At 58.4% G+C, this 57,671-nt stretch carries 51 protein-coding genes and 1 tRNA gene (1 of these 52 only partly in view); 31 read left to right on the forward strand and 21 right to left on the reverse strand.

What is annotated here, in order from left to right; all coding sequences use genetic code 11:
- Nucleotides 1-79: 79 nt before the first annotated feature.
- The 3 genes from BGIM_RS0101750 to BGIM_RS0101760 are packed head-to-tail and all read left to right on the forward strand — an operon-like array spanning nt 80 to nt 1,916.
- Nucleotides 80-667, forward strand: a complete 588-nt coding sequence (locus BGIM_RS0101750; RefSeq protein ID WP_020468078.1) for a TapB family protein — start codon at nt 80-82, stop codon at nt 665-667.
- 44 nt (nt 668-711) lie between these two features.
- On the forward strand, nt 712-1,320 hold the full coding sequence (locus BGIM_RS0101755) for a TapB family protein (RefSeq protein WP_020468079.1): 609 nt from the start codon (nt 712-714) through the stop codon (nt 1,318-1,320).
- Between the two features lie 8 nt (nt 1,321-1,328).
- Complete coding sequence (locus tag BGIM_RS0101760) at nt 1,329-1,916, forward strand: hypothetical protein (protein ID WP_020468080.1); 588 nt, start codon at nt 1,329-1,331, stop codon at nt 1,914-1,916.
- A gap of 27 nt (nt 1,917-1,943) precedes the next feature.
- On the opposite strand, the gene BGIM_RS0101765 is transcribed toward BGIM_RS0101760, so the two are convergent.
- The 3 genes from BGIM_RS0101765 to BGIM_RS0101785 all read right to left on the reverse strand — a co-directional run bounded on the left by BGIM_RS0101765 (nt 1,944) and on the right by BGIM_RS0101785 (nt 4,509).
- Nucleotides 1,944-2,627 (reverse strand): antibiotic biosynthesis monooxygenase family protein, encoded by a 684-nt coding sequence (locus BGIM_RS0101765; protein ID WP_029629651.1) that lies wholly within the window; start codon nt 2,625-2,627, stop codon nt 1,944-1,946.
- A 174-nt stretch (nt 2,628-2,801) separates the two neighbouring features.
- Nucleotides 2,802-2,948: a hypothetical protein gene (locus tag BGIM_RS62455; protein WP_157368561.1), complete on the reverse strand. Its 147-nt coding sequence runs from the start codon at nt 2,946-2,948 to the stop codon at nt 2,802-2,804.
- 1,339 nt (nt 2,949-4,287) lie between these two features.
- Nucleotides 4,288-4,509, reverse strand: coding sequence for a hypothetical protein (locus tag BGIM_RS0101785; RefSeq protein ID WP_157368562.1), 222 nt, complete (start codon nt 4,507-4,509; stop codon nt 4,288-4,290).
- Nucleotides 4,510-4,667: 158 nt separating this feature from the next.
- Between BGIM_RS0101785 and BGIM_RS0101790 the strand changes: the two genes are divergently transcribed.
- The 11 genes from BGIM_RS0101790 (at nt 4,668) to BGIM_RS0101845 (ending at nt 13,206) form a co-directional block, all read left to right on the forward strand.
- The gene (locus BGIM_RS0101790) at nt 4,668-4,943 is read left to right on the forward strand and encodes a hypothetical protein (RefSeq protein ID WP_020468086.1); all 276 of its coding nucleotides are present in this window, start codon (nt 4,668-4,670) and stop codon (nt 4,941-4,943) included.
- A complete protein-coding gene (locus BGIM_RS0101795) occupies nt 4,940-5,128 on the forward strand; it encodes a hypothetical protein (protein WP_020468087.1) in 189 nt (62 codons plus the stop codon). The genes BGIM_RS0101790 and BGIM_RS0101795 overlap by 4 nt, the downstream gene beginning before the upstream one ends.
- Nucleotides 5,129-5,145: 17 nt before the next feature.
- Nucleotides 5,146-5,484: a hypothetical protein gene (locus BGIM_RS0101800; RefSeq protein ID WP_020468088.1), complete on the forward strand. Its 339-nt coding sequence runs from the start codon at nt 5,146-5,148 to the stop codon at nt 5,482-5,484.
- A complete protein-coding gene (locus BGIM_RS0101805) occupies nt 5,481-5,726 on the forward strand; it encodes a hypothetical protein (RefSeq protein WP_020468089.1) in 246 nt (81 codons plus the stop codon). Before BGIM_RS0101800 ends, BGIM_RS0101805 begins: the two co-directional genes overlap by 4 nt.
- Nucleotides 5,727-5,985: 259 nt before the next feature.
- A complete protein-coding gene (locus tag BGIM_RS0101810) occupies nt 5,986-6,216 on the forward strand; it encodes a hypothetical protein (protein WP_020468090.1) in 231 nt (76 codons plus the stop codon).
- An 86-nt stretch (nt 6,217-6,302) separates the two neighbouring features.
- Nucleotides 6,303-8,513, forward strand: a complete 2,211-nt coding sequence (locus BGIM_RS0101815; RefSeq protein WP_020468091.1) for an AAA family ATPase — start codon at nt 6,303-6,305, stop codon at nt 8,511-8,513.
- A 768-nt stretch (nt 8,514-9,281) separates the two neighbouring features.
- Nucleotides 9,282-9,554, forward strand: coding sequence for a hypothetical protein (locus tag BGIM_RS0101825; RefSeq protein ID WP_020468093.1), 273 nt, complete (start codon nt 9,282-9,284; stop codon nt 9,552-9,554).
- Between the two features lie 7 nt (nt 9,555-9,561).
- Nucleotides 9,562-10,098 (forward strand): hypothetical protein, encoded by a 537-nt coding sequence (locus BGIM_RS0101830; protein ID WP_020468094.1) that lies wholly within the window; start codon nt 9,562-9,564, stop codon nt 10,096-10,098.
- A 49-nt stretch (nt 10,099-10,147) separates the two neighbouring features.
- On the forward strand, nt 10,148-11,665 hold the full coding sequence (locus BGIM_RS0101835; protein WP_020468095.1) for a phage major capsid protein: 1,518 nt from the start codon (nt 10,148-10,150) through the stop codon (nt 11,663-11,665).
- A gap of 63 nt (nt 11,666-11,728) precedes the next feature.
- Complete coding sequence (locus tag BGIM_RS0101840; RefSeq protein ID WP_020468096.1) at nt 11,729-12,850, forward strand: hypothetical protein; 1,122 nt, start codon at nt 11,729-11,731, stop codon at nt 12,848-12,850.
- Nucleotides 12,851-12,852: 2 nt separating this feature from the next.
- Nucleotides 12,853-13,206: a hypothetical protein gene (locus BGIM_RS0101845; protein ID WP_020468097.1), complete on the forward strand. Its 354-nt coding sequence runs from the start codon at nt 12,853-12,855 to the stop codon at nt 13,204-13,206.
- A 39-nt stretch (nt 13,207-13,245) separates the two neighbouring features.
- Here BGIM_RS0101845 and BGIM_RS0101850 read toward each other — a convergent pair whose 3' ends face one another.
- From BGIM_RS0101850 to BGIM_RS0101865, 4 genes are all read right to left on the reverse strand, one after another.
- On the reverse strand, nt 13,246-14,421 hold the full coding sequence (locus BGIM_RS0101850; RefSeq protein ID WP_020468098.1) for a tyrosine-type recombinase/integrase: 1,176 nt from the start codon (nt 14,419-14,421) through the stop codon (nt 13,246-13,248).
- 112 nt (nt 14,422-14,533) lie between these two features.
- Nucleotides 14,534-14,607 (reverse strand) — tRNA-Val (locus tag BGIM_RS0101855).
- A 63-nt stretch (nt 14,608-14,670) separates the two neighbouring features.
- Nucleotides 14,671-15,771, reverse strand: coding sequence for a Gfo/Idh/MocA family protein (locus BGIM_RS0101860; RefSeq protein WP_020468099.1), 1,101 nt, complete (start codon nt 15,769-15,771; stop codon nt 14,671-14,673).
- On the reverse strand, nt 15,771-15,995 hold the full coding sequence (locus BGIM_RS0101865) for a hypothetical protein (RefSeq protein WP_020468100.1): 225 nt from the start codon (nt 15,993-15,995) through the stop codon (nt 15,771-15,773). The genes BGIM_RS0101860 and BGIM_RS0101865 overlap by 1 nt, the downstream gene beginning before the upstream one ends.
- Nucleotides 15,996-16,478: 483 nt before the next feature.
- Between BGIM_RS0101865 and BGIM_RS0101870 the strand changes: the two genes are divergently transcribed.
- The 5 genes from BGIM_RS0101870 (at nt 16,479) to BGIM_RS0101890 (ending at nt 26,174) form a co-directional block, all read left to right on the forward strand.
- Nucleotides 16,479-19,514 carry a BPTD_3080 family restriction endonuclease gene (locus tag BGIM_RS0101870; RefSeq protein ID WP_020468101.1) on the forward strand — a complete coding sequence of 1,012 codons (3,036 nt, stop codon included), beginning with the start codon at nt 16,479-16,481 and terminating at the stop codon, nt 19,512-19,514.
- A 96-nt stretch (nt 19,515-19,610) separates the two neighbouring features.
- Entirely contained in the window at nt 19,611-22,334 is a 2,724-nt protein-coding gene (locus tag BGIM_RS0101875; protein ID WP_020468102.1) for a site-specific DNA-methyltransferase, read from the forward strand.
- Nucleotides 22,335-22,347: 13 nt separating this feature from the next.
- Nucleotides 22,348-22,995, forward strand: a complete 648-nt coding sequence (gene darT / locus BGIM_RS0101880; protein ID WP_020468103.1) for a type II toxin-antitoxin system toxin DNA ADP-ribosyl transferase DarT — start codon at nt 22,348-22,350, stop codon at nt 22,993-22,995.
- Entirely contained in the window at nt 22,995-24,068 is a 1,074-nt protein-coding gene (gene darG / locus BGIM_RS0101885) for a type II toxin-antitoxin system antitoxin DNA ADP-ribosyl glycohydrolase DarG (RefSeq protein ID WP_020468104.1), read from the forward strand. The genes darT and darG overlap by 1 nt, the downstream gene beginning before the upstream one ends.
- Nucleotides 24,069-24,092: 24 nt before the next feature.
- Entirely contained in the window at nt 24,093-26,174 is a 2,082-nt protein-coding gene (locus tag BGIM_RS0101890) for a UvrD-helicase domain-containing protein (RefSeq protein ID WP_020468105.1), read from the forward strand.
- 118 nt (nt 26,175-26,292) lie between these two features.
- On the opposite strand, the gene BGIM_RS0101895 is transcribed toward BGIM_RS0101890, so the two are convergent.
- Entirely contained in the window at nt 26,293-26,493 is a 201-nt protein-coding gene (locus tag BGIM_RS0101895) for a hypothetical protein (RefSeq protein ID WP_020468106.1), read from the reverse strand.
- A gap of 244 nt (nt 26,494-26,737) precedes the next feature.
- On the opposite strand from BGIM_RS0101895, the gene metG reads away from it, so the two are divergent.
- From metG to BGIM_RS0101920, 4 genes are read left to right on the forward strand one after another with little or no spacing between them, the layout of a single operon-like run.
- The gene (gene metG / locus BGIM_RS0101905; RefSeq protein WP_020468108.1) at nt 26,738-28,345 is read left to right on the forward strand and encodes a methionine--tRNA ligase; all 1,608 of its coding nucleotides are present in this window, start codon (nt 26,738-26,740) and stop codon (nt 28,343-28,345) included.
- Nucleotides 28,346-28,372: 27 nt separating this feature from the next.
- The gene (locus BGIM_RS0101910) at nt 28,373-29,074 is read left to right on the forward strand and encodes a Uma2 family endonuclease (RefSeq protein ID WP_020468109.1); all 702 of its coding nucleotides are present in this window, start codon (nt 28,373-28,375) and stop codon (nt 29,072-29,074) included.
- Between the two features lie 20 nt (nt 29,075-29,094).
- Nucleotides 29,095-30,171 carry a glycosyltransferase family 9 protein gene (locus BGIM_RS0101915; RefSeq protein ID WP_020468110.1) on the forward strand — a complete coding sequence of 359 codons (1,077 nt, stop codon included), beginning with the start codon at nt 29,095-29,097 and terminating at the stop codon, nt 30,169-30,171.
- A complete protein-coding gene (locus tag BGIM_RS0101920) occupies nt 30,144-30,728 on the forward strand; it encodes a Maf family protein (protein ID WP_020468111.1) in 585 nt (194 codons plus the stop codon). The genes BGIM_RS0101915 and BGIM_RS0101920 overlap by 28 nt, the downstream gene beginning before the upstream one ends.
- 13 nt (nt 30,729-30,741) lie before the next feature.
- On the opposite strand, the gene BGIM_RS48265 is transcribed toward BGIM_RS0101920, so the two are convergent.
- The 5 genes from BGIM_RS48265 to BGIM_RS0101945 are packed head-to-tail and all read right to left on the reverse strand — an operon-like array spanning nt 30,742 to nt 35,138.
- On the reverse strand, nt 30,742-30,966 hold the full coding sequence (locus BGIM_RS48265; RefSeq protein ID WP_020468112.1) for a hypothetical protein: 225 nt from the start codon (nt 30,964-30,966) through the stop codon (nt 30,742-30,744).
- 43 nt (nt 30,967-31,009) lie between these two features.
- The gene (locus BGIM_RS0101930) at nt 31,010-32,587 is read right to left on the reverse strand and encodes a DUF1559 family PulG-like putative transporter (protein WP_020468113.1); all 1,578 of its coding nucleotides are present in this window, start codon (nt 32,585-32,587) and stop codon (nt 31,010-31,012) included.
- 15 nt (nt 32,588-32,602) lie between these two features.
- A complete protein-coding gene (locus BGIM_RS0101935) occupies nt 32,603-34,093 on the reverse strand; it encodes a hypothetical protein (RefSeq protein WP_020468114.1) in 1,491 nt (496 codons plus the stop codon).
- The gene (locus tag BGIM_RS0101940) at nt 34,090-34,668 is read right to left on the reverse strand and encodes a hypothetical protein (RefSeq protein ID WP_029629658.1); all 579 of its coding nucleotides are present in this window, start codon (nt 34,666-34,668) and stop codon (nt 34,090-34,092) included. Before BGIM_RS0101940 ends, BGIM_RS0101935 begins: the two co-directional genes overlap by 4 nt.
- Nucleotides 34,644-35,138 carry an RNA polymerase sigma factor gene (locus BGIM_RS0101945; protein ID WP_020468116.1) on the reverse strand — a complete coding sequence of 165 codons (495 nt, stop codon included), beginning with the start codon at nt 35,136-35,138 and terminating at the stop codon, nt 34,644-34,646. Before BGIM_RS0101945 ends, BGIM_RS0101940 begins: the two co-directional genes overlap by 25 nt.
- Before the next feature lie 66 nt (nt 35,139-35,204).
- Here BGIM_RS0101945 and BGIM_RS0101950 point away from each other — a divergent pair, with 66 nt between their 5' ends.
- From BGIM_RS0101950 to BGIM_RS48270, 3 genes are all read left to right on the forward strand, one after another.
- Nucleotides 35,205-35,858 (forward strand): 5-oxoprolinase subunit B family protein, encoded by a 654-nt coding sequence (locus BGIM_RS0101950; protein WP_020468117.1) that lies wholly within the window; start codon nt 35,205-35,207, stop codon nt 35,856-35,858.
- A gap of 276 nt (nt 35,859-36,134) precedes the next feature.
- Nucleotides 36,135-37,661 carry a DnaA ATPase domain-containing protein gene (locus BGIM_RS0101955; RefSeq protein ID WP_020468118.1) on the forward strand — a complete coding sequence of 509 codons (1,527 nt, stop codon included), beginning with the start codon at nt 36,135-36,137 and terminating at the stop codon, nt 37,659-37,661.
- A gap of 106 nt (nt 37,662-37,767) precedes the next feature.
- Nucleotides 37,768-38,649, forward strand: coding sequence for a prenyltransferase/squalene oxidase repeat-containing protein (locus BGIM_RS48270; protein ID WP_020468119.1), 882 nt, complete (start codon nt 37,768-37,770; stop codon nt 38,647-38,649).
- Between the two features lie 83 nt (nt 38,650-38,732).
- On the opposite strand, the gene BGIM_RS0101965 is transcribed toward BGIM_RS48270, so the two are convergent.
- On the reverse strand, nt 38,733-39,119 hold the full coding sequence (locus BGIM_RS0101965) for a hypothetical protein (RefSeq protein ID WP_020468120.1): 387 nt from the start codon (nt 39,117-39,119) through the stop codon (nt 38,733-38,735).
- A gap of 130 nt (nt 39,120-39,249) precedes the next feature.
- Between BGIM_RS0101965 and BGIM_RS56810 the strand changes: the two genes are divergently transcribed.
- Nucleotides 39,250-40,386, forward strand: a complete 1,137-nt coding sequence (locus tag BGIM_RS56810) for a class I SAM-dependent methyltransferase (protein WP_020468121.1) — start codon at nt 39,250-39,252, stop codon at nt 40,384-40,386.
- Nucleotides 40,383-40,880: a cupin domain-containing protein gene (locus BGIM_RS0101975; protein WP_020468122.1), complete on the forward strand. Its 498-nt coding sequence runs from the start codon at nt 40,383-40,385 to the stop codon at nt 40,878-40,880. Before BGIM_RS56810 ends, BGIM_RS0101975 begins: the two co-directional genes overlap by 4 nt.
- A gap of 59 nt (nt 40,881-40,939) precedes the next feature.
- Here BGIM_RS0101975 and BGIM_RS0101980 read toward each other — a convergent pair whose 3' ends face one another.
- The 3 genes from BGIM_RS0101980 to BGIM_RS0101990 all read right to left on the reverse strand — a co-directional run bounded on the left by BGIM_RS0101980 (nt 40,940) and on the right by BGIM_RS0101990 (nt 49,124).
- A complete protein-coding gene (locus BGIM_RS0101980) occupies nt 40,940-44,323 on the reverse strand; it encodes an efflux RND transporter permease subunit (protein ID WP_020468123.1) in 3,384 nt (1,127 codons plus the stop codon).
- A 168-nt stretch (nt 44,324-44,491) separates the two neighbouring features.
- The gene (locus tag BGIM_RS0101985; protein WP_020468124.1) at nt 44,492-47,758 is read right to left on the reverse strand and encodes an efflux RND transporter permease subunit; all 3,267 of its coding nucleotides are present in this window, start codon (nt 47,756-47,758) and stop codon (nt 44,492-44,494) included.
- A gap of 100 nt (nt 47,759-47,858) precedes the next feature.
- Nucleotides 47,859-49,124 carry an efflux RND transporter periplasmic adaptor subunit gene (locus BGIM_RS0101990; protein ID WP_020468125.1) on the reverse strand — a complete coding sequence of 422 codons (1,266 nt, stop codon included), beginning with the start codon at nt 49,122-49,124 and terminating at the stop codon, nt 47,859-47,861.
- A gap of 288 nt (nt 49,125-49,412) precedes the next feature.
- On the opposite strand from BGIM_RS0101990, the gene BGIM_RS0102000 reads away from it, so the two are divergent.
- Complete coding sequence (locus tag BGIM_RS0102000; protein ID WP_020468127.1) at nt 49,413-50,816, forward strand: hypothetical protein; 1,404 nt, start codon at nt 49,413-49,415, stop codon at nt 50,814-50,816.
- Nucleotides 50,817-50,892: 76 nt separating this feature from the next.
- On the opposite strand, the gene BGIM_RS0102005 is transcribed toward BGIM_RS0102000, so the two are convergent.
- Genes BGIM_RS0102005 through folE form a run of 4 tightly spaced genes read right to left on the reverse strand, consistent with a single transcriptional unit; the run spans nt 50,893 to nt 55,093 of the window.
- Nucleotides 50,893-51,240, reverse strand: coding sequence for a P-II family nitrogen regulator (locus tag BGIM_RS0102005; protein WP_020468128.1), 348 nt, complete (start codon nt 51,238-51,240; stop codon nt 50,893-50,895).
- Nucleotides 51,241-51,266: 26 nt separating this feature from the next.
- On the reverse strand, nt 51,267-51,506 hold the full coding sequence (locus BGIM_RS62460) for a MoaD/ThiS family protein (RefSeq protein ID WP_020468129.1): 240 nt from the start codon (nt 51,504-51,506) through the stop codon (nt 51,267-51,269).
- Nucleotides 51,503-54,394, reverse strand: a complete 2,892-nt coding sequence (locus BGIM_RS0102015; protein WP_020468130.1) for an FAD-binding oxidoreductase — start codon at nt 54,392-54,394, stop codon at nt 51,503-51,505. Before BGIM_RS0102015 ends, BGIM_RS62460 begins: the two co-directional genes overlap by 4 nt.
- Before the next feature lie 27 nt (nt 54,395-54,421).
- Nucleotides 54,422-55,093 (reverse strand): GTP cyclohydrolase I FolE, encoded by a 672-nt coding sequence (folE, locus tag BGIM_RS0102020; RefSeq protein ID WP_084759645.1) that lies wholly within the window; start codon nt 55,091-55,093, stop codon nt 54,422-54,424.
- A gap of 259 nt (nt 55,094-55,352) precedes the next feature.
- Between folE and BGIM_RS0102025 the strand changes: the two genes are divergently transcribed.
- Nucleotides 55,353-56,426 (forward strand): agmatine deiminase family protein, encoded by a 1,074-nt coding sequence (locus BGIM_RS0102025; RefSeq protein ID WP_020468132.1) that lies wholly within the window; start codon nt 55,353-55,355, stop codon nt 56,424-56,426.
- 747 nt (nt 56,427-57,173) lie between these two features.
- Nucleotides 57,174-57,671, forward strand: partial view of a glycosyltransferase gene (locus BGIM_RS48280; RefSeq protein ID WP_020468133.1) — the beginning only. 6,138 nt of this gene lie beyond the right edge of the window; only the first 498 of its 6,636 coding nucleotides appear in the window; the start codon lies at nt 57,174-57,176; its stop codon lies beyond the right edge, outside the window.

A 57,671-nucleotide genomic window follows, 5' to 3' on the forward strand; every position in this document is an offset into this window, starting at 1 on the left:
CGGCCGCTTCCACGCCCTGACGTAAGTTGATTGCAACCGGGCCGCGTGGTACGATAACTTACCCTCCTCCGGAGACGCCATGCGATTCGCCGTTCTCGCCTTGCTGACCTTGTGCCTGCCCATCTTTGCCCAACCCAAGGACAAACCCACTTATTACTACACCACCAAAGTTGGCGACACCGTGGTTCGTGAGGTCACGGCCAACGGGAAGACCACCGATAAATCCTCGACTGTCGATTCCGTGGAAGAAAAGGACGGGGTGCTGACGGTCGTGGTGAAACCCACCGGAAAGCCAGGCGCGCCAGCCATTGAGACGATGCTGGTGTCCAAGACGGAACTGACCCTGCCTCCTCAAGGCCCGATTGACGTGCCGATCACCTTTCTGAAACTGCCCGCCAAAAAAGGCGACACTTGGGAGTCAATGAAAACCTCCAAGGGAGCCGGGGGAGTGATCTTCAAAAGCGCTTGCATGGGGGAGGAGGAAGTCGAGGTTCCGGCGGGGAAATTCAAGGCGATCAAAGTGGAGACGGCTGTCATGACCCCGACAGAGGAATACTCTCGCATGACGATGTGGCACGCGCCGGGAGTCGGTTTGGTGAAACTGATGACCAAATCAGGGGGCCGGGAGACAAGTTCGGTTCTGAAGTCGTTCACGCCGGGCAAGTAACGCCCATTCCCAAGTAGAATGTCTTTTTCCACCGAAGGACTGCCATGTCACGACTGCCGGTCATCTGTTTTGTTCTGGCCCTCGCCATCCCGGCCGACTCAGCCCCCAGGCTGAAAGACGAACGAACAGGCCCCTACTACCCCGCCAAGGTCGGAGACCGCTGGGTGATGGAGATCAGGAATCCGGACTCGACCGTGGAAATAATCGAGGTCGTGACGGCCGTCGAGACGAAAGACGGAGCGACAATCGTGTCAATCGGACGCGAGGTGGCGGGGAATGTCGGACCAGAGGTGTCTCAAATGCGGATTACCGAAAAGGGACTCTTCCGGATGTCCCAACTGGGAACGGTGTTCGCCGAGCCGTACTGTGTCCTTCAGTTCCCGCTGAAGCCGGGGGCGACCTGGACTGCCGAGGCGAACCGGGGCGGGACAACGACATTGAAATTCCAATACAAGGCAGCGAAGGAAGAAGATGTGGAAGTCCCGGCGGGAAAGTTTAAGGCATTTCGGATCGACGTCGAGTACGAATCCTCGGGAGCAGCCAGGCGGTCGTCACTCTGGTATGCTCCGGCGGTCGGTGTGGTGAAGGACGAGCATGCCGGGAAGGACGGAGGTTATGCCAGGGTGATGAAGTCATTCACACCGGGGAAGTAGGAGCCGCCATGCGATTTTCCATTCTTTTACTGCTCACCGCATCAATTGTCTTTGCCGCCCCGATCCCGAAAGACAAGCCGATCCTTTATTTCCCGACCAAGGTGGGTGACAAAAGAGTCTATGTAGGCCACGGCCGTGGACCCGACGGCGCGTCAGGAGGCGAAATCATTGAAATCGTCACCGCAGTTGAGGTGGAAGATGGCAAATTTGTGGTTTCATTGAGCAAAGATTTCAACGGAGAACAAGGAGGCAAATTCAAATGTCACGTCTCGACGAATGGCCTGTTTCAGACTGATCCCGATTCACAGGATCATGGGCGGCCGATATTGAAATTGCCAGCCACGAAAGGTGACACTTGGGAGGTGGTGGATTCGCCTGGCCGAAAAACGGTTTATGTGGTGGCTGGCGAAGAAGAGGTGGTCGTTCCGGCGGGCAAGTTCAAGGCGATTCGGATTGATTCGTCCATTGAGTCAAAGAAATTTCCTCAAAAGGAATCAAATTGGTACGTGCCAGGAATTGGTTGCGTGAAGCACCAATGTAGCATCGGACCGGGCGAAGTGACTCTATTGCTCAAGACATTCACGCCGGGAAAATAATTATGAGTCATTTGCGGAGACGACGGCTCACGAATCGGTGTCGGCCGGGGTGACATCAGGGTAATACTGGGGAGCCTCCCGTCGGTCAAACATGCCATAATCACGCACCACCCGGATACGGCGCATTCTTGCCCCTTCTTGCAACGACAGGGTCCCCTCGAAAACCAGAGCCCCCGCCTCGTCACGCCACGACGCGAGCAGGATGATTTTCCCGGGTGTCAGCACCGCGTCGAAGACATCCCAGGCGACCAGTCCCGGAGCGGAAGGTGCAAGCCCCAGCCATTTGGCGACATCCTCGGGAGCGGTTTCCTTGACCCATTCGGGCGGTCTTGCAGCGTCAATCAGGGTCAACGTGGTCCCCTCGCCTGTCTCCGTCTCATCCAGTCGCTGTTCACGCAAAACGACGTCCTGCGGAGGGTTGGTGTCCCGAGTCAGCTGGCCAACCCTCAAATGGTAGTCTTGAAGCACTTCACGACGACCCTTCTCCTGAACATCGTGATGCTTTGCCTTGGTGCGCCAGCGAACCAGGGCCTTCTCGCCGCGCCAGCCGGAAAGCGAGAGTATCCATCCCTCGCGGGTGAGGCTGCGATAGCGGATGTTATCGACAAAGCCCTCGATCTGCTCCAATTCTGGTCTGAGCATTTTGGCGAGGCCCAGATAGGCGTCCCATTGGTCGGATTTCGGGCGGACTTCAAACAGCACGGAGAACATCACCTCCTCCTTTCGGCCATCAAGTGCCTTCAGGCGCTCTAAAATCGACGTCGCCAGCCATTGATCAAACGACGGGAACATAGATTGTTCGGGCCGTCCAATCGCGGGGTCATTGTAGTGTTGCAAGTCCCCAACAAACCGCTTTACTGAACGCGCGATCCGCGCGACGGGCTGTCAAAAGGAGATCGCCGCCCGGATCGTCGCCGGGGAGGCGGGGATGTGATCGCGGTCAGGGACAACCAACCCAAACTTGCGGAGGCCATCGAGACGTTTTTCCGCGAGGCCGTCGAACGCGATCTGGAGGACTTCCAATACCGCCATCTCGAAACCCGCGACGCCGGGGCCGGGCTGTTCGGACCTCCGATCCTATCATCCGGCCCTGGTCCCGGAGAACTTTACCCTGAGGGAGCAGTAGCCGTTGGTGAGGGCGTTCGGATATGCCCGGCGCGAAACCCGTCATGACGACGGACGAACCAGCGAGTCTGACGGAAGTCATGCTCCAAGAGCATGTTTGATATGCGCTGGCCCTGTGCGAAACGGCGACATCGGCCCGAACCATGAAGGCCGTGCGGACAATGTTCCGGCATGCGGTCCGCAAGAGACTGATTCCCTCAAACCCGATGGAGGGGGGAAGGGGGAAGGGCGGTAGCGAATCGAACCTGGCGAACTGGCATTTCGTGGACTTGGAAACGCTGGAAAAGGTAATGGCCTCATGCCCCTCCAACGAACTCCACCTGGTGTTCGCCATGTCTCGGTTCGGTGGGTTGCGGTGTCCGAGTGAAATTCAATTGCTGACATGGGCCGATGTGCTTTGGGACCAAGACCGATTCCGAGTGCAAAGCCCGAAGACACAGCATCATGAGGGGCACGCAGAGCGATTACCCCGATCTTTCCTGAACTTCGTCCGTATCTCGAAGCTGCCTTTGATGAAGCCGAACCAGGAACCGTTCACATTGTTCGGCAGTATCCGAACGCTCTCCCGATCTATCGAAAGTTTCTTGAGAAAACGCTTCGGGACTTGGGGGTGGTTTAATGGCCTCGATTGTTTCACAATCTTCGAGCCAGTCGGCAGACGGAATTGAGGCGGGAACATCCTGCGCACGTTGTTTGTGTTTGGCTGGGAAATTCGGAGCGAGTGGCCGCCAAGCATTACTTGGGTGTGACGGAAGAAGACTTCTAAAAAGCCGCAGCAGAATCCGCACAAGCCGGGGTTGGACAGGAAACGACAAAACCCCTTGAGAAACAAGGGGTTAAGCAAATCGGGACAATTATCGACCGTTCAAGTCACGATATTCTAATGGTCGCTACAGGATTCGAACCTGTGACCCCTAGCGTGTCATCCACCCAAAAAGCCGGTGTTGTTCAGCCCGCAATCGCTTGGGAATTCGGAGTTTACGGCAACGAGAAGTGGCTTGCAAGAGGAAACAAAGCCTGACTTTTGACAGCACGGAATTGCGGTAAAACAAGCCATATGCCGAAATCAACATGCGTTGATATCCGGTCAGAATCCGGTCACCGCAAAACAAAACGAGCCGGACCCGCTCGCAACAGGTCCGGCTCTCTTCATGCGCGGAATTGCACCCCCGACGCACCCGTGACGATGGTCACGGACTGTTTTTATAGCAGGTCTGGGACTGCCCGGGGAACGCCGGCCGAGGGGTTACTTCTTGTCTGAGTCGGCTTTTGGCTTGAGCGGCCAGAAGCCTTCCTTGATTAGAAAATCCTGAATCGCCACTTCAACAACTTCCGTGAGGCTAGGCTTTAGCCGCTGCGCCTCAATGAACTGGTCAAGTGCGGCTCGCGTGTCTTCCCCAACATAAGTTTGGATTGGCACGCCTGATCGTTTCGGAGTTTTTTGGGGCTTCTTGGCCATAGCCAGCATGATAAGTCCTCTCATGTCCTAAGACACCTTAAAAGTAACTTCGATTGATTGCCTTGGCAATTTCAGTTTTGTCATTTCATATTTTTAGTTGTAATGTCATGACATTACATATATGCTCTCTTTCACATCGCCCGATCACATTCGACAAGGAAGAAACCATGACGGGAACACTGGCACGGGAAACATCCACCATTTGCGAAATCACGCCGAGGGGGCTTGCCCATCTGGCCGCGATGGAGGAACGGGACAAGGAACTTGATCCGTTGGTGAGAAGTTGCACGAGCTGCAATTCGTGGCCGCAACTCCGGCGGCGGTTGTGGAAGGGCTTTGTCCCGACGCTCCGGGGATCGCGGCGGGAACGGTTGCTCGCCCGCATCCTCCGGGCGAGAGGCTACAAGGTCAACGCCCCGGCTCCGAGGGAGTGCGTCCGATGAACATCAAGTGCATCCTCTGCAACGCCGAGGACGGCGTGTGCCTCGTTCTCTCCGATTGCCAGTCGTTCCACTGCAAGGAGTGCGGTGAGGGCTTCGACCTCGACGACGTTGAAACGCGGATCAAGGAACTGCGGAAGATGGTCTGCGTGGCCAACGCCGCGAAGACGGCCGCCGAGAAGGAATAACCACGAAAGGAAAAAACATGAGCGAATCAACTGATGAAGCCGGCCGAAAAACCGAAGGCGAGACTGCCTCACACGGGCCGGACTTTGCGTGCGTGATCTGGTTCGGAAGGATGTTCACCTTCAACTCGCGTCAGGCGTCGGTTGTCGCCCTGCTTTGGGCTGCGTGGGAAAAAGGGACGCCGTGGGTCTCCGAGGCATGGCTGATGGAAAAGACCGACTACGAAGGTTCCCGGATGAAGGATGTGTTTCGCAAGCATCCCGCGTGGGAGAGGATGATCGCGGTCGGTTCCAAGAACGGCCAAGCCTTTGGAACTTACGGATTGATGCGCCCGGATTGTGGGGAGGGTGAATCATGAAAGACCTTCCAGATCTGGCGGCCGTCATGTCGCCCCGAAGCTATGCGTTGGTGTGTCCGCCGGAGATCGTGCCGACGGCAAGATTGAAATCCCTGCTGGCCTCCGTGGGGAGGGAACTTCGCCGCATTCTCCCGGAGTTCGAGAAGGACGCCGATATCACCGTTTGCGTATGGCCTCTGGCTGAGGACGGGGAGAAGATGGGCATGATGAGCCGGGAATTTGAGATCCCGGTTGATGCGTGATCCGGTTTGAGGAACGGGTTTTTCACCAAGAAAATTGCAATTTCCTCGGAAAAACAAGGCTTTTTGAGATTTTCACCGACACTCAGCTTGCTAATAAACGCATGGTGTAGGTATGTTCATCTATGAGGGCTGTTGATACAGCCCTCAATGTTCAGATTATGGGAGTTATATGGTACTAGACGAAGGAAGAACTTTTAGCACGGCCGCCGCGTGTCGGTGGTTGACGCAGCTCACGAACGCAGAGCGCCCGATGTCGCCCATGACAATTTGGCGATGGCGGACTCACGGCCTGACGATTGGCGGACGGGTTTTCAAGCTCGAAGTCCTCCACGTCGGCCACCGGGTTGTTTACACCGAGGCCGCCCTGAGACGGTTCATTGAAGTGACCTCGGCCGCCCGCAGTGGCCGGCCGATCCCGGACGCCGCCCCACTCACGCCCGGCCGGGAACATGCGGATGCCGAGGCCGAGCTGGACGCGGCCGGGATTTGACAGTCTTCAGAAGTGACGATTCTCCCAGCCAATTCTCGCCAACATTACCGCCCCACTGCCCGGGGCATTTTTGAAACACTTGGATAATGGAAACAGCCAGTCCGGCAAAAACACCATTGGACGTCGCGTCTGAGCTGGTGGCCGCCGGCCTTTCGGTCATTCCGATCAAACCTGACGGGTCCAAGGCACCGGCCACGCAAGGAGAGTGGGAGCCTTGGATGCATCGGATCGCGGACCACCGGCAGCTTCATCGCTGGTTCGGCGGCCGTCTTTGCGGTGTTGCGGTGATCGGTGGAAAAGTCTCCGGCGGACTGGAGTGCATCGATTTCGACGAGCCCGGTTTCTTCGAGCAGTGGGCCGACGAACTTAACCAACTCGCCCCGGATCTCCTTCGCAGATTGGTGATTGTCCACACACCATCCACTGGCGCCCATGCGTGGTATCGCTGTGATGTGGTCAAGAGCAGTGCTGTGCTCGCCAAGCGGCCTTCCACCAATGAAGAACGCGAAGCCTTTCTTGTGCGGAAACCAAACGGCAAGCCGCCCTCTTGGGTGACGACAATCGAGACACGCGGCGAAGGTGGATACGCCCTCGTACCCGGTTCACCGCCGCCATGCCATGTGCTGCAAAAAACCTACGAATACGCCGCCCTCGGCGTCGGTGATCTTGCGAGTGTCAACCGGATCACGCCCGATGAGCGAACGCTCATACTTGACCTGGCCCGGTCGTTCAACACCTGGCATGAGGAAAAGCCGCCCTCTGTCAAATGCAGGGGAGACGGATTGACTCCGGGTGATGACTACGATGCGAGAGGACCGGACTGGCAGACCACGCTCGAAGAACAAGGCTGGAAGTTGTTCCGAGGTGATTGGGAAAATGGCAAACTGACCCGGCCGGGCAAAGACAAAGGCGTGTCGGCCACGATCGGGTTTTGTCGTGACAGGGTACACCAGCGGCCGCTCCTTCATGTGTTCTCTTCCTCGGCGGGGATCGACGTTGGCACTTACGGGAAGTTCCGGACATTCGCCGCCCTCAACCACGGCGGCAACCAAAGCGAGGCCGCCAGGGCCATCGTCAAACTTGGTTTCGGGACGCCTTCCATCGCTGGAAGGAATGGCAAGCCCACTTCACCGAACGGCCATCATTCGACGGCCGACGCGGCCTTTCTTGAGACTCGTCCGCTCAAGGGACGGAAGGCGAAGGAAATCACCTGGCTGGTGGACCGAAGAATTCCCTCGGGCAAACTCACCGCCATTGCCGGCGTCGGCGGGATGGGGAAATCGACTCTCGTCCGCCATCTGATTGCCTGTCTCACCACCGGCCGCCCGGCCTTCGGACTTGAATACAGACCGCCGCCGGCTTGTGACGTGTTGCTCGCCTCAGTCGAGGACTCCGTTGAGGATACCATCATCCCTCACCTTCTTGCCGAGGGGGCCGATTTGGATCGCGTCCATACGGTCGATGGAACCAGACTGGCCGACGGCTCGGTTAAGCCGTTTGACCTGCGGGACATCGATCTTATGGTTCGCACGGTTGAGGCCAACACTTCAATCCGGCTGCTGGTCATCGACCCGATCATGTCGTTTATCGGCCGGGCCGGGTTGAATGAGAATTCCTCGGCCGAGGTTCGGACCATGCTCGATCCGCTGATTGCCCTCGCCGAGAAGACCGGCGTCACCGTCCTCCTGATCGCCCATCTGAACAAGTCATCGACCGCGACGGCCATCAACCGGATCGTGGGTTCGACCGCCTTCCGGGACGCATGCCGGGTGGTGTGCATGGTTGGTGACAATCCGGACGTGGATGACCAGAAAGTATTTGTGGTTGTCAAGGAGAACGTGCCGGGTATCGACCGGCAAAGTTTTGGCTTCACGCTTCGGGCGCTGTCTGACGGGGAGGCCGATGCCGTGTTGTCCGCCGAAGAGTTCTCCGACCTGTCTTTAGCCGGACGAGACCGGTTGGCTGAAAATCTGAAAGTTGTTGCGCCCGCCGGCAGAGTGAACCTCAGTGCCGACGCGGTGCTTCAGAAACAGTCTCCAAATGAGATCGGCCGAGGGAAACAGGGTGCGTGCATTCGATGGCTTAGGGATCGCGTTGGAAAACAATACGCTTGGTGCAGAGAAGATCTGAAGGCTGAGGCCGAGGCACTTGGCTACAACGAGACATGTTTCAAGCGGGCCATCAGCTCCTTGAGTGAAGAAGGATTGCAATCCCTAAAAAGCGGTTTTGGTGGACGAAACAAATTGGCCTACGGCGATCCCGAGAAGATGCCCGTCGGTCAAAACCTGCCTTCATGATACCCATTTAGGTCATTCAGCTCATTCAGGTCAATTGACCTGAATGAGCTTTTTTTGCTGCCTACGTTCTGCGAAAAAAAAACGCAACGCATGTTCGACCAATACCTGTCTTTTAATCAATGACCTAAATGACCCGAATGACCTGAATGACCGCAGATTATTATTAATAAATAATAATTAGAATAATACATTCTCCAGAAAGGTCATTCAGCTCATTCAGGTCATTGATTGACACTGCCCCACGGTGGCCATCGTGGGCCGACGCAATTCTCGCGGGTTTCACCTTCCCCTAAATCACGCCAAAAAGACGCATTTGGCTCGGGCAACCGGGCCGTGAGAATCATGGAGTCATTAGCACCCCCAACATAAGGATCCCACCCATGTCTTTCATCATCGAGCCCGGCAAGCCGCTTCAGAATGCCGCCGGTCGCATTGGTTCGCTCGCCATCGTCATCAACGACTGCACGGCCGTTCCCCTCGACCCTCACAAGAGAGCCATGATCATGGGCGACTTGAGAGACATTGAACGGCGAATGGCCCGGATCGCGGAAGAGATGACCGCCGAGGATGAAAGAAAGCCTGTCCCATTGCCCGGCTGTTCCCGTGTGACGTGCCGCCGGCCAGGCCTTCGAGAGGGACCCGAAGACCGATCACGCTTTTGAACAAGGCAGCGGGTCCCTCCAGCATCGGCCAGGAACGCCGGCCCCACACGGGAACAGCCCGCGTTTTAGACAAAGTTAGTTTTCCAATGAACACGAAAGGACGGGAATGGAACGCGAGCAACCGAAGGCCGCCCCCAAATCACGGCCGAATGGCCTGTCGTGCCCGAAGTGCAAACGCCCCGTCTCGGGGGTTCGCAAGACACGGCCAGGCCGGGGGCAGATTGACCGGCAAAGAGTTTGCCCTTGCGGCTTCCGGGGCGTGACGGTGGAACGGTGGAAACTGGAAAAGGCCACTAATGCCACCGACCCGGCCGCCTATGCCGCTTTGTTTGCGAAGTGGCTGGAATCGGAATTCAACAAATCACAATCCGGGGAATGATGAACACATGAGCCAATCAAAACCACTTCCGTTTCCAGGCCTGCCGGCCGATCCCGTCGACGAGGAGAACGACGCCCGCGAGCAGATTCGCGCCGCCGGTTGGTGGGATCGGGCCTCTTTCCCGGAAAGTTGGCCGCTGTCTTCGACGCTGGCCGCCATCCTTCTCCGCGAAGCCGGCGAATACGCCGTCTCGGCCGAGTCGGCCGAGGACCTGGCGAGGCGAAGGCTGATCGGATTTCCCGGTGTGTCTGAATCGGAAGAATTCGAGTGGAATGCCGTGGACGTGATCCAGCTCGCCAACACGCTGGAGGTTCGCCGGGAGTGGATCCCCGGATCTCGCCACGACGCCAAGAAGCACCCGATGCAAAAACACTTGGACACTCTCCGCGAGGCCGGCCCGCTGGCGCCGCCCGAAGGAATCCCGCATCTGGACTTGCGGCAGATCGCCCTGATGCTCACGACCGCCGACAACCGGGAGGCGAGGGAAATTCATTTCGTTGCCCTGCAAGCCATCCTCGAAACCGACCACGGAATCCGAATCTGACCAGGGCAAACCGCCCGCAACCCACCGGCGAGACCGGGGAGCAAGACCGATGAATTTTGAATCCTATGTGCGATCCCTGGGACATGACCCGGACGCCCTCACCCCCGATTTGAAGGTCGCCCTTCAGGCCGCGTGGCGGGCTCATATGGCCGCCACGGGAGGGGATGCCACCGCCGGGGCCACTCTTCCGGCCGGCAACACGAACGGAAGCGCGGACCGGGGCACCACGGAGAACGCGAGAATCAACGCCATCGTCTCGATGTGCGGGGAAAATGCCACGGTGGCCGGAGAGGCCATCGTGGGCGGCTGGGATCTGGCCAGAACGAAAATGCGGCTGGAACTGGACGCCCTCCGAAGCTCGCGTTCCACGGCACCGACCTCGACTTACGTTACCCAAACTGTCCCGGCAATGTACACGCCGGCCGGCTTTCATCACCGTCAAGCCCGTCAATACCCGGCGCCAAACGCCGCCTCGATTGTCCAGGCGTCGTTGATGCTGCGATGCGGACACGAGGCGGCCGCGCTTCACAACTACGGCGACCGGGTTTGTGCCATCGCCGACGGCGCCCGCTTCGGCAGCATGGTTGACGCGGCCAAATGGTTTCTTGGCCAGACCACCGACCAGCCGGTTCCAAATGACAAAAGTTCCATTGCCAAAATGGCCTTCGGCTCGTTCGGCCCGATGGCCTCCAGCGGCATCAGCACGGCCAGTTTTGCGAACGCCCTGGCGGACACGGTGGGCCGCGTCGTGTCGCATTCCTACTCGATCCAGCCGGCGACGTGGGCCGCGTTCGCTTCGGCGAAGTCCGTCCCTGACTTTCGGAAGAAAACGTCGATCCGCCCTTCGTTCTATGTCGACTTGAAAAAGGTCGGACCGGTCGGGGAAATCGAACACGGCAAGGCCGACGACAAGGCCGAGTTCACCTACTCGGTGGACACATACGCGCGGCTGTTCTCGGTGGACCGGACGACGATCATCAATGATGACTTGGGCATCTTGGACCAACTTCCGCCGGCGATGGCGAAAGGCTCGGCCCGGACGCTCGCCACGTTGGTTTACTCGGTCATGTCGGCGAACGCCGGCTCGTTCTTCGGGACCGGCAACAAGAACTATTTGAGCGGCGGGGCCTCGGCCCTGTCGGTGACGTCGCTGGCCTCGGCCGTTCAAAAGCTGCGAGAGCAAAAGTCCCGTGAGGGGGACTACCTCACCCTCACGCCGAGGACGCTTCTGGTTTCGACGGCCTTGGAGGTCACCGGCCGCACGATTCTGAATTCACTGCTGACGAACCAGACGGCCGCCAACGCCCCGACCGGTAATCCATTCTCCGGGAGTGACATTCAATTGGTGGTCGAACCGCGGCTCGGGGCCACCGAATGGTATCTCTTCGCCGATCCCTCGGCCGAGGCGGTTGTCGTGGCTTACCTGGAGGGACGCGACGCGCCGGTCATCGAGCAGTTCGACATGGCGACGACGCCGGAACAATTGAAAGTCACCTGGCGTTGTGTGTTCGACTTCGGCGCCGCGCTGGCTGATCCGACGGGTGCCGTCAAGTCGGCGGGGGCGTGATCTGGGGTGAGCCTGGCAATATCGTGCCGGTCACCGACCGGCCTTTTCATTTCGGAGGTTCTGATGGCCGCGACGATTCACGAACTGCACGATTCTCGCAACCTGTCCATCGGGCGTGACAGCGCCTCCGCCCCGTGGAGGTTCCTCGTCACGGGAGCCGCCGACGAGGAGGAAGCATGGGCGCTGGCCAACGCCGCCGCCCCGGCGACTTATTCACCGGCGGGCACCGGCACGCTGTTGAAGGACAAGATCGACACCGACAACCAAGGCGCCGGGAATTACTACGTCACCGTGAATTATTCCAGCGGCAAGGCCGACGACAACGCCTCGGCCGGCTCCTCCCCGACCCAGACGACCAACCCGGACGGGACGTCCGTCGAGGGAGAGGGCAACGTGGCTCCGGGGACGGACCCGAATCAAGAACTGACGATGGGGTTCGGCCGTGATATGTCGTTCAGCACGGGCGGTGGGACGCAGCACATCACGCAGGCTTTTTCGACCGAGTATTCGGTGACGGCCGACCAAAAGAGACTTGACCAGGCGGCCGACGACGCCCAGGCGACCTTTGACGCCGCCAACGCCGCCTGGGCGGCCGCCGTGTTTGCGGCCGCCGCCGATCCGGAAAACTCCGAACTCGCCGAGGCGGTGACGGTTGCCCTCGCGGCCAAGGACGCGGCCGAGACCGCCTATGAGTCGGCGGAAGGAGCGGCGTTGGCGGAGGCCAACAAAGTGCCGGACTACGGCAACGCAATCAACGTCGGACCGAACGGCGTCGAGGGGGTGGAGATCCATGCCCCGGACCCGAAGTTCCAGGTCTCTTTCAAGGTTCCGTCGCTGACGGTCGGCCGTTTCACCAAACTCTGTTTCCATTCATGCAAGATGAACGCCGTTGCGTGGCAGGGGTTCTTTCCGCGTGAGATCCTGTTTCTGGGAACCGACGGCAGCTACACGGACGCCGACAAAAAATGGTCGCTCACCTACCAGTTTGCCTACTCGCCGACTTTGAAAAACCTGCCCATCAACGACCAGATCACCGTGCCGCTCAAACGCGGCTGGGATTACCTGTGGGTTCTCTACGAACACAAAGATGACAAGGTTGCCGACTCACTGGTGATGCGGCCGAAGTGCGTCTATGTGATGCGCGTCTATTCAGAGTTTGATTTTCTTGAAACCTTGGGGTTCTGATCATGAGTGACAAACACGTTCTCGAAGAGCTGGCTGGCGGCCAGGTTCTTGTGTTGGGGCCGGATGGAAGGTACGCCCCGGTTATCGGCATGACGATGCGAGAGGCACTGGACGCGATCCGCCTCGGACAGAAAATAACCGTGGATGTCGCCGGCGGGAAGACCGCGACGCCCGCTCTCCCGGCCATTCCGGCCGGTGACGGCTTGCCTCACTCGGCTCGGTCAGGGCCGGACAGGGATGCCGTGACCTTTAGGGAAGTGGTCGGAGAAGACGGTGTTGTTCGCAAATATGTCGGTGGATTCAATCCCGAAACCGTCTTGAGGGCAATCGGAATCGAGCTGCAAAAGGGCGAGTGAAAGTTGAGTGGCCCGGCATCATGCCGGGCCACTTGTGTTTTAGCCGATCTTCAACGCCACCTCGACGGCCTTCTCGACGCCCAGCTCGGCATAGCGCTGGGTCATGTCAGCCCCGGCATGCCCAAGAACGCTTTGGGCGTGATCGAGGCCGAACACTTTCCGAATCTCCGTCGCGGCCGAATGTCTCAACTGGTGAAGCGTCCACCAGTTTTCCCGCCTCCATTCCGGCCCGGCCGTTTCCGGCATCGGGAAAGCCATCTCGCACGCCCGCGTCACGCACCGGCCAACGGCATGGGTTGTGTACCTGACGCCCTTCGCCCGGACCGGTTTGGCTTTCTTCTTGCGCATCCCACGCGAGGGGTTGAACACGTACTCATCCGGTTGCAGATCCGCGAGCAAGGGCAGCAAGACGGCCTGAGCCTTTGGCCCGATGGCGATGACCCGGCTTTTCCCCTTGTGGGCGTTCTTGTGGGTTTCCGGCGTGAACAGCCAGACAGGCCCGGAGCGGTCGAGATCGCACGGCCGCAACTGGCAGATCTCGCCGCACCTGGCGCCGGTGAGCGTCAACAGCCGGACAATGTCAGCCACGGCCGGCGGGAGCGTTGGGAGCGTCTTCTCCACCAGTTCGGGACGGACCGGCCGGACGACCCGTCCTTCCTTCGCCTCGGTGCGTCCCCTCTTCAATGCCGCCACGGCTTGAAGCCCATGCAACACGCTCGGCGGGACAAGTTCGTTTTCGACTCCCCACTTGAAGACGTGGCGAACACGACGGATGAGATTGTTGATGTTCTCGCGGGACAGATCCCGGCGAACCAATTCGACCCGGACGGCCTTTAGTTTCAACGGTGAAAACTCGGCGACGGGGAGCGAAGCATACAACTCGCGAACCGGCCGGAGCGCGGATCGGAAGCAATGGAGTTCGTTTCCCGGCTGGCCGCTGGTCTGACGGTAGTGAATTTCGGCGTGTTTCCAGAATCTCGCCATAAGCATGGAAACGGTGATGATTTGCGGCGAAACGGATCTGACAGGTTCTGACCGGATTTTTCCACCGGCGAGCCACTCCGCAAGCTCGCGTTGATAGTTGGCCCAAACTTCTTCGGGGGGAGTTTTTTTGCCGGGCGGCCAATGGCCGAGATAAACGTCTTTGCCGGATAAAGTGACCACGCCGCGTTGGGAATGTTTGTGACGGCGCAACTTGGGAAGGGATCGAGACATGCGGTGCGATTCCGAAAAACGGTCAAGTGACCGTTTTTGACCGGATTGCGGGCCGCACTGTCTCACGCAAGACAGGTAACGTAAACACCGTTCGGCAATGGACTTACGGAATTGGTCGCTACAGGATTCGAACCTGTGACCCCTAGCGTGTCATGCTAGTACTCTAACCAACTGAGCTAAGCGACCGTCACCCTAAATTATGGGGCGTGGGCGGGGATGTCAAGATTGACAGCGATTGCCTCTTTGGGTTCAGGGCAAAAACTCCCGCATGGTGGTCACGCGATGCTCGGCCGCGGAGCGGAACACGGCTTCGCACAGGGCGAGCGTTTCCAAGTTGTCTCTTGCGGAAATTTCGGGCGGGGTGTTGTCTTCCAGCGCCACCAACAGTTGGGCCATTGTTCCGACGAAGGCGTCCGGGAACCAGACTTCCGGCCAGCGGGGTTTGTGCCATTCGTTGGCGGACGAGAGGGTGTAATCGAGGGTGCTGGGGACGCGGGCGGGGTAGCCGGGCCAGCCGATGGTGCCTTTGGCCATTCCTTTTGTCCCCTCCACGCGCCAGCGGATGCCGATGTCTGAAGCGGCGCCTTCGCGGGCGGGGCCGGTCCAGACGTCGTCCCAACCGGTGGCCCGTGCCCCCGAATCGTATTCGAGGATGTAAAGGTTGATGCCGTCCGTGTGGGGGAACTTGGTTCGCGGGTCGGGTCGCGTGCTGGCCAGCACGCGGTCGGGGGTGCCGAGCCAGTAGCGGAAAGTATCCAAGTGGTGAATGCTCATCACGAACGTGGACAGTGAATGCAGATGTTCGCTCCACGGCATCCAATGGGGAATTGCCCGCATGTCGATGCTCGCCAGCACGATGTCCCCGAGGTCGCCCGAATTGAGCAGGCCCTTCATTGCCCGCACCGACTGATCGAACCGCATGTTTTGGTTCACGCTCAGCACAACTCCCGCTGATTCGCATGCTTCCACGCAGGCTGTTGCTTCGGCGACGGTCATCGCCAGCGGTTTTTGGGCGAGGATGCCGCGAAGGTGTTTTTGCCTGGCTGCCTTCAGGATCAGAGCCGGTTGCACATCCGGCGGGACGGCGATGTCCAGCACCTCAATCGACGGGTCTTCGATCAGTTCATCAATGGTGGCATGGACGGTCGGGATGCCGTGCCGCCCGGCAACGGCGCGGGCGTTGGCCGGATCGCGCGAGGCGATGGCCACGGGGTTGAACCCGGCCTCACGATACGCCACCAAATGGCAGTCCCGCATGATGAAGCCCGCCCCGAGGCAGCCGATTCGCCAATCGCGGCGACGAGGCAAGACGGGAAGGTGATTCGGCGAGAATTGGGAGAGATCCGTCATCACTTCTTTCCAAGTGTCAAATCCACGACCCAACAACCCCGGACATGCTCGCCCGGTTGTCGGCCGTGGTTCAAAATGTCTACGTCGTCGCAACCGGCGGCGAGATTGCGAACATCCGGCGTGAGCCAAGAAGAGTTAAGAGTGAGCATGCGAATTTGCAGATCGTTGAACAAGCGTCGTTGAATTGCAATCGCCTCATGTTCCATCTTTGCCTCACCAAACATCAGTGCCTCGGCTGAACTTGCCAACGCCAACATAATCAGGCGGGTATTGCCCTGAATGTCATGAGTAAGAGACAGCGGGAACTCGCAAAAGACTTTCACTTACTCGCAAGTGTTCCCGACACATTTTCGAGCGTTCGTCAACAAAACGTGTCGGCATCAGGCCACATTGCGACAGTCGAGTCATTTTTAGTCATTTGGGGTCATGGGTTTTCGGAATTGCCGCAAAATGCGCGATGATCGGTCTCATGATGACCGGTCGTCAGCGAGGCAGAATCACTCTTTTTACGACCCAAGAACAGGTTCCGACGGGCGACGGGAACAGGTCATTATCCAAAAAATGACATCCCTGTGCGTCATCGTCCGGCCCTCATACAACAATGTCGCTTTCCCTTGCGATCACTCGTTGCCTTCCTCCCCACGGGAACGCCGGTCTGATGACTCCGTTCAATTCGTAGTCCGGCGTCCGGTTGCCAGGATGTGACCATGGCCGATTCCTTTTTTGACCATCCGATTCTGAACTCCCCCTACGCACCGCCCCGGCGGCACTGGGAACTGGATTCCCAAGGGCAGCCCACTCAGCAGATACTTGAGGCCCGACGGCGGGCCGAGTTCATCACGCCGATTCCCAAGCCGCGAAAACGGCGGGCAGGTACGAAGCAACAAGAGCTTGTTTTTGACGAGGGCGAAGGACTTTCAACGCGGGAACAACAGTACGATGTGACTGCGCGCATCAACGAGGTTCGCCGACAAGTCGAACAATGGCGGGCCATTCCCGATTCGGCACACTGGCAGGTCACGCCGGAAACCGCCCGGTTATTGAAGCACTGGCGGCTTCATCAATTCAGCAGTCTGCGGCCGTTCTTCTGTCAGGTGGAGGCCGTCGAGACGACCATCTGGCTGACCGAAGTGGCGCAACAGAGCAAGACCGGGAAGGAAACCCTCAAGTTCCTGGCTGATGCCAACGCGGAAGCCAACCCCGACCTGATGCGACTGGCCCTGAAATTGGCGACGGGGGCGGGCAAGACGACCGTGATGGCCATGCTCATCGCCTGGCAGACGGTGAACGCGGTTCGGCGGGAAAGCAAACATTTCACCCGTGGGTTTCTGGTCGTCACGCCGGGACTCACCATCAAAGACCGATTGCGGGTTCTGCAGCCCAATGATCCCGACAGTTATTACGCCAGTCGGGAATTGGTCCCCGGCGACATGCTGAACGACCTGCACAAAGCCAAGATCATCATCACCAATTTCCACGCATTCCAACGTCGGGAACGCCTCGACGTGGCTTCCGGCACGCGGTCGCTGTTGCGGGGACGGGGCGAGGAACTGGACACCAAGGAATCCGAAGGGCAGATGATCCAACGGGTGATGCCTGATTTGATGGGACTGAAAAACATCCTTGTTCTGAACGATGAGGCGCACCATTGTTACCGCGAGAAGCCGCCGTCCCCGGATGAGGAAGCATTGAAAGGGGACGACAAGAAGGAAGCCGACCAGAACAACGCCGCCGCCCGGCTTTGGATATCCGGGTTGGAAGCCGTCAACCGCAAGCTCGGCGTCGCCCGCGTGTTTGATCTCTCGGCGACGCCGTTCTTCCTGCGCGGGTCCGGCTATGCCGAGGGAACGCTGTTCCCGTGGACGATGAGCGACTTTTCCCTGATGGACGCCATTGAATGCGGGATCGTCAAACTCCCCCGCGTGCCGGTTGCGGAGAACATCCCCGGCAACGAGATGCCGATGTTCCGCAACCTGTGGGAACATATCAGCAAGGACATGCCCAAGAAGGGACGCGGCAAGAACGACGACCTTGACCCGTTAAAACTCCCCACCCGCTTGCAAACGGCCCTGCAAGCCCTGTACGGCCATTACGAGAAGACGTTCCGCATGTGGCAGGATGCGAGCATCCGCGTGCCCCCGTGCTTCATTATCGTCTGCCAGAATACCGCCATCTCGGAACTGGTCTACAAGTTCATCTCCGGGTTCCACCGCAAGAACTCCGACGGCACGACCACCTTGGAAAACGGCCGCCTCGGCTTGTTCCGCAATTTCGACGAGACGACCGGCAACCCGCTTCCCCGGCCCAACACGCTGCTGATTGACAGCGAACAACTGGAGGCCGGGGACGCCCTCGACCCGAATTTCCGCACGATGGCCGCCGATGAGATTGAGCGGTTCCGGCGGGAGATCGTCGAGCGAACCGGGGATGCGCGGGCCGGGGACTCGGTCACCGATCAGGAATTGCTCCGCGAGGTGATGAACACCGTCGGCAAGGCGGGGCAACTTGGCGGGGACATTCGTTGTGTGGTGTCGGTCTCGATGCTCACCGAAGGGTGGGACGCCAACACCGTGACACATGTTCTCGGTGTCCGTGCGTTCGGCACGCAATTGCTGTGCGAACAGGTCATCGGGCGGGCCTTGCGTCGGCAATCCTACGAATTAAACGAGGAAGGTTTGTTCAACGTGGAATATGCCGATGTCTTCGGCATCCCGTTTGACTTCACCGCCAAGCCGGTCATTGCCCCGCCGCAACCGCCCCGTGAAACGATCCAGGTGAAGGCCGTTCGACCCGAGCGTGATGCGTTGGAGATCCGGTTTCCACGGGTGGAAGGCTACCGGGTGGAATTGCCCGACGAGGAACTGGAAGCCGACTTCAACGACGATTCGGTCTTGATTCTAACACCGGATTTGGTCGGCCCTTCCAAGACGCAAACCTCGGGGATCATTGGCGAAACGGCCGACATGACCCTTCAACACTTGGGGGACATGCGACCGTCAACATTGCTTTTTCACATCACCAAGAGATTGCTGGAAACCAAGTTTCGCGACCCCGGCGAAGAACCAAAACTCCATTTGTTCGGCCAGTTGAAGCGTGTCACCAAGCAATGGCTGGATACTTGTCTGACCTGCAAGGGCGAAACCTATCCCGCGCTCTTGATGTACCAATCGCTGGCCGATCTGGCGTGCGAGCGAATCACGGCGGGCATCACCCGGAAGTTCTCCGACACCCGGCCCATCAAGGCCTTGGTGGACCCGTACAATCCGACCGGGTCCACGCAACATGTGCGGTTCAACACGTCCAAGAAAGACCGCTGGCAGACCGACGCCCGGCGTTGTCACATCAATTGGGTGATTCTCGACAGCGATTGGGAGGGCGAGTTTTGCCGCGTGGCCGAGACGCACCCCAAGGTGAAAGCCTATGTGAAGAACCACAACCTCGGCTTGGAAGTGCCGTACCGTTACGGTTCCGAAACTCGCAAATATCTGCCGGACTTCATTGTCTTGGTGGACGATGGCCGGCCCGATCCGCTCCGCCTGATTGTCGAGATCAAGGGCTATCGGCGGGAGGATGCCAAGGAAAAGAAATCCACGATGGACACCTATTGGATTCCCGGTGTCAACAACCTTCACAGTCACGGCCGATGGGCTTTTGCCGAGTTCACGGATGTGTACCAAATTGAATCGGACTTCCAGACGAAGATCGAAGGCGAGTTCAACAAGATGATTGAGCGATTCGGATAGCCGTTCTGACACCAGCGACGTGGGGAACCATTCCTCCCGCGTCGCTGGCGTGCTGGCGTAATGTCCGCTTTCTCCGTCTCCCACCGAGTTCCGACCATGGCCAAACGACCCGCCGCCGACAAAAAAACCGTCGAAACCATCACCCATGAGGGAGACAAGCGAAGGAACATTCCCACGGCCGAGTTTCAATCGGTCGCCAACGAAGACAAGACGCCCGTCCGCATTGCCTACGAACGCCGGAACCGCGATCTCGATCCGCAATTGGTCTGGCGGGGCAAGGATGAACAGAACTGGAGTGATTTGGTCGTCCACGCGCCGCCGCTCTACATTCAAGAAAAGGTGCATCCCAAGGCGTTGATCGACGATTTGCTGAGACAATCGGAGGCGAAGCCCAAGCCCGGCGCACCGGTGCAGCTCGACCTGTTCGCAGACTTCAACGGCATCCCGGAGGGAGCGGACAAGACCGACTTTTACCAGCACGACCAGCACTGGTCGAACCGGATGATCCTCGGCGATTCGTTGCAGGTGATGGCCAGCCTGGCCGAGCGAGAAGGCTTGCGGGGCAAGGTGCAGTGCATCTATTTCGACCCGCCATATGGCATCAAGTTCAACAGCAACTTCCAATGGTCCACCACCAGCCGCGACGTGAAGGACGGCAACCGCGACCACATCACCCGCGAACCCGAACAGGTGAAAGCCTTCCGCGACACTTGGCGAGACGGCATCCATAGTTATCTCACTTACATGCGAGATAGGCTCACTGTGGGAAGAGATTTACTCCAAGAATCAGGCTCGCTCTTTATGCAGATAGGTGATGAAAATGTTCATCGCGCCCGTGCTGTAATGGACGAGGTTTTCGGCGAGACAAATTTTGTTTCACAGATTCCAGTACGTAAAACTACCAGCGAAGGCAATTCTCTATTGGGTTCGACATGCGATTTTTTACTCTGGTATGCTAAGAATATAAGATCTGCCAAATCAAAGTCTTTGTTTTCTGCCAGAAGCGAAGATTCTGAAGGCAGGTACACAAGCAAATATTTAGATGAAACACTTTACCGTTTAGACAATATCACAAGTTCCCGACCTGCTGGGGAAGGAGATGTGAAATCATTTCGATGGTTCGGTGTAAATTCTGACCCTGGAAAAGGAACCTTTAAGACTACCGAATCTGGTCTCACACGATTAGGAAAAGCTGATCGACTTATATTAACAAAGAATAAAAAACTAAATTATCGAAGATCACAAAATGATTTTGGCTACGGTATTATCGGCAATTTGTGGACTGACATTAGTGGCGCCGTTCAGAGCCGTAGCGATCCAAAAGTTTATGTGGTGCAAACATCAACGAGCATCATCGAACGTTGCTTGTTGCTCGCTAGCGAACCCGGAGACCTTGTCCTCGATCCTACCTGCGGGGCTGGCACAACGGCAACGGTTGCCGAACAGTGGGGACGTCGCTGGATCACGATTGATACATCTAGGGTTGCTCTTGCGTTGGCCCGTGCCCGTTTGATGGGGACGCGATATCCGTATTACTTACTCGCAGATTCGCGAGACGGTCAAAAAAAAGAGAGTCAAATCACACATTGCTTACCATCTATGAAGCCGGTATATGGGAATATACGTCCGGGGTTCGTCTATGAGCGAGTCCCACACATCACGCTGGGGTCCATTGCCAACAACTCAGAGATCGACGTGATTTGGGAGACTTGGCAAGCCAAATTGGAACCTCTCCGCGAGCAACTCAACAAGGCGTTGAAAGCCACTTGGCAGGAATGGGAGATTCCCCGCGAAGCCGAGGCCAAATGGGCCGATTGGATCAAGGCGATTCATGCCGAGTGGTGGAAGGGCCGCATCGCCCGGCAACGGGAGATTGACGCGAGCATCGCCGCCAAGGCCGAGTTTGAGTTCCTGTACGACAAGCCTTATGAGGACAAAAAGAAGGTTCGCGTCGCCGGGCCGTTCACCGTGGAAAGCCTGTCCCCCCACCGCACCCTCGGCGTGGACGAGAACGACAACTTGATCGACCCGTTGAAAAAGGCCAAGACCGAGACTCGAAGTTTCGCCGACATGATCTTGGAGAATCTCAAAGTCTCTGGCGTCCAGCAAGCCCACAAAGAAAACCGCATCACGTTCACTTCGCTGGCCCATTGGCCGGGAATGCTAGTCTGTGCCGATGGGCGATACTTGGAGGGGCAAACCGAAAAACGGGCGGCCGTCTTCATTGGCCCGGAGTTCGGCACGGTGCAGCGTCAGGATTTGGTGGTCGCCGCCCGCGAGGCCGGGGACGCCGGGTTCGACGTGCTGATCGCCTGCGCCTTTAACTATGAGGCCCACACGACCGAGTTCAACAAACTTGGCAAACTGCCGGTCCTCAAGGCCCGAATGAACGCCGACCTGCACATGGCCGACGAATTGAAGAACACCGGCAAGGGCAACCTGTTCGTGATCTTCGGCGAACCGGACATCACGGTCCTGCACGAAAAGGACGGCCAACTTCGCGTGAAGGTCAACGGCGTGGACGTCTTCCACCCCAACACCGGCGAAGTCCGCAGCGACGGCCCGGACGGCATCGCCTGCTGGTTCATCGACACTGATTACGACGACGAAAGTTTCTTCGTCCGCCAAGCCTACTTCCTCGGCGCCAATGACCCGTACAAGTCCCTGAAAACCACCCTCAAAGCCGAGATCAATGAGGAAGCCTGGTCCACCCTGAACAGCGACACCAGCCGCCCCTTTGAACGCCCGGTCCGGGGCAAAATTGCCGTGAAGGTCATCAACCATTTGGGGGATGAGGTGATGAAGGTGTTCAAGGTATGACTGGGAACGAGAAATGAAGATCCCTTCCGAACTGACTGCGGAAAAGGCACTGATTTTCAGGATCATTCACATCGACAATGTGGAATGGATGCTGAAAAATGGCTTGCGCTGCAAAAATTCGGGAGTGTCCGATCCAAATTTCGTCGAAATTGGCAATAAGGATCTGATTGACAAAAGGATCCATCGGGCGGTGAAGATTCCACCTGGGGGTTTCTTGAGCGACTACATTCCCTTCTACTTCACTCCATTCACCCCCATGATGCTCAACATCAAGACCGGCCATCAGGGGGTGACGAAACGACCCATGAGTGAACTCGTCATCATGGTGAGCTCGTTGCGTCAAGTCGCCGCGATTGGGCATTCGTTCTGCTTCACGGATCGCCATGCCTACCTCGAAGCCGCGTTTTACTCTTCTGACCTGATGGATCTGCATGTGGTTGACTGGGAAAAGATTCAGAGGCGAGATTTTCGTCGCGATGTGAACGACCCGGAGAGGTTTGAACGGTATCAGGCCGAAGCGCTCATTCATGGGGCACTGTCATTGAACGCCCTGCTGGGTTTGGTATGCTACGGTGAAGAGCAACAGCAAAAAATTATGGGTCTTGTCAAATCGCAAGTCCTTGAAATCAAAGTTCTTAATCTCCCAAGTTGGTTTGTCTAATGATCCGACACGCCGAAGGAAACCTGCTCGATTCCGATGCCGAAGCCCTCGTCAACACCGTGAATGAAATCGGGGTGATGGGCAAGGGAATCGCCCTGGCGTTTCGGGATGCGTTTCCCGACAACACCAGCGAGTATGCCGCCGCCTGTCACCGCCATGACGTGCATGTCGGTCAAATGTTTGTCACGCGGACGAACGCATTAATGGGTCCGAAATGGATCATCAATTTCCCCACCAAGAAGCACTGGCGTCATCCGTCACGGCTTGAATGGATTCGAGAGGGGCTGGCCGATCTCGCCCGGGTGATTGAGGAAAACGGCATCAAATCGATTGCCCTTCCTCCGCTGGGTTGCGGCAACGGAGGTCTGAACTGGCCGGACGTGAGCCGGGAGATTACCGCCGCCTTGGACAATCTTCTGGGCGTGGACGTGATCGTGTATCCCCCGGCCGAAGCCTATCGCACCGCGACGAAGACTGTCGGCGTTGACCGACTGACCCCCGCTCGCGCGTTAATCGCGGAGATGGTTCGGCAATACTCGGTGCTGGGGATTGAATGTTCCATGCTGGAAATTCAAAAACTGGCTTGGTTTCTTCAGCGAACCATCCGTCGCCTTGCGCTCCCCGACCCTCTCAAGCTCCGGTTCGTCCCTCATTTTTACGGCCCCTATGCGGACCGGCTTCGTCACTTGCTCGATGGTTTGGACGGGAGTTATTTGCACTGCGAGAAGCGACTGGCCGACGCCGGGCCGTTGGAGCCCATTTACTTCGCCGATCAACGTCGATCCGAGGTGGAGATTTACCTTGCGGGCGAAGAGGCAAAGACTTTTCAACCCGCCTTGGATGCCACTGTTCAGTTGATCGATGGTTTTCAGTCTCCCCTTGGAATGGAACTGATGGCCACCGTCGATTGGCTGATTTCCGACGGGGGTTGTCCAGCCACCGTGCAAGGCATTCGGGAGGGGCTTGCTCGCTGGCCCAAAGGCAAGAAGGCGGCAGAACGCAAAAGGCGACTGTTCGATGACCGGTTGATCGGCCTGGCCCTTGGCAGATTGACGGGCGTGGCACAACCCTAATCCCTGACTGCGGATGCACGCCCGATGCAAACCCTGATTGCCGACACCTTTGCCGACAGTCTGGCCCGGCTGACCGGGGACGAGCAGAAAGCCGTCAAAACGACGGCCTTCGATCTGCAACTCAATCCGGCGAACCCCGGCATGAAGTTTCATCGGCTCGACAAGGCGAAGGACAAGAATTTCTGGTCCGTCCGGGTGAACAGCGACATCCGAATCATCGTCCACAAAACGGCCGGGAGTTTGTTGCTGTGCTACGTCGATCACCACGACAAGGCATACGATTGGGCCGGTCGTCGCAAATTGGAGACGCACCCGAAGACCGGCGCCGCCCAGATGGTGGAAGTCCGCGAAACGGTTCAAGAGATCGTCGTTCCGAAATATGTCGAGACGACGAAAGCCAAGCCAACGGCCGTCAAGAAATCTTTGTTTGCCAAGATCACCGATGATGTCCTGCTTGGCTACGGCGTTCCCCCGGACTGGCTCGCCGATGTGAAGGCTGCCAACGAGGACACACTGTTTGCCTTGGCCGAACATCTCCCCGCCGAGGCGGCCGAGGCACTGCTGGAACTGGCGACGGGCGGGAAGCCTCGCGTCGCCCCCGCGACGGACGCCAATCCGTTCGAGCATCCCGACGCCCGACGTCGCTTCCGGGTGATGGGTTCCGTCGAGGAATTGGAGCGGGCGCTGGAATACCCTTGGGACAAGTGGACCGTCTTCCTTCATCCCGAACAACGGCAATGGATCGAGAAGGATTATGCCGGTCCCGCCCGCGTCTCCGGTTCGGCGGGCACGGGCAAGACGATTGTCGCCCTGCACCGGGCGGTTTATCTTGCCCGGCAACACCCCGACGCCCGAGTGCTGCTGACCACGTTTTCTGATGCCCTCGCCAATGCCCTGCAAACCCGGTTGCGGCGGTTGCTTGGCAATGAGCCGCGCATCGCCGAGCGGTTGGAAGTCGCCTCCGTCCCGGCCATCGGTCGCCGGTTGCACGAAGCCCTGATCGGCCCGGTGAAGATTGCCGACCGGGAGACGATTCGCAAATCGCTGGCCGAGGCCGCCCTCGCGGTCACCGGGCACACCTTTTCCCTGCGGTTCCTGCTCAATGAATGGGATCAAATCGTTGATGCGTGGCAACTGTCCGATTGGGAGTCTTACCGCGACGTCGCCCGCCTCGGCCGGAAAACCCGCCTCTCGGAAGCCCAACGCGCCATCCTCTGGAAGATTTTCCAACTGGCGCAAGTGGAACTGTCCCGGTTGAAACGATCCACCGAGGCCGCGATGTTCACCCATCTGGCCGAGGCCATTACCAAGGGAAAGGCCCTCCCGTTCGCTTATGTGGTCTTGGATGAGGCGCAGGACGTCAGCATTCCCCAGATGCGTTTTTTCGCGGCGATGGCCGGAGACCGGCCGAATGGGTTGTTCTTCGCCGGGGACATCGGCCAGCAGATTTTCCAACAGCCGTTCTCATGGAAGAATCTTGGCGTGGACATTCGCGGCCGCTCCCGCACCTTGCGGGTGAACTACCGCACCTCCCACCAAATCCGCTCCCAAGCCGACAAACTTTTGGAAGCGACGGTCACGGATGCGGACCTGCAACAGGAAGACCGCACCGACACGGTATCCGTCTTCAATGGTCCGCCCCCGGCCGTCCGCAAGTTCGTCAAGGCCACCGAGGAGATCACCGCCGTGGGGGAATGGCTCGCCAGTTTGGCCAAATCCGGCGTCGTCCCCGACGAGTTTGGCGTCTTCGTTCGCTCCCCCGCCCAACTCGACCGCGCCAAGCAGGCGGCAAAAGCCTCTGGAGTCCCGTTCCGAGTGTTGGATGAGTCCGTGAAAATCGAGGCGGGATTCCTGTCAGTCAGCACGATGCACTTGGCGAAGGGCTTGGAATTCCGTGCTGTCGCCGTGATGGCTTGTGACGACGACGTGATCCCCCTGCAAGAACGAATGTCGGCCGTCGGAGACGATGCGGACCTGAAAGAGGTTTACGACACTGAACGCCAACTCCTCTACGTCGCCTGCACCCGCGCCCGCGATCACCTGTTGGTGTCAGGCGCGATCCCGGTGTCTGAATATCTTGATGATCTCACCGCCACAAAACCGTAAGGGATTTGCATCGAGTTGCTGTCCTTGGAGCGCCTGTCACATGATGGGTTGTAACCTGATGTGCCCCCAAGTTGCCATCGTATCCGCCAAAGAACAATTTTGACTGGCGGTGATGTTGTCAGCCTTTGCCAGTCATCATCACGGCCAATCGTTGCCGGTCTTCCGGAGAGAGGTTCGCCATCATCGTCACCATGTCAGCGAGCGAAGGGGCATTTGCCGAAGGTGTAACGGATTTTGCACCGCCCGCATTTTCAGATTGGCTTAAACCATTTCCAATCAAGGCGCTTGCGTTATTCACTTCGGATCCTGTGGCGATCATTCAACATTTCAGAGCAATCCTCCCGCAAACAAACGCGAGCCCCGGCTTCTCTTCCCCAAACAGAAAACATTTTCTCGTTTTCCACCGTTTCATTTGGATCAGGGCCGATGGTTGGATTGCTTTTCCGCTCTTCGATTCTGCTCCGGGGATGAATTGTCGCATCCAAACGTGGCGGAGTGAACATGCTTTCCCCGGCCTTCCTCCCTAAAACACAAGTTTCGTTTCTGTCTCACGGGATGGTTCCATGTCCGAGCGACCGCGTTGGTTTCAGACGACCGCCATTGATTATCCGAACAGTCGGCCGCACATCGGCACGGCCTTCGAGAAACTCGGGGCCGACGTTCAGGCCCGCTATCGCCGCATGGAGGGTTACGACGTCTGGTTCCTGATGGGCAACGACGAAAACACCCTGAAGGTCGCCGACCGCGCGAAGGAACTCGGCTTGGACCCGCAAGCCTATTGCGACGACATGGCCAGACAGTTCCGCGAAGTGTGGGACGCGCTGGACATCAGTTACGACGTGTTCATTCAGACCAGCCACGAACGCCACAAAGCTTGTTGCCGAAAGTTCATTCAAAAGGTGTACGACAACGGCCATATCTACAAGGGAGCGTTCGAGGGTTGGTATTGCGCCGGGTGCGAAGAGTTTAAAAGCGACAAAGTGCATGAGGCAAACGCCGGAAACTGCCCGATTCACAAACGACCGCTGATCCGTCGATCCGAACCGTGTTATTACTTCAAACTCTCCGCATTCAAAGATCGGTTGCTGGAATTTCTGAAGAACACCCCGGATTTTGTGCAACCAGAGAGTCGACGCAACGAGATGATCGGCTTTATCGAAGCCGAAGGACTGAACGACCTGAACATTTCCCGTTCTGGCGAGAGCTGGGGACTGCGCCTGCCGTTCGATCCGGACTACACCGTGTACGTCTGGTTCGACGCCCTGCTGACTTACATCACCGGCATCGGCTATGGCGATGACGAGGCGACCTTCCGTAAGTTCTGGCCGGCGGACATCCACTTTATCGGCAAGGACATTACGCGGTTCCACTCGCACATCTGGCCCGCCATGTTGTGGGCGGCGGGGGAAGAGGCCCCGAAACAGGTGTTCAGCCACGGGTTCGTGACCGTGGACGGTACGAAGATGGGCAAGTCGATGGGGAATGTCGTTCAGCCCTTAGACATCATCGCCAAGTCGAACGTGGATGCTTACCGTTACTTCTTTCTCCGCGAGTGCGCTTATCCGTCGGACGGCGATTACAGTGGGCAGAGGTATGAGGAGGTTTTCAACAGTGAGCTAGCGAACAATCTTGGTAATTTGCTGAGTCGGTGTATCACCGTGGTCACCAAATCATTCGATTCAGTTTTGCCTGAAACAGCAAACTGGTACCCAAAAGCTGAAATTGCGGCTGTGTTAAATCTCTTGGTTGAAGAATCGACCGACGTGCCTGGGTTGAGGGATCTCGTCGAATCTGTCCGGAAAGATGTGGAAACTTGCCGTTACAACCTGTGTCTTCGCACAATCATCGATGACATTTGCACTCCTGCAAATCGTGTCTTGGATGGAGTTGCACCTTGGAAACTTGTGAAAACCGGAAATCCAGGAGATAAATTCGTTGCAAAACAGGTTTTATTTCGAGTGATTCAAGTGCTCCGAATGGCAAGTATCTTGCTCAAACCGTTCATTCCGCGAAGTGCCGAAACGATCTACACGAGCTTCAACTTTCCGAAGCCGTGGGCAGAAGTGACCTACGCCGATGCGGCCGAGTTGAAGGCCCAACCGGACGACCTGCGGGTGACAGCCGAACTGATTGAGGGTAAAGTGAAGCCGTTGTTCCCGCGGTTGGCTTGAGGAAATTTTTGAGCGGAGATCCATGCTATGACCGCACGAGCCAGTTATCCCTCGCCGCAAGTATTGGAACTTTACAATGGCGAGGTGATGACGAGTGAAGAATTCCAAATTGCCTACGAAGCCCGGCCGGACGACGCCAAATTTGAGTTGATCGAAGGAGTCGTGCACATGGCTTCCCCGGCGAAACTCGTCCATAGCAACGGAGATCGGTTCCTAAACGGACTTACTTGGATCTATGAAGGTCGGACACCTGGCACGCATGGCGGAAACAGTGCCACCGTGAAATTTTCACCAAACACGGATCTGCAACCTGATGGATTTCTCAGAATCCTTTCCGAATACGGAGGACAAACGACGGAAACGGAAGAGGGATATCTGCGAGGCGCGCCCGAGTTTGTCATTGAGGTGTCCAATACAAGCCGATCAATTGATCTCAACGCGAAGAGGCTGGCTTATGCCCGGCACGGAGTGCTTGAATATCTGGTGTTAAATCTTCAAGAAATGCGATTTCATTGGTTTGACTTGCAAACCAACTTGGAGATTGCCATTGACCCTGACGAGATTTGTCGGGTCCGCAAATTTCCTGGTCTATGGCTCGACTGTCAGGCCATCGTCGATTACGACATTCGTCGTGCCGAAGCCACCCTTTTCGCTGGCCTGGCCTCCTCCGAACACGCGGCGTTTGTCGAAGAACTTTCCCGGCGGCGTATCACCCCGCCAGCTTCCTGACAGAGTCTGAAAGAACACGGATGTTCCAGCGTTCCCGAATTCCCCTGGCCGAATTGAACCCCAAGCGTGTCGCCGTCATCAAGCCGAGCGCGCTGGGGGATATTGTTCACTCGATGCCCTTGATTGGGGCGTTGCGGGATAAGTTTCCGGCGGCCTCCATCACGTGGGTCATCAACAAGGGATACGTTCCGCTGGTGGCGGGCCATCCGGCGATTGACGGCGTGATTCCGTTTGATCGCGGGGCCATGAAAAAAGGGTGGAAGCGGTTTGTCCGCGAATCGGGGATGTTCCTCAAGGAACTCCGGCGGGGGCGGTTTGACCTTGTGTTTGATCTCCAATGCCTGGCCCGCACGGGGTTGATGTGCCTTGCCACCGGAGCCGTCCGGCGGGTGGGGATGGGCACGGCCCGCGAGGGGGCGAGGCTGGCTTACACAGATGTGATCGAGATTCCCGAGCCGGAAAAGACGCACGCCATCGATCAATATTGGAAGGTGGCCGAGGCGTTGGGCGTCGGCGATCTGCCGAAACGCTTTGACGTTCCCGCGTCTCCCGAAGTTCGGGCTTGGGCGATGGCCCAACTCGCGGACTTGCCTCGGCCGTGGATGGCCTTCGGCGTCGGGGCGCGCTGGCTCACCAAGCGGTGGCCTCCGGAACATTTTGCCACGCTGGCGAAACAAGCCCAAGCCCGGTTCGGGGGAACGGTGTTTTTTGTGGGAACCCCGGATGAAGCCCCGCTGGCTGAACAGGTGTTTCAGGCGATTGCCGGGCCGAGGAAGAATTTTTGCGGCACGACCAGTCTGTCGCAACTCATCGGCCTGCTGGCGGTTTGTGATGTGATGGTCGCCAACGACACCGGGCCGTTGCATGTGGCGGTCGGTCTCGGCAAGCAGACGGTCGCCCCGTATACTTGCACCGTGGTTCGCCGGCACGGGCCGTACCTGCAACTGGGCGGCGTGGAAACGACCGTCTGGTGCAAGGGAAGTTACATTCGCACCTGTGACCGGCTGGAATGTATGACCGATCTTCAACCCGACCGGCTCTGGCCGGTCCTGGCACAAATCCTATCCACATGGGCATCACACTCCCGTTCCGCCTGACCCTCGCCAGCGGCTCTCGTGGCCGCCGGTATCTCATGGAAAAACTCGGCTACACGTTCGACGTGAAGCCGTCCAACGTGGACGAACCCACCGAGGCCGTCAACGGCGACATTCGGGGATACGTTCAGCATGTCGCGTGGATCAAAGCCGCCGCCGTCGGGCCGACGGTGAGCGATGGCATTGTGATTTCCGGCGATTCCGTGGCGTGGATCGACGGCCATGTCGTCGGCAAACCGGAAGACGAGGCCGACGCCCGGCGAATTCTGAAGAGCCTTTCCGGCCGGGTTCACGAACTCTGGACCGGCGTGTGCCTTTGGCGCTGCGCGGACGGCATGCAATTCCAATGGCAGGAACTCAGCCGGGTGCGGATGCGGGAATTGTCGGACGATGAACTCGACGCACTGCTGAAAACCAACCAATGGGTCGGCTGCTCCGGGGCGTATTCCATCGCGGAGGAAAACGACCCGTATCTGACGGTGGAAACCGGCACGATGTCCAACGTGATCGGATTGCCGATGGAAAGCCTGGCGGTGGCGTTGAAGGAATTCGGGCGATAAAAACGGAATAGTTTCAAGAATGCTGTCGTGTCGGGTGGCAGGGGAGTTCTCGCAAGTTGTCGCTGCCTTCGGGGAGGATGGCTTCCTCCGTCAATAGCGACGGGAAGCCCTCCCGGATTTTGAACTGAACGTGGCAACGGCCGCACATCAGCCGCACATTGTCTTCGATGATGAGTTTCGCTTCCCGCTTCGGGTCGATGGGACAGCGCAGAACTTCGAGAACTTCCGGGATAATCATGATGAGGTCATCATAGGCGGGCTAACCCCGGACGTCCCGTGTCTCATTTCTTCATTGGAGGCAGTTCTTTGGGGGGCAAGTCTTTTGAACCGTCATCGGAGATCACTTCGCCGCCGCCGCGGGTCAACAAGGCGATCAAGGTTTCGGTGCGGAGCGTTTTCTTGATGTATCTCACGGAACCGTCCGCAAAAGCCGCCTGGAAGCCATCGGTGTAGTGGCCCAACAAGTTTTTCATCGGCTTGGCGGGGTCGATCTTCAGGTCGCCCGGCTTCGACCAGATCACGGCCGATTCGTCATCGGCTTCGAGCAGCATGATCGTGTTCGATGTGCCGTCCGGCACGTCCGTGATTTTCACTCCCTTCGGCTGGTCCCACATATACCCCTCGCCCAATGGCGCCAGATACGTGGTCATGTTCTTGGCGGCGTTTTGCCGGGGACTGACGAACAATTTTACGACGGTTTCGGAAAGAGGTTTGTTGTTTTCGCTGTCCCAAGGTTCGTTTAATTTAAAACGTTGATACAGGGCGCTTTGCTCAATGTACGGCAACAGGTGAACCCGCCAGCTCAAGAGAGGCTTGCCTTCCTTGCTGACAATATCGGTGGGAAAGTGGCCGTTTACGTCGTGGTAATTGTGCAGCGCCAGCATCAGTTGTTTCAAGTTGTTCACGCTCTGCATGCGGCCGACTGCCGGGGCGGGGGGAAGTTCCTTTTTGAATTCCTTCAAGACCTCGCCAAGCTCCCATTCGTCAATGTGCTTTAATCCGTCCGTTTTGGAGCTGATGGAAGCGAGGCCCTTTTCAATTTTGAGCCGTTGTTGTGCGGCGACTGATTCGGGCAAATTCCCAGTGATGAGGTTCGCCCCCTGTTTGCGAATCAACTCCTGCGTCGATCCGATCTCCTTCAAGGCCTCAGGATTGGAGGCCATCACGGTCCACCGGACCAGAAAGCTCGGCGCCGGGCCGACCGAGAGTGAAGTCCACTTCAGTCCGCGGGTAAATTTGGTGATGCTGCCGCCGCCCAGTTCGTCCGGCAACAAAGGCGCCACCTGTTCATGGATTTTTTTCGCGTCCTCGGTGAAAGCAATGGCAATTTGAAGGGGCTCGTCCTTGCCGGCTTCCAGTGCTTCGAGCAAGTCCGGTCGTTTCACGGCCTTTCGTGCCTTGAGCACGGTGATGGCATTTTTTTTGCCGACGGCCATGCAACCGTGCAGTTTTTCGATCAGCACCTCATCGTCTTCGCCAAAGGGAAGTTTCATCAACTCGCCCAAGTCTTTCCGTTGTTCCGGCGATTCGCCGATGGGGATCAACAGGCAGGGCACGTTCGGAAAATCCGACGCCCCGTAAGTGATGAACACATCCCGCCCTCCCTTGCGGGCGAATTCCGCCAGCCAAGCCTTGGCCGTTTTCACGGCGTCGGCCATTTCCTCATTGCCCCCCTCGTTCAGGACGGCCACCAAGCCGATGAACGGGTCCAATTGCACCCGCGAGAGATCAAGCCGGGCGACAACCAGCGTCTGCTCGTCGAGAAACGGCAGCACTTTCTCGGTGAATTCGGGGGCCTTCGGCGATTGCGCCGTCAGGGGGGCGACAACCGCGAACAATAGGATCAGTGATCGGAACATGGCGGCGTCCTTAGATTATTTCACCCAAGTAATTTGATATTTCCAGGCGTTGCCCAGATTGGCCGTCTGGCCGGGCGGGGCCGGGACAATGACGGTGAATGATTTCTCGTCCATGACGTATTCAAATGGCTTGCCGCTGGCCGGGTCCGCCGGGACGGGAACCATGGTGATGTCTTCCAGTTTGGCGGGAGCCTTGCCGTGTTTTGCCGTGTGCAACCGCACCGCCTCGACCGTCCGCAGGGAGGCGATCCGGCGTTGGGTGCGAACTTGGGCGTCATACACCTTTTGGGTGGCGGGCAACAACATGCTCAGCATGATCACGAAATAGTCGGTCGGATTTTTGCGGAGGATTTTGAAATCATCCTCGGCCTTTTTCATGCCGCGGATGGCTTCCTCGGTTGGAAGGGTGAGCCACATCATGTATTCATCCCGCAGGTTCCGGTAACGGAGCACCGAATCAAGCATCACCACCTGGGCGGCGGGCATGGCGTTCACCTCGGCCTCGGGCTTTCCGGCCGCGATCAGGCTTTTCTTCGCGGCGGGGAAGGTCATCGTAATGTACATGGCCAGTCCCAGCCGTGATTCGTTGAGACCCATTTTGGGAAACCCGCTGGCGCCGGTTTCTTGGGTGAATTTCTGGATTCTGGCCCACACCGTGTCCAGCGCCAGCCGGGCTTGTTCGGCGGTCATTGGTTCTTCGATGTCCCTCGGCAGGGGCATGATGGCGTCCATCCCCCGGAGTTCCCCCTCGGCGGCCAAATCCAGCGAGATGAACGGCCGGGGCAGAGCGGTGAGCGACCAATACAGATTGGGGCATTTCGGCATTTCCAACACCCGATCCAGTTCGGTCAGGGTGACGGCGGTGATGGCCGTGCCAACCAGAAAACTGATGAGCGTGTCCGCGCGGCCCACATGTCGGCCCATGGTCAATCCCGTCTGGATGTCCCGCAGGGCCGCGTCCAAATTTCCGTCGATCTGATGCAGGCGGCAACGCACTTTCAACAGAAAAGCGAGTTCGCGGCATTTCTGAAGTTCGGGCAACAAGAGGTTGTATGCCTCGGTCGAGATGCGTTCTCCCAAGCCCCAATCACAATCCCGGCATTTGGCCGCCGCCTCGACTTCCCGGAACATTCCGGCGAAGGGTTTGATGTAATTCCGTAGTTCCTCGGCTGGGATGTCCTTCAACGGCTTTTGGAGGGTCTCGTCCATTTTTATCCGGGCATCGCCAGTTTCCTTACCGGGTCTTTGGTTCTCATACAAGAGGTGCAGCGCCCGGTGATATAGCAGAGCCGCATTGTTCCGGGATTGATCGCGATAGCTCGGCAGCAATTCGTAACGCAGAATCGGCAACGGCGGCCCGGCGGCTTTGAGTTTCAGGGCGAAGATCGTTTCCTTCGGCGGCTCCGGCGCGGGATCGCCGGCCAAACCGTTCTTGGGAGGAGCGCCGGGCTGGGCGTTGGTGACCGCCACGACAAGCAACATTCCGATCAGGGCATAACGGTTCATTCCAGATCCTCATCAAGCGGGGACGGAGCGGGCTTGTTCTTGCGGAACGGCAAACCGGGGATCGCAAACGATCCGGGGGGCGAAAACATCCCGCGATTCGGCTCTTTCACCGTGACGTCCGAACCTCCGGCGGCGTTCGACCGGGGGAGCATTTCCACCCCCCATCGCAGCACTTCCTTACGCACCTGCCACATTCGCCGGGCCTCGGAATTGTCCGGGCTTGTTTCCTCTTGGAACGGATCGATGTTCACCGGAGTGGCCGGGCTTTCCGGCACCGGCACTTTCACTTCGACGAATCGCTCCACATACACCACTTTGGGAATTTCCACATATTGAACTTCCGGCCGGGAAGGGGAAAACAGGAATCCACCCAATATGACGGTGGCGCTGGCGAACAATCCGGTGGCCGACGGCCAAACCCAAGCGGGCACGAGCGGTTGCGCGGCGGCCTTCCCAGCGGCGAACAGCAGGGCATCCCGGCTGAATGTCGCTGGTTGAGGCGCCAGACGTCGCAAAGCGTCGGCCATTGGGGTCGGGTCATCGGGGGGCATCATTTCTCCGGGGGTGTTTTGCATGGAGCTCCCATCATCTTCCGCAAGCTAACCAAACCGGCCGAGTATCGCCGCCACGCGGTGGCGGCCGATCCTCCGGTCAGTTCGGCGATTTGTTCAAAAGTAAGGCCGCCCCACAAATGGGCGACGATCACTTCCCGCTGGTCGAGGGGGAGTTTCGTCAGAGCCTCGGAGGCGGCGGTGGCGTCGAGTCCGGCAACATCGTCCGGTGGAACAAACAACAGAACGGCCTTGGCGGCCACATTCCCTTCGTGGTTCGTCCGGCGCCGTTCGGAGCGCCCGGCGCTGATGGCCGCGTTCCGGACGGAACGATACAGCCAGGCTGCCGGATGCACCGGCGTCTCCCGTTGCCGGGCGAACCGGATGAACACTTCCTGGACCACATCCTCCGGGCAACGACACCACGGCCGGGCGTATAAAATCAACGCCGCGGAATAGCGATCAATCAGGTAACCCAGCAGATCGGGATCCATTACCGGAAGGACGCTCCCCGTGACAGCTCATTTCATCGTCACTTAATCTCCCCATAAAATACCCGCGTGACCCCAAACTTCCAACCACTTGGCGACCGGGCGATTCTGGCGTCCCTGCCTGACGAGGCCGTCACCGTGGCATTCGCCGAGGCGGTTCGGGACGCCGGTTTCCCTTGGCTTGTCGATCTTGTCCCCGCGTATCTGACCGTCGGCGTGTTCTTTGACGCTTCGATGACGCTGGCGACTGTCCGAACCGAGTTGGGGCGACTGGTCGTTGGTTCTCGGACAGTCAGACCAACGACACTCCATCGCATTCCGTGCTGTTATGATTTCGACTTGGATCTGCCCCGCGTGTCCGAACACACGGCCATGTCCTTCGAGGAGATCATCTGCCAGCACACGGGCGGCCCCTATACGGTATACGCCATCGGCTTCGTCCCCGGTTTTCCCTATTTGGGCTATTTGCCGGAAGCCCTGACAGGCGTGCCCCGGCTTCCCAGCCCCCGATTGCGGGTGGAACCCGGCAGCGTTGGCCTCACGGCTCGCCAGACGGGAATCTATCCGTTACCCCGTCCCGGCGGATGGAATCTGATCGGCCGAACGCCGTTGGAACTGGTGAATTTGGCGGATGGATATTTCCCCATCGCCGTGGGGGATCAAGTCAGTTTTGAGCGGATCGACCGCAAGGAGTTTCAGCGGCTGGAGGGAGAACGACTATAGGGTTAAAGGTAGCCCTCATGGGTGATTCTTTAACATTCGCAACCCCGTCAAACCCTGCCGATTCTGCGGATTATGCCAAAATCATCTGGCGAACCCATCGGGAATTCGGCAACCAACATCGCATTATGTTTACGCGCGAACCCTTTCCCGGCGATATTTCTCAGATGCCCTCCCAAGGGTGTTCCGAGCATCGGTCAGCGGTCCCAGCCGAATGACTGATTGAAAGACCTCTCTTGTCAGACGGACTCCAAAGTTCCGCATCAGGAGAGTGGTATCGTGCCGTTGTCTTCCCTGACCGATTCGATCGGTTTGGTTGACTCGCAGACCGAAGGTTCCGAAGTCGCGTTGGCCGAGGCGATCACCCGTCGCATCAGCCAGCCGCGTTACGACCTTTGGTTTCGTGGTCACACCAAGTTCGTTTTCCTTGGCGACCGGCTGGTCGTCGGGGTTCCGAACCTGCATTTTCACGATTGGTTGCAAAAGACCTTCACCGACGACATTCGTGTCGCCGCATCGGAGGTCTTCGGCAGCCCCGTGGCCGTGCAGTTTGCGATTGATCCGGATTTGTTCCGCGCCTTGCGGCAGGAACAAGAATCCACCGAATCGGCCCCCGTTCCGGCCGCCCGCACTGGCACGGTCAAACCGTCCACCCGACCTGTCACGCCCGGCCCGGCTGTTTCCCCGAAACAGCCTCCGGCGGCGAAGGTCGAGGAACGCAAACCGAATGCCATTGAGGAAAAGGTTGCCGAGTTTCGCAAGCCAAAACGCCGGTGGAAGTCACTTGGGGATTTTGTTCCCGGCATGTCAAACCGGGTGGCCCATTCCTCGGCCCAGGCCGTCGTTGACGAACCGGGGCAGGGGGCGAATCCGCTGGTGATCTACGGGCCGACCGGCACGGGCAAAACCCACCTGCTGGAAGGCGTCTACCTCGGGCTGCGGAAGCGGTATTCGGATCAAAAGGTGGTGTTCATCGCCGCCGAGGATTTCATGAACCGCTTTCTGGCGGCCGTCCACCAGAACAAGCAGGGAAGTTTCCGCAAGCAATACCGCGAATGCTTTGCCTTCCTGATCGATGACCTGTCGTTCCTCGCGGGCAAGAAGGCCACGCAGGTGGAATTCCTGCATACCTTTGACGCTCTGATCTCCGAGGGAACGCAAGTGGTCATCACCTGCGATTGCCACCCTCGCCTGACCGAAGACCTGATGCCGGAACTCGCTGACCGCTTGTTGGGCGGGGCCGTCTGGGGGGTGATGCCGCCGGACCCGGAAACTCGCCTCTCGCTCCTGCGGGCCAAGTCCGCGACGGGAACCGCCCGCATTCCGGACGAAGTGTTGAAGTTTCTGGCGTCCAACCTGCGGGGCAATGTCCGCGAACTGGAAGGGGCCATCCACGGGCTGACCCATTACGCTCGCGTCACCAACAAACCGGTGACACGGGATCTGGCCCGCGAAGCGCTGGGCGATCTGCTTCGGCATGCGGTGAAAGTCGTGCATCTAAAGGATGTGGATACGACCGTCTGCGCCGTGTTGAAGTTGGAACCGCGAAGCCTGCAATCAAAGTCCAAGGCTTGGGCCATCAGTCATTCCCGGATGATCGCCATTTATCTGGCCCGCAAGCACACGTCGGCCAGTTATGGCGAAGTGAGCATTCACTTTGGCAACAAGACGCACAGCACGGCCGTGGCAGCCGAGAAGAAGGTGCGGGCGTGGATCGAGAAGAACGGATCGATCAAGGCCGGCGATCATGAATGGCGGGTGCGGGAGTTGATCGATCGCATCGAGCGGGAGTTGCTGGGACGGTGAACCGGAAAAATGCGGGCAATTCACTGCCCGCTTGATTCAAATCATCTCTCATTCATGCCTGTTTTCCTAGACTGATTTCATCCTCTTCATGTTCGGGGTTCTGGTCATGAGACTGGCGGCCGTCGGTGTTTTGTTGTTGGTTGCTTCCGTCGGGATGGCTCAAGCCCCCGCGGACAACGCGGTCACGATTCGGTATGTGCTTTCGCTTCGCCAGCCGGACGGCGGTTTTGTCTCCCACAAGCCGGACCCCAAGGGAGCCAAGGAAACCAACTCGTCGCTACGAGCCACCTCGGCGGCCGTGCGGGCGATCAAGTATCTGGGTGGAGAACTCCCCAACCGGGAACTGACGGCCAAGTTCGTCGAATCGTGTTACGACCCCGCCAGCGGAACTTTCGCGGACACGCCAAAGGGCAAGGGTGACATCACCCTGACGGCTGTTGGCATGATGGCCGCCGCGGAACTTCTGCCGAAGTTTGATTATGATCCCGCCATCAGATACCTGACGGCCAACGCCAAAACCTTCGAGGAACGCCGGATCGCCGTGGCCGGGATGGAGGCCGGAAAGAAGTTTGCCCCGGTGACGGCCCAATGGTTTGCGGAGACGGAAAAGACCCGCAACCCGGATGGAACTTACGGCAAGGGTGATGCCCTCGCCCGTGATACCGGCGGCACGGCGGCCATGATTGTCCGGGCCGGGGGCAAGATTCCCGCCGAGCAGTTGAAGGCGGTCGTCGCAGCCATCCAAAACGGCCAGCGGGCCGACGGCGGCTTCGGCAAAGCCGGTGAAGGCTCGGATTTGGAGACAAGCTACCGGGTGATGCGGGCAATGTACTTGCTAAAGATCGAACCAAAAGATCCGGCGGCCTTGCGGCAATTTCTCTCGATGTGCGCCAATAAGGATGGCGGCTATGCCGTGCAACCGGGCAACCCCTCCGGCGCCGGATCGACCTATTACGCGGCGGCGATCATGGGCTGGATGAAGAAATGACCAATGCCTGAATGATCAATGACCAATGAAAAAGCCGCAGACATCTTTGCCCTGCGGCTTTTTTCATGGGTTGCACAGCGGGTTTATAAAGCGGCTTTGCGGGCCTTTCTTGCGGCGATGAATGATCGAACACACAATCCGACGAAGGCCGCGCTCAGGACGATCATCAAAGCCCCGGCCACGGTGCCGGATTTGGTGAAATCAAATTGATTGCGAACCAACGGCATCACACCGCCGATGGCGCCGAGCAGGCCGACCATCGCGGCCAGGTGCATCACATGCTTCCGCAAACCAGGCTTTGCCAGCACGATCAAACCGCACAGGATCAGAACCGCCCCGAATCCCACCGGGATCAATGCCGTGGGGGATGTCCCTTTTTCACCCACTTCCCCAAATGTCGTCGGGGCCAGATAGCCGATCAGGCCCACGCCGGTGAGCAGCAGGCCGAAGAGAATCGAAATCGGAGCCATCAGTTACCTTGAGTTTCTCGTTGTTTGTGAAGCCTTGGGCATTTTAGAAGCTGATGTGTGGAAATGCGATTTTCTCGGCATTTCAGGCCAATTTCTGACATTATTGTCATCAACCGATAACATAATACGCATGTTTAACCTCCCCGCTTTGCTTCGATCTGTTCAGGAACGGGTAAAACCGCCCGTCCTCGTGCTTCTGGGTTCCCCAAATCAAGCGGCCACGCTGTGCGCCGCCCTCGGGGATATCGAGACCGTGTGTTACCAAGTTGACCTGCACCAAGCCGGCAAACTTCGGCGGCTGCTGGAAGAGCACGCCTCGCCGACCACCGATGAACCGCCGCCGGAAACGGAGGACTTGTCGGAAGCCGACGAGACCGAACCGGAAAAACCCGATGTGTGGGTCGCCCCCAAGGAACTCACGTCCAAAGTGGTCGTCGAGGTCAAACCGGATGTGTGGGATTTGCCTCCTCGCTTCAACACGGTGATCTTTCCGGTGTCGGCCCACGGTGAACGCGAGTTCAAACTCGACCTGTTGGAACAGGCTTACCATGTGCTTGCCCCCAAGGGGGTGTTCATTTCGCTGTCGGAATATCAGAAGGATCAACTGCTGCCGAAAGCCCATAAGAAGCTTTTCGGCAAATGCAGCGAACTTCCGGCGAGCAAGCTGGGTAGCGTCTTTTGGAGTGTCCAAGACGGCGACAAACCTCGCCGCCGACATCAACTGACTTATAACGCGAAGATCGCCGAAGGGCCGTCGCACACGTTCATTTCCCGGCCGGGAGTCTTCGGTTACGGCGAACTGGACAAAGGCGCGAGGGCGTTACTAGAGGCCGCCGAGATCAAGCCGGGTGACCGGGTGTTGGATCTCGGTTGCGGCGTCGGCTCGGTCGGCGTGCTGGCGATGGACCGGGCCGGAGCGGAGGGGCATGTTACCTTCGTGGACAGCAATATCCGGGCATTGGCCGTCTCGGCCGAGAATGCGACGGCCAACGGGGTGAAGGATTTCACCTGCCACGCCTCGGTGAGTATCGACGGCCTGTCTCCTGCGAGTTTCGATGTGGTGCTGGCAAACCCGCCGTATTACGCCAACTCGTGGATCGCCCAAATGTTCATCGAGAAGGCGAGGGAACTGTTGAAGCCAGGCGGTCGGTTGTTCCTAGTCACGAAGATGGTGAACCATGTCGCCCCGGTGATGGCCGAGATCTTCCCCGATTCGACATGGGAAGAACGACGCGGATACTACGTGATGCGAGGGGACGCGACATGACGGCCGAAGAAGTGATTGAGCTGTTGAAACTCGATCCACACCCCGTCGAAGGGGGCTTTTTCCGCGAGACCTACCGCAGCCGGGCGACATTGCCTGGCCAAGTGTTGCCGGACCACGGGTACGAACGTTCTGTCAGCACAGCCATCTATTACCTGTTGACACCGAAGACCGTCTCCGCATTGCACCGTTTGCCGGGCGATGAAGTGTTTCACTTCTATCTCGGTGACCCGGTGAACATGCTCCAACTGTGGCCGGACGGCTCGACGAAGACTCTCACCATCGGCAACGATCTGGCGAAGGGACATCAACCACAACTGGTCGTCCCGGCGGGAGTTTGGCAGGGGAGCGTGTTGCAAGACGGCGGGAAGTTCGCCCTGCTCGGGGCGACCATGGCTCCCGGTTTTGATTTCGCCGACTATGTCTCAGGTTTGCGGGAAGAATTGACGGCCCGATATCCGGGTGAGAAAGAGTTGATTGCCCGGCTGACGGATTGATCACGTTTTGTCGAGCCGGACCAATTGCGATTCCGGCTCGACAATGTCATTTTCAACGATCAGGTCTTTGTTTCGGCACTGCTTTCCAACGCCGCCATCTTCGCCGCATATTCGGCGTTCTTCCGGTCCCAGCGATCCTTCACCCATTGGATCGTGTAATAAAATACGGGTGTGAGGAACAAACCGAAGACGGTCACGCCGGTCATCCCTGCGAAGACGGCGGTTCCCAACGCCCGCCGCATTTCGGCCCCGGCCCCCTCGGCAATCAACAGCGGAACCACGCCGAAGATAAACGCCACCGAGGTCATGATGATCGGCCGCAACCGGAGTTTACAGGCTTGCAAGGTGGCTTCCCGCCTTGGCATTCCTTCTTCCCGTTTTTGTTTGGCAAATTCCACGATCAGGATGGCGTTTTTACAAGCCAGCCCGACCAGCACGATAAATCCGACTTGTGTGAAAATGTTGATATCCTGCCCGGCCAGCCGGATGCCAATGCCGGCGCTCAACAGACACATCGGCACGACGAGAATCACCGCCAGCGGCAACGCCCAACTTTCGTATTGGGCGGCCAGCACCAAGAAGGCCAGCACCACCGCCAGAAGGAAGGCCTTCATGGCGGTATCTTTCGTTTGAAGTTGAAGCAGGGCCAGTTCCGTCCATTCGGATTTTAAGCCGGGCAAGAGTTCCTGATTGGCGATTCGTTCGGCCGTGTTGATTGCCTGTCCGGAACTGACGCCCACGGCCGGGTCCACGTTCACCGTCGCGGCCGGGTAGAGGTTATAACGTTGAATCATCACCGGGCCTGTTGCCTCCTTCACGGAGAGGAATGCCGCCACGGGAACCATCTCCCCGGAATCGTTCCGCACATGCACCGACTTGAGGTCCTCGGCCTTCTTCCGGAAGCGGTTGTCGGCTTGCACATTCACCTGCCATGTCCGGCCGAACTTGTTGAAGTCGTTCACGTACAACGAACCAAAATACACTTGAAGCGTGTTGATGATCTCGGCCACGGAGACATTCATCGACTTGGCGGCCACGCGGTCGACTTCCAGTTTCAGCCAGGGCGTGTCGGCCCGATACCCCGTGAAACAATTGCGGAGATCGCTGACATCACTGGCGGCGGCCACCACCTGTCGGGCCGAGGCTTGCAACAACATCGGGTCCACATCGGACGGATCTTGGATCACCAGGCTGAACCCGCCGGATGTTCCCAGCCCGTCCACCGCCGGAGCACTGAATACGTTCAACAAGGCTCCGGGGACTTGTTCGGAGAAGATCCCCTGAAGTTTCGCGGCAATGGCGTCGGCCGAGCGATCTGATTCGAGGCGGTCGCCGAAGGGATCGAGCATCACATAGACGGTGCCGAAATTCGGGGCGTTGGCCCCAAGTTGTACCGACTGCCCGCCGATGGCCACGGTATGGCTGACGCCGGGCATCTCGCGGGCGATTGTTTCGATTCGCCGCATCACCTGCTCCGTACGGGTGACGGAGGCAGAGTCGGGCAGTTGCACATTCACCAACAGGTATCCCTTGTCCTGCGGGGGAATGAACCCCGAGGGGGTGTTGGCGAATGTCGTGATCGTGAGATAAATCAATACCCCATACACCGCCAGCGGCAGGATGGTCACTCGCAATAATCCGCGAACGGCCAGCAGATAACCGCCGGTGCAAAAATCAAAAACCACGTTGAACCAGCGGAAGAACATCGCCAGCACAAAATTGAGCGGCCGGGAGACATACCAACCCAGCATCCCGCCGGCAAAGGCCGTGACACCCAGGATGATCGGGGACCAAAACCGTTGGGGCACGAATTGCGCCCATTCCAGCGGGATCTTTGGGATCACCCGTTCCGGCAACAGTGTCCAGCCGAAATACAACACCAAGCCGACCGCCAGACTGAAGTAGGCCGCCTTCGGCAACGGGTCGTGGTTTTGTTCGTCTCCCTTCTTCAACAGCAAGGCACACAGAGCCGGGCTGAGCGTGAGGGAATTAAACGCGGAAATCAACGTGCTGACGGCGATGGTCACCGCGAATTGCCGGAAGAACTGCCCGATGATCCCGGAAATGAACACGCACGGAATGAACACGGCCGCCAGCACCAATCCCACCGCAATCACCGGGCCGGACACCTCATCCATCGCCTGCGCGGTGGCGTCTCTCGGTCGCATCCCGTGATCGATGTGATGCTGCACCGCCTCGACGACCACGATGGCGTCATCGACCACGATCCCGACCGCCAGCACCAGCCCGAACAGCGTCAGGTTGTTCAGCGAATAGCCGAACACGGCCATCGCCCCGAAGGTGCCGACGATGGCCACCGGCACGGCCGCCAGCGGAATGATGGCTGCCCGCCAGCTTTGCAGGAACACCAGCATCACCACCCCGACCAGCACCACGGCATCGAACAGTGTTTTGAAGACTTCTTTCACCGATTCATCAATAAACGGCGTCGTGTCGTACACGATGGCGTAATCCACTCCCTGCGGGAAGCGGGCTTTCAGATCCTCCATCTTTTTGCGAACGTCTTTCGCCGTGTCGATGGCGTTCGAGCCCGGCAATTGATAAACGCTGAGAGCCACGGAAGGCTTGCCGTCGAGGGTGCAAGTCTGGTCGTAGCCTGTCGCCCCAAGTTCGACGCGGGCGACATCTCGCATCCGCACCACCCGGCCGTTGTCGTCCGATTTCAAAATCATGTCGGAAAACTGGTCTTCGTCCGCCAGTCGTCCCAGCGTGTTGATCGTGTATTGGAAACTCTGTCCGTTCGGCACCGGCGGCTGGCCGATCTGTCCGGCGGCCACTTGGGCGTTTTGCTGTTCGATGGCGTGAATCACATCTGTGGCGGAGAGACCGCGAATGGTCATCTTCTCGGGGTCCAGCCAGAGCCGCATCGAATAATCGCGTTGCCCCAAATAGGTGATGTCCCCCACGCCGGAGACACGGGAAAGTTCGTCACGCAATTGAATCGTCGCGTAGTTGCTCAGATATAGGTTGTCCCGCGTGGCATCCGGGCTGAACAGGTTAATAATCATCAACACTGTCGGCGATTTCTTCTTCACCAACACGCCTCGCCGTTTCACAAGGTCCGGCAACACTGGCTGGGCCAGATTCACACGGTTTTGCACCAACACTTGGGCGATGTTCAAATCCGTGCCTGGCTTGAAGGTCACGGTGAGCGTGTATCCTCCGTCGTTTGTGGAACGGGAGGTCATGTACATCATGTCCTCGACGCCGTTGACCTGCTGCTCGATGGGGGCCGCCACGGTGTCCCCCACGGTGCGCGCATTCGCCCCCGGATACACGGCGGATACTTCCACCGTCGGCGGCGTGATCTCCGGATATTGGGCCACGGGTAGCGTAAACAACGCCACCGTCCCCGCCAGCACGATGATGATGGACAGCACGCTGGCGAAGATCGGCCGGTCGATGAAAAAGCGTGTGAACAAGTGGGAAACTGGGGTTTAAGGTTTAGGGTTTAGGGCGTGAAAAACAAACCTCACCCCCTAACCCCCTCTCCTAAAAGAGAGGGGGGACAGTCAATGTAACGGGCTTCGACGACCTCGCTCTTGCTCCCCCTCTCTTTTAGGAGAGGGGGCCGGGGGGTGAGGTTGTCTTCACGATCCCACTCCCCTCGAACGAAACACCGATCCAATGCTCTTGCTCGCCCGGCTGGCGATTGGCTTCACAAATCTCAGAGTGATTATCCCCATGAAGAAATGGGAAACCGCTTGTAATCGGTGGTGGTTGAAAATCTTCGCCTCGGAAATCCAGTCGATCACCACGAAAAACACCGGGGTAAGCACGATCCCGAAAATGGTCACGCCGAGCATCCCGCCGAACACAGCCGTGCCCAGAGCCTGACGCATTTCGGCCCCGGCGCCTGTCGCCAGCATCAACGGCACGACACCGAGGATGAACGCCAGCGAGGTCATCAAAATCGGGCGAAACCGCAGGTGACACGCCTCCAAGATGGCCGTGCGACGATCCATGCCCCGGTCTCGCGCCACCTTGGCATATTCCACAATGAGGATCGCGTTTTTGCACGCCAGCCCGATCAAAACCACGAAGCCCACTTGTGTGAATACGTTCACATCCTTGCCCGAGTAGGCGACCGCCGCCAGCGAGCCGACCACGCACACGGGAACGACGAGGATCACCGCCAGCGGCAGTGTCCAGCTTTCGTAGAGGGCGGCCAGCACCAAAAACACGAAGGCGACGGAGATGGCGAAGATGATCGTTCCCGTGTCCCGCACCCGACGTTCGATGAAGAAGAGTTCGGACCATTCATAGCCCATTCCCTTCGGCAACTCCGTTTCAGCCAGACGTTCCATCACTCCCATCGCATCCCCGGAACTGACGGCCGGGGCCAGATTGCCATTTACCGTTGCCGACGGGTGCATGTTGTGCCGGGTGATGACCAGCGGGCCGCTTTCCTCCCTCACTTTCAGGAGGGCGCCAAGCGGAACCATCTGGCCCAGATGGTTCCGGATCTTGAGTTTGCGGATGTCATCCAGTTCATTGCGATACTGCTGCTCGGCCTGCACGTTCACCTGCCAGGTGCGGCCAAGGAGGTTGAAGTCGTTCACATAACGAGCGCCGATCGTTGCCTGCAACAGCCCGAACACATCCTTCAGTTCCACTCCGTGCGACAGGCAGGCGGTGCGGTCCACATCCAGAAAAATTTGCGGCGAATTCGTGCGATACACCGTGAACAGCCCGACGAGACCCGGCTGTTGATTGGCTTTCTCGATGAAGTTTTCCGTCTGCCCTTGAAGCATGCGCGGACCGACATCCTCTTTGTCCTCAATCATGATGCGAAAGCCGCCTGCCCGCCCGAGGCCGGAAACAGCAGGCGCGCCGAAGATGTTCACTTGGGCCTCGGGAACCGCCTTGGCGACGGCTCCCCGGAGTTTCCCGATAATCGCTTCGGAGTATAGTTCCGGTGTCTGGCGGTTTTCAAAACTATCGAGAATGATGAACATCGACCCGAAGTTGGACCCATATGCGGACAACACAAAGGAGTTCCCGGACACGCTGTTGACGTGCTTGATCCCCGGTGTCTTGAGGGCGATGTCCGAAATTTTCCGGATCGCCTCTCCCGTTCGCTCGGACGAGGCCGAGTCGGGCAATTGAATACTGGCGATCAGATAGCCCTTGTCCTGTTGCGGAATAAACCCAATCGGCAGTTTTTGGTAGCCCCACACACCTGCCGACAACAAGCCGACATATCCGGCCAAAGCCAGCAACGGCACGCGGATGGCGATGCCGACGCTCTTCACGTAGACATAGCCCAAACCGCCGAAACACTTGTTGAACAGCCAGAAAAACCATCCTAGCAAGAGATTGAGGAACCGGGTGAACAGATCCTGCCGGCCCTTGGTCGGCCGAATAAGCAAGGCTGCCAGGGCCGGGCTGAATGTGAGGGAATTGAACGTGGAAATCAACGTGCTGACGGCGATGGTGACCGCGAATTGTCGGAAGAACTGCCCGATGATTCCCTCGATAAACGCGCAGGGAACGAACACAGCCACCAGAACAACGCCCACCGCAAACACCGGACCGGTGACTTCATGCATCGCGGCAATGGTTGCGTCCCTTGGAGCCAGCCCTTTTTCCACCTGATGCTGCACGGCCTCGACGACCACGATGGCATCATCGACCACAATCCCGACCGCCAGCACCAGCCCGAACAGTGTCAGGTTGTTCAGCGAATAGCCAATCACCGACATGACGCCAAACGTGCCGATGATGGCCACCGGCACGGCCGCCAGAGGGATGATCGCGGCCCGCCAGCTTTGCAGAAACACCAGCACCACAATGGCGACGAGGAGGATGGCATCCCGAAGTGATTTGAACACTTCCCAAATGGATTCTTTGATAAACGGCGTCGTGTCGTACCCGATCTCGTATTGAACCCCGGCGGGGAAGGCGAGACTCGCCCGCTCCATCGCCTCCTTGACGGAATCACCCACTTCAAGGGCATTGGCTCCTGTCAGCAGGAAGATGGCCAGACCCACGGTTTGCTTGTTGTCGAATTTATTCGATACATCCTGGACCTTCGCGCCAAGTTCGACGCTGGCCACATCCCTGATCCGGACAACCTGGCCGTCTTGCCCGACCTTCACCACCACATCCCCAAATTCTTCCACCGTGGACAGTCGGCCCAAAGCCGTCAGCGTGATTTGCAATTGCTGACCGTCCCCGACCGGCGGTTGTCCCACCTGCCCGGCGGCGATCTGGGCGTTTTGTTCCCGCAGGGCGTTTACCACGTCGTTGGCGCTGAGGTTGCGCGAGGCCAGTTTCTCCGGGTTGACCCAGATTCGCATGGCATAATCACGCTGCCCGAAGACTGTCACATCGCTGATGCCGGGCACGCGGGACAATTCGTCCTTGACTCGCGTGACCGCGTAGTTGCTCATGTAAAGCTGGCTGTAGCTGTCATCCGGTGAGTTGAGGGACACCGTCATCAGAATTTCCGGAGACCGTTTTCGCGTGGTCACTCCGGTGGCCCGCACGACATCGGGCAAGTTCGGCAACGCCAGATTTACCCGGTTTTGCACGAGAATCTGGGCAAGATTCAGGTTGGTGCCGATTTCAAAGGTGACGGTAAGCGTGTACGATCCGTCCGACGTGCATTGGGAGGTCATGTAGAGCATGCGCTCCACACCGTTGACCTGTTGTTCCACAGGCGAGGCGATCGTTTCCGAGACGACCTTGGCGCTCGCCCCCGGATAGTTGCAATCCACCTGAATCGTCGGCGGGGTGACCGGGGGATATTGCGACAACGGCAGCGTCGGCGCGGCAAGCAATCCCGCCAGCGTGACCACAATGGACAGCACGCTGGCAAAGATGGGCCGGTCGATGAAGAAGCGGACGAACAAGGTAGGGAACAGGGGTTAGGGTTTGGGGTTTGGGAAAACCCCTTTGTTCCGGGAAGTATGGGCATGGCGGGGCGAGGAAACGGTCTCTTCACCACCCCTTTTATTTGTGGGCGGGTGTTTCCGCTTTCGGCGTGGCGGCCGCCGTTTCTGATGAGGGCTTCTTGGTTTCGGCGGCCTTCGGGGCGACTTTCACACCCGGCCGGACCCGTTGCAGACCGCTGACGATCACGCGATCACCGGGTTGCACCCCTTCGATAATCACTCGATCTTGTTCCACTTGCTGGCCAATCTTGACCCGCCGGTAAACCACTTCATCCTTGTCGTTCAACAAGTACACATATTTTTGCCCCTGATCGGACCCGAGGGCTTCCTCCGGCACCAGAATCGCCTCGTGGGGACGGCCCACGGGAAGACGAACACGAACAAACAGGCCGGGGGACAACAGGTGAATAAAGGCATCCGGAGCCGGGACGGCCGGCGGCGATTGCGTGCTGACCGAAACCACTTCGGGAGCCGGGATTTTTTTCTTGGGGTTGTCCAAAATGGCCCGAACTCGCAGCGTTCCCGTCGCCGGGTCCACTTTGTTGTCGATGAAATCGATCACGCCCTTTTGGGAGAATCCATCCTCGTCCGCGAGACCAATCAACACTTCCATTTTCCGGCTGCGGGCCGAATCAACTTTGCCGTCTTGAATCAACCGACGAACTCGCAACATCGTTCGCTCGTCGATGTCGAAGTTCGCATAAATCTGATCCAACGCCACGATGCTGGTCAATATGGTGTCGTCGGCTTTCACCAAGTTGCCCTTGTCCATCATCCGGCGGCTGATTCGCCCGGAAATGGGGGCCGAAATCTTTGTGAACTTGAAATTGGTTTCCGCCAGATTACGAGTGGCCTTCGCCAGACTGAGAGAGGCGACGGCCTCATTCCGGTCACCGGTCACACGGTCAAATTCTTCTTGCGTGACCGCCTTGGTGCCGACAGCCGTTTGGAGGCGGTCATAATCGAGTTGCAACCGATTAAGCCGGGCTTGGGCTTGGGCCACGTTCGCAATCGATTGGTCGAGGGTTGCCTGATAGGTGCGGGGGTCAATGTCAAACAGGGGTTGATCGGCGGTGACTTCCTTGCCGTCCGTGAAGTGAATCTTGTCCACATATCCGCTCACGCGGGCACGAACGTCCACCATCAGGATCGGTTCGGTCCGACCGGTGAAGTCTTCGTAATCGGTGACGATTTGTTTGACCGGGGTTCCGACGATCACTTCTGCCGGTTTGGTCGGAGCAAGAGCCGGTGCGGGCCGGGAGCAACCCGCGAGAAAGCCAAGGCCAAGACCCAAGGCCAGTGTTCCAAGGATTCGCCGACGCATTCTGCACCTCACCACTACTCAACAGGAGAGTAGAGTCATCTTATCACAGTCATTGAGCGAAGACAGAAAGACCCTCAACGGGAATACCGGGCTGAAATCGAGAGCTTACAGGGAAATTGTCTGATATCCGGGAATGCTCGTCAGGTCACGGACATCTTCGACGAAGGCCGGAAGAAAACCATTCAGTTTGTCCGCGTCAAAAACCGACAAGCAAATTTTCACCCGCCGGTGTTTTTTTTCCCCTTCGGGTGTGTTATCCTCGCCCATCAACTAATGGAGGTTTCACTCATGCGATGGATCTGGGGCGTGATCGGGACCGCTTTGCTGGCCGCCACAACAATGGCCGCCGAGTTCAAGGCGGGGGCGTTTGCCCAAGATGTGACGCCGAAGAAATTTCCAATCTCGGTCAACGGCAATTTCAGCGATGTGCAGGCCACGGCCGCCCATGACCCGTTGCATGCCCGCTGTCTGGTGCTGGATGACGGCACGAAAAAGCTGGCCCTCGTGATCGTGGATAGCTGCATGATCCCCCGAGAGTTGGTGCTGGACGCCAAAACCCAAGCCGAAAAGCTGACGGGCATCCCCCCGGAGAACATCCTGATCGCCGCCACGCACACGCATTATGCCCCGACGCTGGGCGGTGTGTTCCAAAGCGAACCAAGCGAGGAATACGTGAAATTCCTCGCCACCAAGATTGCCGAGGGCATCAAAACCGCCCATGATCGCCGGGAACCCGCCAAACTCGGATTCGGCCGTTCCAGCGATCCGACGCAGGTGTACAACCGGCGCTGGAAACGAGAACAAGCCCTGATCCCGCCGGACCCGTTTGGCAACACCACTGACCAAGTTCAAATGAATCCCGGCCATCAAGCGAAAGGGTTGCTCACTAATGCCGGCCCGGTGGACCCGGAGATTTGCATGGTGGCTGTCCAGACCGCCAAGGGCGAACCGCTTGCGTTATTTGCCACTTATTCGCTGCATTACGTTGGAGGATTCCCGGCTCTCTCGGCCGATTATTTCGGGGCCTTCGCAGAACGCATCAAGCAACTGGTGGCCCCGGAAAATAAGGAATTCGTCGGGGCGATGTTTAACGGCACCAGCGGGGATGTGAACAATATCAACTTCGATGCCCCGCCCGCGAAAGCCGGCCCTGGCGAACGCATCCGCATTGTGTCCGAGAGCGTGGCCAAAAACACGGAGACGGGGTACCGCAAAATTGAATACAACGCGGCTCCGACACTCGATTCAAAGATCAAAGAGCTAATGTTAAAAGTTCGTAAGCCAGCGGCGAAAGACGTGGCGGATGCCAAAGAGACGCTGAAGGATTGGGACGGCAAGAAGAATCTCGTCGGCTCGAAAAATGTCTACGCCCGCGAAACAATCAAGCTGGTCGATTTCCCGGATGAGGTGCCCGTTACTGTTCAGGTGATGCGAATCGGGGATATCGCCATCACCTCGATGCCTTGCGAAATCTTCACCGAAATTGGCTTGGACATCAAGAAGACCAGCCCGTTCAAAAAGACCTTCACCGTCTGTCTGGCCAACGGTTACAACGGCTACCTGCCGACTCCCGAACAACACGCCCTTGGCGGTTACGAAACTTGGCGGGCCAGATCAAGCTATCTGGAAGTGCAAGCCTCGGTGAAGATGACGGCGGCGGCGAAGGAACTGCTCGCGGCGATGAATCGCTGAACGGTTGGCGGTAGGCGGTGGGCCGTGAGCCAGAAAAAGACTGGCGGTTGTTTTTGTTTAGCTCATAGCTCACGGCTTATATCGCCTCCGGCCCTCGTTCGCCGGTGCGGATGCGGACGCAATCGACGAGCGGGACGATAAAGATTTTCCCGTCGCCGATGCGGCCCTCGGCCCCCGTGCGGCCGGCCTCCATGATGGCGTTTACCGTCGGTTCCACGAAGTCTTCGTTCACGGCAATTTGCAACTGCACTTTGCGGACAAGGTTCACCGACAACTCGTGACCGCGAAACGCCTCGGTCTGCCCTTTTTGACGGCCAAAGCCGTACACATCCACCACTGTAAGCCGAAAGACCTCCACCTTGTTGAGGGCTTCCTTCACGGCTTCCAGTTTCGCGGGCTGGATCGTCGCCAGAATCAATTTCATACGTTCAGTGCTTTCATTTCCGCTGTTTAGCCCCCGCTCACGGGCGGGATCAGGGCGACGGCATCCGTCGGGCCGATGGGGCGGTCATCGCTCACATATTCATTATTCACGGCCACCAGCGATTTGGCGAGGATGGCCGCCGCGTCCGGCCAGCGTCCGGCGATGACGGCACGCAACTCACCGGCCGTCATGCTTTCCGACATTGGCAGGTCGATCTGGCCGTTTCCCAAGATTTCCCTCAGACGGGCGAACACTTGAATTTTCATGAGGACACCCGTTTCGTCCAAGGTCGGCGCAGATGATCGGTGAGTTCCGGCATGAGGCCGTAAGCCATCGCCAGATATTGCACCGGATGCAAGGCCCGTTTGCCGGTCCCTTCCTGCATTTGCAATCGACAAGAAGAACATTCGGAGGAGCCATACAGATGCTTTGGCCGACTCAATTCATCCAGCATGGGCTTGCCCGCCAGCAACGACAATTCACGGTTTCCGCGTTTGAGGCCGTACATCCCGGCCATGCCGGAGCACGAGACATCAATGGTTTCCACCCGCAATTCCGGGATGAGCGAAAGCAACTCCGGCCCGCGCGGCTTGCCCGGCCGGGCCTTCACATGGCACGGCACATGATGCCCGAGCGAAACCGGAAGCGGTTGAAAGTCGCGGTTCAACTTGCCTTGATCGTGCAATTCGCCCAACAGAGTGGTGAGTTCGATGGTGTTGTCGGCGATTAGTTTCACCTCGGGGGAATCCGAGAGATTCAACGAATCCAGTTGAAAAAATAACGCGGCCGTCGGCTCGGAGCAAACGATCTGGTGTCCTCGCCGCACGGCGTCCGCCAACACGCGGGTATTTTTGCGGAGCCGTTCGCGGGCGATGTCGGTATCCCCTTGGGCGAGGGCGGCGGCTCCCGTGCCGATCTGCCCGGCGGGGACAGTCACGGGCAGGCCGTTGTGCTGCATCACGCGAACGCTGGCCTCGGCCACCGTGGGGTCGAAGAGGTTGGCATAAGTGTCCGCGAAGTAGGCATATCCTTTGGTTCCCTCGGGCAATGGCTTGGTCCACCCGCGTCGGCGGGCCTTGCCCATGAAGGTCCAAAACGCAAGACTCGGCAACGTGCGGTGCCGGGAAAGACCGAAGGCTTTTTCGAGAACCCAGCGAACGGATGGCTGACGAAGGAGGATGTTCGTCGTGATGGCGAACCGGCTGGCGATCCGCGTGAGGCCATCAATGCGGGCGAGCATCCAGTCGGTTCGCGTCAGCCCGTGCTTCGCGTGCTGGGCGGCCTTCACTTCCAGCATCAGTTTGGGAATATTGGCCTCGCCGGGGCATTCCTTGCCGCACATGCGGCAGTTGACACACAGGTCCGCAACGGGTTTGACCGCCGGTGAATCGAGTGTGAAATCCGGGTTCGACAACACTTCTCGCAGCAGATTGATCTTTGCCCGCGGGGAGGCCGATTCCCCGCGAATGACACGAAAGATCGGGCACATCCGCTCGTCAGGTTGTTGGGTCCGGCATTGGCCGCAAGCATTGCAGGATTGCACCAAGGCCGCTGGTTCCTCCGGTTTCCAATCGAGCAGTGGCAGCGGTTTGGCCACGAGGGGAATGGCGGCTGCCGGGCGAAAAGGCCAGGCCGGCCGGCTGGGGTCCGGGCCGATGATTTTGCCGGGGTTGAAGATTCCTCGCGGGTCGAAGATGCGTTTGACATCCCGATAAACGGCATACAGATCGCCGGTTTGTCGCTCCACCCACGGCGTTCGCGCTAGCCCCACGCCATGCTGCGAGGAGACGGTTCCTCCCAGTTCAATGACGAGGGAGTGCAATTCCTCCGCGACTGGCCAGAGTTTGGCGAGATCGGCCGGCTGGTCGGCATCCAGCAACGGCCGGAAGTGAACCTGTCCGGTGGCCACATGAACGATGGTCGTCATCAACAATTCGCGGCGGCGAAAGATATGCTTGGCTCTCGCCCAAAGTTCCGGCAGCCGATGCGGTGAGACGCCCGCGTCCTCGACTCCGGAAAGCGGTCGCGGGCCGGTGTTGCGGCCATGCGGGGACGGCAGCGACCGGCGGCGCAAATCCCACAACTGCGAGACATCCTCCGTGGTTTCGGCCAGTACGGCCGGGATGGCTTCCGTGCTGCGGCGTTCGAGATCAGCGAGCAACTGTCGAAGACGATCACGGGCTTCCGACGGGCTGTCCCCCTCGAACTCCACGATCACGACTGCCTCGGTGTCAGGAGAAACCAACCTCGCCACATTCTCCGAGTGCATCCGGGCAAGGCCGATCAACCGGCGGTCCAGCATCTCGCAAGCGGCCGGTCGGTGATCGGCCATCAGCAGGCCGGTTTCCAGTGCCGCTTCCACCGAAGAAAACGCAAACAAAGCCGCCGACACGCCCCCGGCGAGCGGAACCGTGCGAAGCGTTCCCTCGGTAAACAGGCCAAGCGTTCCCTCGGAACCGACCAAAACCGGCGTCAGGTCGGCAAGATTCCCCGATGGCAAATGATACCCGGCGTGATCGAAGCGATGTTGGCGGACGGGCGGTTCGGGAAGCGAGGCGATCACCTCCCGCAATTGGGCGGCGATCAACGCCGGACGGGAGGATTCAAGCCCCATGTCCGACGCGGATGAAATAGTGGAATCATCCCACAACACCTGCAAACTGGCGACATGATCGCGTGTCGAGCCATGCAGGTTGGCCCGGTTGCCGGAGGCGTCTGTCGCCCACATGCCTCCCAAGGTGCAGGCGTTCTCGCTGGCGGTGTCGATGGCAAAACGCCGGCCGGTCTTCCGCAGTTCGTTGTTCAAATCCCGCAGGACAACACCCGGTTGTACTCGCGCAAAGTCTGGGCCAATTTCCAGAATGTTTCGCAAATGAACGCTGCAATCAACGACGATGCCGGACCCGAGGGCTTCGCCGGCGAGACCCGTGCCGCCGCCGCGAGGAATGATCGTCAAATCGTGTTCGCGGGCGTAGGTCACCAGCACGCGCATGTCGTCGGTGGTTTGCGGTTCCGCAACGGCCAGCGGTTCGAGGTGGAAAAGGCTGGCGTCGGTCGCATACAGGCGACAACGCAACGGATCAATATGAAGGTTGCCGTGAAAGAGCTTGCGGAGGTCGTCCCGGAGCCGTTGACGGGTGACTGATCGGTCCAAGGACGGTTCCTCCCCGCTGGCCGGGAATCAGCCGACGGGCCGGGAATGGGTGATGAGTCCCATGACTTCCTGCCGGGAGGCAGTGCTGGTTTGATAAAGCCCGCGGGCGGCGCTGGTCACGCAAATCGTGCCGGGCTTGCGAACCCCCCGGATCGTCATGCAAGAGTGGCTTGCCTCGACCACCACCAGAACGCCACGGGGAATCAATTCGTCCTGCAACAAATCGGCGATTTCCTGCGTCATCCGTTCCTGCACTTGCGGTTTGCGGGAAACCCCCTCGACGACGCGGGCCAGTTTGCTGAGGCCCACCACCCGCCCCGTGGGGATGTAGGCAATGTGCGCTCGGCCGGTGAACGGCAGCAGGTGATGCTCGCAGAAACTGGAAAATTCGATGTCTCGCTGAAGGACCATCTCCTCGTGATCAACCTCGAAGGTTTTCTGGAGATGGACGCGAGGGTCGGCATGCAACCCGGAGAAAATCTCGGCGTACATGCGCGCCACGCGGTCCGGGGTTTCCAACAAACCGTCGCGATCCGGGTTTTCGCCGACAGCGATGAGGATTTCCCGAACGGCCGCCCGAATTCTCGCCTGATCCACGCCGGTGTCAGCCGGGACTGCCGTCGTGGAGGAAACCTGGACGTGACCGTTGGTGAGGGAGGGTTCGTGGAGGCGGTCGGTCTTGTCCAAAACAGCACTCATTTCCGGGATCGGGCGGGCGCACAAGCCACTATTAGCGAGCTTTTCCCGTGACGGCCATTGGTCAATGGGAAATCACCTTAATCATTGTACCGCACACAATCTTTGTGGCCGGTGATCCGGGCGGGAATTTTTAATGACTCCGGCCTCCGGTCGATGATCCGGCCCGGAATTGCCGTTTTGGTCGGAGTTTCACGGGGAATTCACGGCAAGGTTCCTAAAATAGCCGGACCATCCTCCCGTGCCTGAGAATGTTCACGTCATGCCGTCCACGAAAAAAAGCAAGCCGGAAGCGCCTTCTCCCGTCGGTTATCGGATGCCCGCCGAGTGGGAACCGCATGCCTCCACGTGGCTCGCCTGGCCGCATCAGGCGTCCGACTGGCCGGGGCGCATGGCGCCGATTCCGTGGGTGTATGGCGAAATCGTCAAGCATCTTAGCCGTGTTGAGCACGTCAACATTCTGGCGAATAGCAAACCGAAGGAAGAGGCCGCCAAAAAGATGCTGATCAAGTTCGGGGTTGATCTCGAACAGGTCACTTTCTGGCAATGGCCCACGGATCGCGTCTGGACCCGCGATTCCGGCCCCACCTTTGTGGTTGACGGCAAGGGGCAAAAAGCCCTGGTCAATTGGAAGTTCAATGCGTGGGCAAAGTACGACAATCATTTGTCCGACGCCGCCATTCCCGGCCGCATTGCCAGAGCCACGAAACTCCCATTTTGGCAACCGATGTTTCGCGGCCAACGGGTCGTCCTTGAGGGAGGCAGCATCGATGTGAACGGGGAGGGCCTTCTCATGACCACTGAGGAATGCCTCCTGAGTTCTGTCCAGGCCCGTAATCCGGGGATGACCCAGACGGACTATGAAAAGGTTTTTGCCGAATATCTCGGAATCGAAAAAGTGTTGTGGCTTGGCCGGGGCATCGCCGGGGACGACACGCACGGCCACATTGATGACATCGCGCGTTTCGTTGGCCCTCGCCGGATTGTGACCGTCGTTGAAGACAACGAAGACGACGACAACTACGCCCCCCTGCGGGCCAACCTCGAACGGTTGCACGGCATCACGGACGCCGACGGCGGCAACTTCGACGTGATCCCGCTGCCAATGCCCTCGCCGATCATTTTCCACAAGCAACGACTCCCGGCGAGCTACGCCAACTTTTACATCGCCAACGGATTGGTCCTTGTTCCGACATTCAACGACGAGAACGACCGTTACGCCTTGGGCATCCTCGGGGAAGTCTTCCCCGATCACAAAGTGATTGGCATCCACTGCGGCGACTTTGTGTATGGTCTGGGAACCCTGCACTGTATGACACAGCAAGAGCCAAAGTGAAAATGAGACCAAGACCTTTTAGCCGCAGACTGAACGTGGATTCGGCCAAAACCAAAACAGATAAAACCCGTTTTCGCCACGGTTTGAACGCGGATTCAGACAAAAGACAGGAATAAAATCAGATAAGCAGAATGAAGATTGATAAGTAGTTGGCGTTGCCTTGTCCGGTCTCCCATCTTCCCCTGATTTGGTTTTCTGACCGCATTTGTGTTCAATTCGCGGCTAAAAATGTCTTGACCCTTTGCGCCGTAATCTGTGGCGACAGCACAAATCCGACCGGTTGCGTGGGATGTTCCGAATATATCGGCCCTGACGGCCCTGTCAGCCTTCCAGTTTCCACCAATTCGCATTGCGATGCCTGTTAAGCCAAGTATGATTGGCGTGTGGCCGAAGCCATGCCGGTCGGGCAGGACGTGCGGGCTGGGCAAGCTGGAAAAACCATGTTTTTTCGGGATTTGCTAAAGTTCGTGTCCCTTCCCCTCTCCTCCGTATGACCGGATCCGGGATCAGGATCGTCCCCTGCTGTATGCCACAGATGAGTTCTTCGGAACTCCCACGAGTCAACCGAATTTCAGGCCCTGACGTAATTATTACGAGGGCTTGACCTTCGGGGGAAAATGCTGGGGACACCGCTTCCCCACAGACTCACACACGGACTCGTCCGTCGCCCCCGGCGATGGGGTTCGAGATGGTGAAAGCGGTATCCCGAGTCGTAACTACTTTGTTGTTCAACCGGACGCGGCGACCATGGTTCCAACCTCGTTTACTCGCAAGTTCCTGATCGTGCTGGCCTTCGTGGTCTGCATATTCTACCTTGCCTTCCGACTGCTCTTCACCATCAACATGTCAGGACCGTATGCGATCACCGCATCCGTCCTCCTTTATGTGGCCGAGTTGTTCGGCATCTTCAACTTGTTCCTCTTCTTCCTGCAAGTGTGGGAAGTCTCCGAGCCGCCGGCCCAGCCAGTTCTTGAGGGACGCACGGTGGACGTGCTCATCCCCACCTACAACGAAGACGTCTCCCTGTTGCGAGCGACACTCGAAGCCTGTGTGCGGATGGATTATCCGCACAAGACTTACGTGCTGGACGACGGTCAGCGTCCGGAGGTCGAGGCTCTCGCCCGCGAACTCGGCATCCTATACATCAAGCGTCCGGACAACCGGCACTTCAAGGCCGGGAACCTGAACAACGCCTTCGAGCGGACCGACGGTGAATTCGTCGTGATCCTCGACGCGGACCACGTT

The sequence above is a fragment of the Zavarzinella formosa DSM 19928 genome (genome assembly GCF_000255705.1).
Taxonomy (GTDB): Bacteria; Planctomycetota; Planctomycetia; order Gemmatales; family Gemmataceae; genus Zavarzinella; species Zavarzinella formosa.

Coding starts and splice junctions, on each gene's coding strand:
- BGIM_RS0101860 (WP_020468099.1), bottom strand. CDS start 15,771: ATGACGGATCTCTCCCAATTCTCGCCGAATCACCTTCCCGTCTTGCCT.
- darT (WP_020468103.1), top strand. CDS start 22,348: ATGAAGATCCCTTCCGAACTGACTGCGGAAAAGGCACTGATTTTCAGG.
- BGIM_RS0101835 (WP_020468095.1), top strand. CDS start 10,148: ATGAATTTTGAATCCTATGTGCGATCCCTGGGACATGACCCGGACGCC.
- BGIM_RS48265 (WP_020468112.1), bottom strand. CDS start 30,966: ATGATTATCCCGGAAGTTCTCGAAGTTCTGCGCTGTCCCATCGACCCG.
- BGIM_RS0101895 (WP_020468106.1), bottom strand. CDS start 26,493: ATGATCGCCACAGGATCCGAAGTGAATAACGCAAGCGCCTTGATTGGA.
- BGIM_RS0101940 (WP_029629658.1), bottom strand. CDS start 34,668: ATGCAAAACACCCCCGGAGAAATGATGCCCCCCGATGACCCGACCCCA.
- BGIM_RS0101805 (WP_020468089.1), top strand. CDS start 5,481: ATGAAAGACCTTCCAGATCTGGCGGCCGTCATGTCGCCCCGAAGCTAT.
- BGIM_RS0101760 (WP_020468080.1), top strand. CDS start 1,329: ATGCGATTTTCCATTCTTTTACTGCTCACCGCATCAATTGTCTTTGCC.
- BGIM_RS0101975 (WP_020468122.1), top strand. CDS start 40,383: ATGACGGCCGAAGAAGTGATTGAGCTGTTGAAACTCGATCCACACCCC.
- BGIM_RS0101935 (WP_020468114.1), bottom strand. CDS start 34,093: ATGAACCGTTATGCCCTGATCGGAATGTTGCTTGTCGTGGCGGTCACC.
- BGIM_RS0101840 (WP_020468096.1), top strand. CDS start 11,729: ATGGCCGCGACGATTCACGAACTGCACGATTCTCGCAACCTGTCCATC.
- BGIM_RS0101755 (WP_020468079.1), top strand. CDS start 712: ATGTCACGACTGCCGGTCATCTGTTTTGTTCTGGCCCTCGCCATCCCG.
- BGIM_RS0101825 (WP_020468093.1), top strand. CDS start 9,282: ATGGAACGCGAGCAACCGAAGGCCGCCCCCAAATCACGGCCGAATGGC.
- BGIM_RS56810 (WP_020468121.1), top strand. CDS start 39,250: ATGTTTAACCTCCCCGCTTTGCTTCGATCTGTTCAGGAACGGGTAAAA.
- BGIM_RS0101800 (WP_020468088.1), top strand. CDS start 5,146: ATGAGCGAATCAACTGATGAAGCCGGCCGAAAAACCGAAGGCGAGACT.
- BGIM_RS0101865 (WP_020468100.1), bottom strand. CDS start 15,995: ATGTTTGGTGAGGCAAAGATGGAACATGAGGCGATTGCAATTCAACGA.
- BGIM_RS0101785 (WP_157368562.1), bottom strand. CDS start 4,509: ATGCTGGCTATGGCCAAGAAGCCCCAAAAAACTCCGAAACGATCAGGC.
- BGIM_RS62455 (WP_157368561.1), bottom strand. CDS start 2,948: ATGGCGGTATTGGAAGTCCTCCAGATCGCGTTCGACGGCCTCGCGGAA.
- metG (WP_020468108.1), top strand. CDS start 26,738: ATGTCCGAGCGACCGCGTTGGTTTCAGACGACCGCCATTGATTATCCG.
- BGIM_RS0101845 (WP_020468097.1), top strand. CDS start 12,853: ATGAGTGACAAACACGTTCTCGAAGAGCTGGCTGGCGGCCAGGTTCTT.
- BGIM_RS0101750 (WP_020468078.1), top strand. CDS start 80: ATGCGATTCGCCGTTCTCGCCTTGCTGACCTTGTGCCTGCCCATCTTT.
- BGIM_RS0101850 (WP_020468098.1), bottom strand. CDS start 14,421: ATGTCTCGATCCCTTCCCAAGTTGCGCCGTCACAAACATTCCCAACGC.
- BGIM_RS0101790 (WP_020468086.1), top strand. CDS start 4,668: ATGACGGGAACACTGGCACGGGAAACATCCACCATTTGCGAAATCACG.
- BGIM_RS0101910 (WP_020468109.1), top strand. CDS start 28,373: ATGACCGCACGAGCCAGTTATCCCTCGCCGCAAGTATTGGAACTTTAC.
- BGIM_RS0101915 (WP_020468110.1), top strand. CDS start 29,095: ATGTTCCAGCGTTCCCGAATTCCCCTGGCCGAATTGAACCCCAAGCGT.
- darG (WP_020468104.1), top strand. CDS start 22,995: ATGATCCGACACGCCGAAGGAAACCTGCTCGATTCCGATGCCGAAGCC.
- BGIM_RS0101830 (WP_020468094.1), top strand. CDS start 9,562: ATGAGCCAATCAAAACCACTTCCGTTTCCAGGCCTGCCGGCCGATCCC.
- BGIM_RS0101815 (WP_020468091.1), top strand. CDS start 6,303: ATGGAAACAGCCAGTCCGGCAAAAACACCATTGGACGTCGCGTCTGAG.
- BGIM_RS0102025 (WP_020468132.1), top strand. CDS start 55,353: ATGCCGTCCACGAAAAAAAGCAAGCCGGAAGCGCCTTCTCCCGTCGGT.
- folE (WP_084759645.1), bottom strand. CDS start 55,093: ATGAGTGCTGTTTTGGACAAGACCGACCGCCTCCACGAACCCTCCCTC.
- BGIM_RS0101875 (WP_020468102.1), top strand. CDS start 19,611: ATGGCCAAACGACCCGCCGCCGACAAAAAAACCGTCGAAACCATCACC.
- BGIM_RS0101890 (WP_020468105.1), top strand. CDS start 24,093: ATGCAAACCCTGATTGCCGACACCTTTGCCGACAGTCTGGCCCGGCTG.
- BGIM_RS0101920 (WP_020468111.1), top strand. CDS start 30,144: ATGGGCATCACACTCCCGTTCCGCCTGACCCTCGCCAGCGGCTCTCGT.
- BGIM_RS0101945 (WP_020468116.1), bottom strand. CDS start 35,138: ATGGATCCCGATCTGCTGGGTTACCTGATTGATCGCTATTCCGCGGCG.
- BGIM_RS0102005 (WP_020468128.1), bottom strand. CDS start 51,240: ATGAAATTGATTCTGGCGACGATCCAGCCCGCGAAACTGGAAGCCGTG.
- BGIM_RS0101795 (WP_020468087.1), top strand. CDS start 4,940: ATGAACATCAAGTGCATCCTCTGCAACGCCGAGGACGGCGTGTGCCTC.
- BGIM_RS0101765 (WP_029629651.1), bottom strand. CDS start 2,627: ATGTTCTCCGTGCTGTTTGAAGTCCGCCCGAAATCCGACCAATGGGAC.
- BGIM_RS0101990 (WP_020468125.1), bottom strand. CDS start 49,124: ATGCGTCGGCGAATCCTTGGAACACTGGCCTTGGGTCTTGGCCTTGGC.
- BGIM_RS62460 (WP_020468129.1), bottom strand. CDS start 51,506: ATGAAAATTCAAGTGTTCGCCCGTCTGAGGGAAATCTTGGGAAACGGC.
- BGIM_RS0101870 (WP_020468101.1), top strand. CDS start 16,479: ATGGCCGATTCCTTTTTTGACCATCCGATTCTGAACTCCCCCTACGCA.
- BGIM_RS0101930 (WP_020468113.1), bottom strand. CDS start 32,587: ATGTTCCGATCACTGATCCTATTGTTCGCGGTTGTCGCCCCCCTGACG.
- BGIM_RS0102000 (WP_020468127.1), top strand. CDS start 49,413: ATGCGATGGATCTGGGGCGTGATCGGGACCGCTTTGCTGGCCGCCACA.
- BGIM_RS0101965 (WP_020468120.1), bottom strand. CDS start 39,119: ATGGCTCCGATTTCGATTCTCTTCGGCCTGCTGCTCACCGGCGTGGGC.
- BGIM_RS48270 (WP_020468119.1), top strand. CDS start 37,768: ATGAGACTGGCGGCCGTCGGTGTTTTGTTGTTGGTTGCTTCCGTCGGG.
- BGIM_RS0101810 (WP_020468090.1), top strand. CDS start 5,986: ATGACAATTTGGCGATGGCGGACTCACGGCCTGACGATTGGCGGACGG.